Source organism: Mycobacterium palustre, from assembly GCF_002101785.1.
GTDB lineage: Bacteria > Actinomycetota > Actinomycetes > Mycobacteriales > Mycobacteriaceae > Mycobacterium > Mycobacterium palustre.
In genome coordinates this window covers 1-56,007 of the sequence record NZ_LQPJ01000105.1, presented here as the reverse complement: position 1 = coordinate 56,007, position 56,007 = coordinate 1, and the positions used below count along the sequence as shown (strand labels likewise).

The following is a 56,007-nucleotide window of genomic DNA, read 5'->3' as shown; positions in this document are numbered from 1 at the left end:
CTTGCGCAGCGCCGCCACGAGCATCGAGACCCCGGCGTCGGAAACCCCCAGCTCCGCCGCGGCGGCCCGCACCGAACCCAAACGCACCACCGCCGAATAGGCCCGAAGTTGAGCCGGAGTCATGAAAGTGAGCCTACGTTCAAGGTGTGCGTGACGTCCTTGCCGAGCTGATCTCGATCTGGCGCGCCGGCGACACGGCGGGGCTGGGGACCGTGGTCCGAACCTTCCAATCCGCGCCGCGGCCGCCGGGGGCCTCGATGGTCGTGGCGCCGGACGGTTCGGTGGCCGGGTCGGTGTCCGGCGGCTGCGTGGAGGGCGCGGTGTACGAGCTCGCCACCGAGGTCGCGAAGACGGGGGCGCCGCGACTTCAGCGTTACGGGGTCAGCGACGACGACGCGTTCGCGATCGGTCTGACGTGCGGCGGGATCATCGACGTCTTCGTCGAATCGGTGTCGCGGCAGACGTTCCCGGAACTCGGCGCCGTGGCCGCCGACATCGGCGAGCACCGGCCGGTGGCGACCGCGACCGTCATCGCCCACCCCGACGCGCGGTGGGTGGGGCGCCGGCTGGTCATCCGGCCGGACGGCGCGGCGGGGTCGCTGGGTTCGGCGCGCGCCGACGCCGCGGTCGCCGACGACGCGCGCGGCCTGCTCGCCGTGGGCCGCAGCGACGTCCTCAAGTACGGACCCGACGGCCAGCGGCTGGGCGACGGCATGGAGGTCTTCGTGTCGAGCTTCGCGCCACGGCCGCGGATGCTGGTGTTCGGCGCCATCGACTTCGCCGCGGCCCTGGCGCGGCAGGGGTCCTTCCTCGGCTACCGGGTCACCGTCTGCGACGCCCGCGCGGTGTTCGCCACGCCGGCGCGGTTCCCCGGCGCCGAAAACGTCGTCGTCGATTGGCCCCACCGCTATCTTGCCGCCCAAGCCGAGGCCGGCGCCGTCGACGCCGGCACCGTGATCTGCGTCCTCACCCACGACCCGAAATTCGACGTCCCTTTGCTCGAGGTGGCGTTGCGCCTGCCTCAGGTGGGCTATGTCGGGGCGATGGGGTCGCGCCGCACCCACGACGACCGGCTGAACCGGCTGCGCGCCGCGGGGCTGACCGACGCCGAGCTGGGCCGGTTGTCCAGCCCCATCGGGCTGGACTTGGGCGCCCGCACCCCCGAGGAAACCGCGGTGTCGATCGCCGCCGACATCATCGCCAAACGCTGGGGTGGCGGCGGTCGCCCGCTCACCCAGACCGCCGGGCGGATCCACCACGACGCCGCCGAGGCGCAGGTCGCAGGCTAATTCAGCGATTACTTAACTCGCTATTGACGCCCAGGTCAGCGGGGCCGACACTGGGGTGCTCCCAGCGAAGTGAGGTGCGTCACATGCAGGTGCCCGGGCCCTTCGAGTACGAACGCGCAACCAGCGTCGACCACGCGGTCGGGCTGCTGGATCGGCTGGGGGAGGGGGCGCGGGTGATCGCCGGCGGGCACAGCCTGCTGCCCATGATGAAGCTGCGCATCGCCAACCCGGAATACCTCGTCGACATCAACGACCTGGCGCCCGAGCTCGGTTACGTGATCACCGATCCGACACTGGTGCGCATCGGCGCGATGACCCGCCACCGCGAGATTCTGGAGTCCGGCACGCTGGCCGCCGTTTGCCCGATCTTCCGCGACGCCGAACGGGTGATCGCCGACCCGGTGGTTCGCAACCGCGGCACCCTGGGCGGCTCGCTCTGTCAGGCGGACCCGGCCGAGGACCTGGTGACGGTTTGCAGCGTGCTGGACGCGGTGTGCCTGGCCCGCGGGCCGTCGGGCGAGCGCGAGATACCGATCGGCGATTTCGTGGCCGGGCCCTACGAGACCACGCTCGCGCACAACGAAATTCTGGTGGAGGCCCGGATTCCGGTGCGGCTCAACACCTCCAGCGCCTACGCGAAGGTGGAGCGCCGCGTCGGCGATTGGGCGGTGACGGCGGCGGGAGCCTCGCTCACCCTCGACGGCGACGCGATAGCGGCCGCCCGCGTCGGCCTGACGGCGGTGAACCCGGACCCCGACGCGCTGGCCGAACTGGCGGCGACGCTGGTCGGCCGGCCGGCCACCGAGGAGACCTTCGCCGAGGCGGGCCGGCGCGCCGCGGCGGCCTGCGACCCGGTTACCGACGTGCGCGGCACCGCGGAGTACAAGCGCCACCTGGCCTCCGAACTGACCATCCGCACGCTGCGCACCGCGTCGCAGCGGGTGCGCGAGCAAGGGAGCGACTAGCGATGCAGGTGAACATGACGGTCAACGGCGAGCAGGTGATCGCCGAGGTCGAGCCCCGGACCCTGCTGGTGCATTTCTTGCGGGATCAGTTGCGGCTCACCGGAACCCACTGGGGCTGCGACACCAGCAACTGCGGGACGTGCGTGGTCGACGTGGACGGCGTGCCGGTGAAGTCCTGCACGATGCTGGCCGTGATGGCGTCGGGGCACAGCGTCCGGACCGTCGAGGGGCTCGCGGTTGACGGCCGGCTCGACCCGATTCAGGAAGGGTTCATGCGCTGCCACGGTCTGCAATGCGGCTTCTGCACGCCGGGCATGATGATCACCGCCCGCGCCCTGCTGGACCGCGACCCCAACCCCGACGAGGACACCATCCGGGAGGCGATCTCGGGGCAGATCTGCCGCTGCACCGGATACACCACGATCGTGCGCTCCATCCAGTGGGCGGCGCGGCACCCAACAGAGGCGGCCAGCTCATGACGACCATCGAATCCCGCCCTCCCTCACCCGAAGACACGGCCGACAACGACCAAAAGCCGTGCGGCCACGGCCGGATGCTGCGCAAGGAGGACCCGCGCTTCATCCGGGGCCGCGGCACCTACGTCGACGACGTCGCGCTGCCGGGCATGCTGCACCTGGCCATCCTGCGTTCGCCCTACGCGCACGCCCGCATCGCCGGCATCGATGTGACCGCGGCCCTTGCGCATCCGAAGGTCAAGGCGGTGGTGACGGGCGCGGACCTGGCCGACAAGGGCCTGGCCTGGATGCCGACGCTGTCCAACGACGTGCAGGCCGTCCTGGCCACCGACAAGGTGCGGTTCCAGGGCCAGGAGGTGGCGTTCGTCGTCGCCGAGGACCGCTATTCGGCCCGCGACGCGCTGGAGCTGATCGACGTCGACTACGACCCGCTGGACCCCGTCGTCGACGTCCGCCGGGCGCTCGACCCGTCCGCCCCGGTGATCCGCACCGACCTCGAGAACAAGAAAGACAACCACATCTTCGACTGGGAGACCGGCGACGCGGCCGCCACCGAGGCGGCGTTCGCGCGCGCCGACGTCGTCGTCAAGCAGGAGATCGTCTACCCGCGCGTGCACCCCGCGCCCATGGAAACCTGCGGCGCGGTCGCCGATTTGGACCCGGTGACCGGCAAGCTCACGCTGTGGACCACCTCGCAGGCGCCGCACGCGCACCGCACCCTGTACGCGTTGGTCGCCGGCCTGCCCGAACACAAGATCCGGGTGATCTCGCCCGACATCGGCGGCGGGTTCGGCAACAAGGTGCCGATCTACCCGGGCTACGTCTGCGCGATCGTCGGCTCGCTGCTGCTGGGCAAGCCGGTGAAATGGATGGAGGACCGCAGCGAAAACCTGACGTCCACCAGCTTCGCCCGCGACTACATCATGGTCGGCGAGATCGCGGCCACCAAAGACGGCAGGATCCTGGCGATCCGGTCCAACGTGCTCGCCGACCACGGCGCGTTCAACGGCCAGGCGGCGCCGACGAAATACCCGGCCGGCTTCTTCGGCGTGTTCACCGGCAGCTACGACCTGGAGGCCGCCTACTGCCACATGACCGCCGTATACACCAACAAGGCGCCCGGCGGGGTGGCCTACGCGTGCTCGTTCCGGATCACCGAGGCGGTGTACTTCGTCGAGCGACTGGTCGACTGCCTGGCCTTCGAGCTCAAGATGGACCCGGCCGAGCTGCGGCTGCGAAACCTGCTGCGGCCCGAGCAGTTCCCGTACCAGAGCAAGACCGGCTGGACCTACGACTCGGGTGACTACGAGGCCACCATGCGCAAGGCCATGGACATGATCGGCTACGACGCGCTGCGGGCCGAGCAGAAGGAGCGGCGGGCGCGCGGCGAGCTGATGGGCATCGGGATGGCCTTTTTCACCGAGGCGGTCGGCGCCGGCCCGCGCAAGGACATGGACATCCTCGGCCTCGGCATGGCCGACGGGTGCGAGCTTCGGGTGCATCCGACGGGCAAAGCCGTTGTGCGGCTGTCGGTTCAGAGCCAGGGCCAGGGCCACGAGACGACGTTCGCCCAGATCGTCGCCGAGGAGCTGGGCATCCCGCCCGACGACATCGAGGTGGTCCACGGCGACACCGACCAGACCCCGTTCGGGCTCGGCACCTACGGCAGCCGGTCGACGCCGGTGTCGGGCGGGGCCGCTGCGCTGGTCGCCCGCAAGGTGCGCGACAAGGCGAAGATCATCGCCTCGGGCATGCTCGAGGTTTCGGTGGCCGACCTCGAGTGGGAGAAGGGCACGTTCAGGGTCAAGGGCGACCCGTCGGCGTCGGTGACGATCGCCGACATCGCGATGCGCGCGCACGGGGCCGGCGACCTGCCCGACGGCATCGAGGGCGGGCTGGACGCCGAGGTCTGTTACAACCCGTCAAATCTCACCTATCCCTACGGCGCGTATTTCTGTGTGGTGGACGTGGATCCGGGCACCGCGGTGGTCAAGGTGCGGCGGTTTTTGGCCGTCGACGACTGCGGCACGCGCATCAACCCGATGATCATCGAGGGCCAGGTGCACGGCGGCATCGTCGACGGCATCGGGATGGCGTTGATGGAGATGATCGCCTTCGACTCCGACGGCAACTGCCTGGGCGGGTCGCTGATGGATTACCTCATCCCGACCGCGGTCGAGGTGCCACACCTCGAGACCGGCCACACCGTGACGCCGTCGCCGCATCACCCGATCGGCGCGAAGGGCATCGGCGAATCGGCCACCGTGGGTTCGCCCCCGGCCGTGGTGAACGCGGTGGTGGATGCGTTGGCGCCGTTCGGGGTTCGACACGCCGACATGCCGCTGACGCCGTCGCGGGTGTGGGAGGCCATGCAGGGCAGGGCGAGGCCGCCGATTTAGGCGTCGCGACGATGCAGAGCGAGTAACGAGCGATGAGGAAAAGCGGCGCAATCGAGCACAGCACGATCAGTGAGCGCGCACAGGAGCTGTTGGCGGCACGGACGCCGTTCGTGCGCGCGACCGTGGTGCGCGCCCAGCCGCCCACCTCGTCCTACCCGGGCGACGAGGCAATCCTGTTGGCGGACGGCACCATCGAGGGCTTCGTCGGCGGCCAGTGCGCCCAAAACTCCGTCCGCAAGGCGGCGCTCGGCGCTCTGCAGGCGGGCGAGAGCGTGCTGCTGCGGGTGCTTCCCGACGGCGACGTGCATTTTCCCGAGGCGCCCGGCGCCTGCGTCGTCGTCAACCCGTGCCTGTCCGGCGGATCGCTGGAGATCTTCTTGACCCCGCAGCTGCCGGCGCCGCTGATCGAGATCCACGGGGCCAGCCCGATCGCCGAGGCGCTGGCCCAGCTGTGCGGGGTATTGGGCTACGACGTCCGCCGCGGCACCGACGTCGGCGAAGCCACGGCGGTGGTGATCGCCAGCCACGGCGGGCCGGAGGCCGAAATCATCCGCGCCGCACTCGATCACGGCGTCGGGTACGTCGGCCTGGTCGCCAGCAAGGTACGCGGCGCCGCCGTCCTGGGCCAACTCGAGCTGTCCGACGACGAGCGGTCCCGGGTGCACACCCCGGTCGGGCTGGCCATCGGGGCCAAGACCCCCGCGGAGATCGCGGTCTCGATCGCCGCCGAGCTCATCGCCGGCATCCGCGGCGGCGGCCTGCGCCGCGCCGTCGCCGCGCCGCAGCGCCCGGCTTCCGGGGCGGTCGATCCGGTGTGCGGCATGTCGGTGACCATCGGGCCCGACACCGAGCACCTCCGGGTGGCCGGCGCCGATTACTGGTTCTGCGGCCCCGGGTGCCGCGCGGCGCTCGCCGCCGGGAAAGCTGGCGCATGACCGTCACCGGTGTCGTGCTGGCGGCCGGCGGTTCGCGCAGGCTCGGAGCCCCCAAACAGCTGCTGCCATACCGGGATACGACGCTCTTGGGCGCCACCCTCGGGGTGGCCCGCGGCGCGGGGTTCGACCAGCTCATCGTCACCCTCGGCGCGGCGGCCCGCGCGGTGCGCGCCGCGGTGCGCCTCGACGGGGCCGACGTGGTGTCCGTCGACGACGCGGCGACCGGGTGCGCGGCCTCGCTGCGGGCCGCGCTGGACCGGGTCGATCCGCGGTCCGGCGGGATCGTGCTGATGCTCGGCGATCAGCCCGGCGTGCGGCCGGCCACGCTGCACCGACTGATCGCCGAGGGACCGGGCGCCGACATCGCGGTGTGCCGCTACGACGACGGCCTCGGGCATCCGTTCTGGTTGGGCCGCAGCGTGTTCGGCGATCTGCGCGAACTGCGCGGCGACAAGGCGGTGTGGAAGCTGGTGGAATCGGGCCGGCGCGGGGTGCGCGAGCTCGCCGTCGACGGCCGGATCCCGCCCGACGTCGACACGTGGGACGACTACCGCCGGCTGGTGGCGTCGTCATGACGCGCCCGGCCCCGTTTTCGGGCGTCGACGACGTCGTCGCGCGCTTCGACGCGCACGACTACCTGCTCGACACGGGAACCGCGTCGGCGATCTACCTGGTGGTCACGCTCGGCCGGCCGCTGCTGCTGGAGGGCGAACCCGGCGTCGGCAAGACCACGGCCGCGAAAACCCTTGCGGCGGTGTGCGATACCGAATTGGTGCGACTACAGTGCTACGAAGGACTGACCGCCAGCGAGGCGCTGTACGACTGGAACTACCAGCGCCAGTTGCTGTCCATCAGGCTGGCCGAAGCCGGCGGCAGGGGCATCGAAGAGGCGGACCTCTACACCGAGCGATACCTGATCGACCGCCCCATCCTGCGTTGCGTGCGGCACCGCGGCCCGGCCCCACCGGTGCTGCTGATCGACGAAATCGACCGCGCCGACGACGAATTCGAGGCCCTGCTGCTGGAATTCCTCGGGGAATCCGCCGTCACCGTGCCCGAGCTGGGCACCTTCGTCGCCGAGCGGCCGCCGGTGGCCGTGCTGACCTCCAACCGCAGCCGCGACCTGCACGACGCGCTGCGCCGCCGCTGCCTGTATCACTGGATCGACTACCCGGAGCCGGCCCGGGCCGCCGCGATCGTCCGCCGGACGGTTCCCGGCGCGACGGCGCCGCTGATCGAGCACGCGACGCGGTTCATCGGCCGCGTCCGCGACCTCGACCTGGACAAGCCGCCGGGCGTGGCCGAGACGATCGACTGGGTCGCCGCGCTGGTGTCACTCGGCGTCGCCGATCTCGTCGACCCGGAGGCCGTCGCCAGCCTGGGGGCGCTGGCCAAGACTCCGGACGACCGTAGCCTGATTCGGGACGCGTTTTCCGAATACAGCCGCACCTGAGAGGACTCGCCGCATGAAGATCGCCAACCAGTTCACCGTCAGCGCGCCCATCGATCAGGCCTGGGACGTGCTGTGCGACCTGGAGCAGGTGATCCCGCTGATGCCCGGCGCCCAGCTGACCGGCCGCGAGGGCGACGACTACCTGGGCAAGGTAAAGGTCAAGGTGGGGCCGGTGACCAGCGAGTTCAGCGGCAGGGTGCACTTCGTCGAGCTGGACCGCGACCAGCATCGCGCGGTCATCGACGGCACGGGCAAGGAGTCACGCGGCACCGGCAACGCGGCCGCCACGGTCACCGCCCAGTTGAAGGCGGACGGGGACCGCACCAGCGTCACCGTCGACACGGACCTGAAAATCGTCGGCAAGCTGGCCCAGTTCGGCAGCGGCATGCTGCAACAGGTTTCGGAGAAGCTGTTGGGCCAGTTCGTGGAATCGCTCGAGGCCGAGCTGGCCGCCAAGAAAGCACCCACCCCGGCGGCCCCCGCCGCCCCGACGACGACCGAATCCGCGCCCGGGCCGCGGCACGCGGCCGCCGAGCCCGAACCCATCGACCTGCTCGACCTGGCCGGCGGCGACCGGCTCAAGAAGTACGGCGCGGCGGCGGTCGCGGCGCTCGCCGTGCTGGTGCTGATCTGGGTGTTGCGCCGGAGGCGTTAGCGCCGTGAGCACCCCACTGCTGTTGCGGGGCGTGGATATGGCGGCGTTCGCGGCCGCAGTGGTGGCGCGCCTGCGCGGCGCGGGGGTGCAGGTGTCGGCCAATGGCCCGGCGGACTTCGTGCGGGCGCTGCGGCAGCTGGTGCCCGACACGACGTCGGCGTTGTATTGGGCGGCGCGGCTGACCCTGGTCAACCGGATGGAAGACCTCGGGGCCTTCGACGCGGTTTTTCAGGCGGCGTTCGGCGCGGCCCGGCCCGACGGCGCGACGAGCCCAGCCCCGGTGCTGCCCCTGCCGGGCCCCAAGGCGCCGGCGGCCGGCACGCCGCGCCCCGCGGGGGGCCCGCCGAACGCGGGCGCAGGACGACTGCCCTGGGCCACCCGCGCGTCCACCGGCCGGGACGCGGCCGAGGAAACGGGAGTTGTGCTGCCCGATCCGCTGCCCGGCCGGATCGCCGCGCGCGCCGACGAGCCGTTCGACCGCTTCGACGCGGACGACCTCCGCTTGCTCGGCTCCTGGCTGGAGGCCAGCGCCGCGCGCTGGCCGCGGCGGCGCAGCATGCGGTTGGAGCCCAGCGCGGGCGGCAAGCGCATCGACCTGCGCGCCACGATGCGCGCCTCGCGCGAAACCGGCTGGGAATCGCTCAAATTGGCGCGCACGCGGCCCCGCCGCCGGCCCCGGCGGGTGGTCTTGGCCTGCGACGTGAGCCGCTCCATGCAGCCGTACGCGGCGATCTATCTGCATTTGATGCGGGCGGCGGCGCTGCGGCGCGGGGGCGCGAGGCCCGAGGTCTTCGCGTTCTCGACGTCGCTGACCCGGCTGACCTCGGTGCTCTCGCACCGCTCGGCCGAGGTGGCGCTGCGGAAGGCCAACGCGAAGGTCACCGACCGGTACGGCGGCACGTTCATCGGCCGCAGCCTCGGTGCGCTGCTCGCCGCGCCGCACGGCAACGCGCTGCGCGGGGCGGTGGTGATCATCGCCTCGGACGGCTGGGACGCCGACCCGCCCGATGCGCTCGGCCGCGCGATGGCCAGGCTGCGGCGCCGCGCCGCACTGCTGGTGTGGCTGAATCCCCGTGCGGCGCAGAGGGAATTCGAACCACTGGCCGGCTCGATGGCCGCGGCCCTGCCGTATTGCGACCTGTTCTTGCCGGCGAACTCGCTGAGCGGGCTGCGCGAGCTGCTTGTCGCCCTGGCTAGTCCGGCATCGCTGCGATGAGCTGCTCGGCGGTCAGCGGAAGTGACCGTACCCGCACGCCGAGCGCGTCGTAGACCGCGTTGGCGATCGCGGCGGCCGTCGGTCCCTGGGCGCACTCGCCGACGCCCAGCGACGGATTGTCCCGCGCGCCAACGAGTTCCACCTCGACCGCGGGCACCTCGGAGAACCGCAGGATCCGGTAGGTCTCCCAGGTGTCGCTGGTGACGTTGAAGCGGTCGAAGCGCACCCGTTCCTTGAGCGTCCAGCTGGTGGCCTGCACGGCGCCGCCCTCGATCTGGTTGGCCGCGCCGTCGGGATTGACGATCAGGCCCGCGTCCACCGCGACGACCAGCCGGCGCACCCGGACCTCCTCGAGCGCCTCCACCTCCGCGACCACCGCGCAGTAGGCGGCCAGGTTCTTGTACCGCGCATACCCGACGCCGTGGCCGACCGCGTCCCGTGGCGCCCGGTCCGTCCACCCGGCCCGCGACGCCGCCGCCCGCAGCACCGCCCGCCCGCGCGGGTCCGACAGGTGCGCCAGCCGGAACTCGACCGGGTCGCGGCCCGCGGCCGCCGCCAGCTCGTCCATGAACGACTCGGCGGCAAAGATGTTGACGAACGCGCCCAGCGAACGCAGCGCCGAGGTGCGCAGCGGCATCTCTTTCAGCAGGTGGTTGACCACCCGATAGGACGGAAAGTCGTAGCCCGGCACCGAGTTTCGACCGGTCCCGCCGCCCCATTGCGCGGGCGGCTCACCGCCGGCGCGAATCGGCTCCCCGCCGGCGCGGTGGCTGGCCGCCAGCAGCGCGCTCGTCGGCGTCGTCCCCGGGCGGCCCATGTAGCTGCCGCTGTAGATCTCGTGGCGCCAGCCCAGCACGGTTCCGTCGGCACCGCAGTCGGCGGACATCTCGACGACGGCCGCGGGGCCGAACGGCGCCCACGCCAGCTCGTCGGGGCGCGACCACACCACGTGCACCGGCCGGCCGGGCACCGCCCGCGCCAGCAGCGCCGCGTCCATCGCGACGTCGTCGGCGCCGTTGTGCCCGTAGCACCCCGCCCCCTCGACGTGGCGCACCACCACCCGATCGGCCGAAAGACCAAGCGCGGCAGCCAGTTCCCGCCCCAGCGCGTGCACGCCCTGGCTGTGCGACCAGACCTCCAGGCGGCCGTCTCCGGACCAGCGTGCCGCCGCGGCCGACGGGCCGATCGACCCGTGCGCCAGGTACGGCCGGTGGTAGCGGGCCGAATGCGACCGTGTCGAATTAACCGGCGCCGCAGCCTCTTTGGAGGCCAGCACCGTCGTCTCCGCCGCCGCCGCCAACAGAAACCCGGGCAGGTCGTTTTCGTCGGGCAGCGTCGGGCGCTCGTCCCAGGCGGCGTCGCGGCGCAGCCGCTCGGCCGCGCGGACCGCGACCTCCTCGCGGTCGGCCACCACGCCGAGGAACTCGCCGTCGCGCACCACGGTGATCACGCCCGGCAGCGCCAGCGCGGGCCCGGTGTCCAGCCCGCGCAGCGCCGCGCCGCGCGACGGCGGGCGCACCACCCGCCCGTACAGCTGGCCGTCCAGCACCAGGTCGTGCAGGTAGCGGGGTCGGCCGGTCAGCTTGTCGGGCAGGTCGATTCGCTGAAGGGCGGTGCCGACGACCGCGTAGTCCGACCCGGGTTTGGGCGCCGCCTTCCCGGTCGCCGGCCGGTCCAGCAGCGTGTCGTCGGCGAGCTCCCAGTAGCTGGTGGCCAACCCGCCCGGCCCGGTGATCTCGCCGTCGGCGACGTCGAGGTCGTCGGGCGCCACCGCCAGCTTGGCCGCCGCGGCGTCGAGGTAGATCGCGCGGGCCTCGGCGCACACCTGGCGCAGCGCCGCGCCCGACTGCTGGATCGACCGGCTGCCGGCGGTGAACCCTTCGTCGGGGCTGCGGTCGGTGGCCGCCGCGATCATCCGCACCCGGTCGACGCCGACGTCGAGCTCCTCGGCCGCGATCTGCGCCAGCGCCGTCAGCACGCCCTGGCCCAGCTCCACCTTGCCCGAGCGCACCTGAACCACGCCGTCGGCGGTGATCCGGACCCATTGCCCCAGAACGGGATTGGCCGTCAGCGACTCCGGCAGCTCAATCAGCTCAGGCGGCTCAGGCAACTCAGACATCAGCGGGCCCCCCGCATCTTTGAGGCGGCGCGCAGCACCGCCGCCACCACCCGGTTGTGCGAGCCGCACCGGCACAGGTTGGGGTCCAGCGCGGCGCGGACCTCGGCCTCGGTCGGGTCGGGGTTGGCGTCCAGCAGCGCCGCGGCCGCCACCACGATGCCCGACATGCAGTACCCGCACTGCGCCGCCTGCCCGGCGATCAGCTCCCGGGCCACCGGGTGGGGCTCCCCGCCGGAGCCGAGCCCTTCGACCGTGCGGATCGACTTGCCCGCGACCGACCACAGCGGCGTGTCGCAGGAGTAGACGGGCCGGCCGTCGACCAGCACGAAGCACGCGCCGCACAGCCCCACCCCGCAGCCGAACCGCGTGCCCTTCAGTCCCAGGTGGTTGCGCAGCGCGTACAGCAGCGGGGTGTCGTCCTCGGTGTCGACCTCACAGCGGCGCCCGTTGACGGTCAAGTTGGTCACGGGCTCCAGCATCCTCGCGTCGCGGGCATGGGGCAGGATCGACAGGTATGGATCAGCTGTGGGCAAACCGGGCGGCCAGCTCCGAAGCCGCTGTCGCGCAACGACACCTGAAGCGGCTGTGGGGGCTGCCGGGAACGCAGCTGGGGGTGGTGGCCTGGCCGGCAACGCGGCGGGACCGGTCGTTCGGCACCTGGCACTACTGGTGGCAGGCGCACCTGCTGGATTGCCTGGTGGACGCGCAGCTACGCGATCCGCAGCCCGGCCGCCACGCCAGGATCACCCGGCAGGTCCGCTCGCACCGGCTGCGCAACAACGTGCGGTGGACCAACAGCTACTACGACGACATGGCGTGGCTGGCGCTGGCGCTGGAACGCGCCCACCGGATCGCCGGCGTCACGCGGCGGCGCGCGCTGACCACGCTCGCCGACCAATTCGTCGACGCATGGGTGCCCGAGGACGGCGGCGGCATCCCGTGGCGCAAGCAGGACCAGTTCTTCAACGCCCCGGCCAACGGGCCGGCGGGCATCTTCCTGGCGCGTTACGGCGATCGGCTCAAGCGGGCCGAGCAGATGGCCGACTGGATCGACCGCACCCTGATCGACCCCGAGACGCACCTGGTGTTCGACGGCATCAAGGCCGGCTCGCTGGTCCGGGCGCAGTACACCTACTGCCAGGGCGTGGTGCTGGGCCTGGAAACCGAGCTCGCCGCGCGCACCGGCGCCGAGGTGCGGGCCCGGCACGCGGCGCGGGTGCATCGGCTGGTCGCGGCCGTCGGCGAGCACATGGCGCCGTCGGGGGTGCTGCGCGGCGCCGGCGGCGGCGACGGCGGCCTGTTCGGCGGCGTCACGGCGCGATACCTCGCGCTGGTCGCCACCACGCTGCCCGGCGACTCCGCGGACGACGCGGTGGCCCGCGACACCGCCCGCACCATCGTGCTGGCCAGCGCGAAATCGGCGTGGGAGAACCGGCAGACGGTCGACGGGCTGCCCCTGTTCGGGGCGTTCTGGGACCGCGACGCCGAGCTGCCCACCGAAGTCAGCGAGGGCGGCCAGGAGGCGCAGTTCATCGGGGGCGCCGTCAACTCGTCGGCGATCGCCGAACGCGACCTCTCGGTGCAGCTCTCCGGGTGGATGCTGATGGAGGCCGCATGTAACGTCACCGCCGTGAGCGAGGCGAAATGAGCGAACCCGGCAGCTGGACCCCCGACGATGACACCCTGGCCGCGGCCAACCTCACCCGTTTCATGGCCTGGCTGGCCGAGACGGGCCGCGGCCACTACGGCGACTACCACGCGCTGTGGCGCAAGTCCGTCGACGACATCGACTGGTTCTGGGACGCCGTCTGGCACTTCTTCGACATCCGGGCCGAGAGCCCGCCCACCGCGGTGCTCGGGGAGCGCGCCATGCCCGGTGCGCAGTGGTTTCCCGGCGCCACCCTCAACTACGCCACCGAGGTGTTCCGGCACGCGACCGACGAGCGGCCCGCGCTGATCGTCGTCGGCGAGGACGGCGCCAGCGAGTGGTCGTGGGAGCGGCTGCGGCGCGAGACCGCGGCGTTCGCGGCGTATTTGCGCGGGGCCGGCGTGCGGCCGGGCGACGCCGTCGTCGGATACCTGCCCAACGTCGGTGAGGCCGTCGTCGCCGCGCTGGCCGCGGCCGCCGTGGGCGCGGTCTGGGCGGTGTGCAACCAGGACGTCGCCGTCGACGGCGTGATCGCCAGGCTGGGCCAGGTGGCGCCGCTGGTGCTGGTGGCCACCGACGGCTCGGTGTACGGCGGCAAGCGCATCGATCGCCGCTCGGAGATCGACGCGATCCGGGCCGCCATGCCGACGCTGCGGGCCACCGTGGTGGTGCCGCGGCTCGGGCTGGACCTGCCGGGCAACGCGGTCCCGTGGGCCGCGGCGGTGGAATCGGATGCGGCGCTGGACATTACGCCGGTACCGTTCGCCCACCCGCTGTGGGTGATGTTCTCGTCGGGAACCACCGGAAAGCCGAAGGGCATCGTGCACGGCCACGGCGGCGCCGCGCTCGAGCACCTGAAGTATTTGAGCCTGCAGCTGGACCTGCACCCCGGCGACCGGTTCCTGTGGTACTCGTCCACCAGTTGGATGATGTGGAACCTGCTGGTGTCCGGGCTGATGGTCGACACCACCATCGTGCTCTACGACGGCAGCCCGACGCATCCGAGCACCGACGGCCTGTGGCGGGTCGCCGCCGACGCCGGCGTCACCGTGCTCGGCGCCGGGGCGGGCTACCTGTTGGCTTGCGCCAAGGAGCAGCTGAGGCCCGGCGCGTCCTACCGGCTGGATGCGGTGCGCACCGTGGGGTCGACGGGTTCGCCGCTGCCGGCGTCGGGCTTCCGCTGGGTGCACGAGGGGCTGGGCCGCCCGGTGCCGGTGGTCTCGATGAGCGGCGGCACCGACGTCTGCACGGCCTTCATCGGCGGCTGCCCGATCGTGCCGATCCGGGCCGGCGAGCTGTCGTCCATCTGCCTGGGAGCGGCGATCGAATCCTGGGTTGGCCCAAACGAACCCGTGATCGGGCGCGAGGGCGAGCTGGTGATCACCAAGCCGATGCCGTCGATGCCGGTGTTCTTCTGGAACGACGACGACGGCAGCCGCTACCGCGGCGCGTACTTCGACAAGTACCCGGGCGTGTGGTGCCACGGGGATTGGATCACCATCACCGACCGCGGATCCGCTGTGGTGCACGGCCGTTCGGACGCCACCTTGAACCGGATGGGCGTGCGGATGGGCAGCGCCGAGATCTACAACGCGGTCGAGGGCATGCCCGAGGTGCGCGACTGCCTGGTGGTCGGCGTCGAGCAGGACGACGGCGGGTACTGGATGCCGCTGTTCGTGGCGCTGGCCGAGGGCGTGAGCCTGGACGACGAGCTGCGCGGCCGGATCGTGGCCTCGATCCGCCGGCACGCCTCCCCGCGGCACGTGCCCGACGACGTGCTGGAGGTTCCGGGCATCCCGCGCACGCTGACCGGCAAGCGGCTGGAGATCCCGATCAAGCGGATCCTGCTGGGGGCGGCCCCCGGCGAGGCGGTGCAGCGGAGTTCGATCGACAGCCCGGAGCTGCTAGACGCTTTCGTTGCGTACCGCAGAAGCCGGGTCTGAGTCGGGCTCCCGGTCGGCCGCGCGCGCCGCGCGGCGCCGGCCCCGGTAGCCCCGCCACGCGGCGATGAACGCGGGCATCAGCGAGACACACAGGATGGCCAGGATGATCTTTTCCAGGTTCTGGTGCACGAACGGCACGGTGCCCAGGAAGTAGCCGGCCAGCGTCGCGCCGCCGCCCCAGGCGACGCCCCCGACGATGTCGAACCCGAGGAACACCGGGTAGCGCATGTACGACACCCCCGCGACCACCGGGACGAACGTCCGCACGAACGGCGCGAACCGGGCCAGGATGACCGCCCAGGGGCCGTACTTCTCGAAGAACGCGTGCGACTCGGTCACGTAGTGCTTCTTGAAGAACCGGGAGTCTTCCTTCTTGAACAGCGCCGGCCCGATCCGCCGCCCGATGAAGTACCCGGTCTGGTCGCCGAGCACCGCGACCGTCGCGACCGCGGGGGCGAGCACCCAGATGCTGGCCGGCGGGTTCGGGTGCGCCGCCAGCAGCCCGCCGGTGAACAGCAGCGACTCGCCGGGGAGCAGCGGAAACAGCAGCCCCGTCTCGATGAAGACGATGACCAGGATGCCGGGTAGCACCGCGGAGCCGAAGACTCCGCCCGAGCCCAGCCAGTACATCGGGTCGAGGATGTCGGGCAGGGCCGTCACGGCGGTGGTCACGACTCCTCAACATACCGGTGTTGCGATACTTGGTAGGCCGGGTCGCCAGGGAGAACTCCTACGCCTTCCCCGGCCATCAACCGCACGTCGATCGCCGAGCGCGTCGTCGAGGCCTGCAACGACCTGCACTGCGCCGGAAAGTCGCTCGGCTGACGCCGCCCGACCCTAGCCGCTGGGGGACTGGCAGATCTTCCACCGGTCGTCGCGGTACTGCAGGTCCAGGCTGCGGGTCGAGCGCAGCGACGGGTCGTAGGCCATGAAGGTCGTGACGTTGGCCTCGGCGTGCTGGCCGTTGACCACGACCTGGTCGATGCTGGCGATCACCGGGTACTGCTTGGCCGCCGACACCCGCTGGTAGGTCTCCTGCCACGCGCGCTCGTCGTAGTCCACGTACCCGTCGCGCGCGGTTCCGCAGGTCATGGTGCGCAGCGCCGTCAGGTCGCCGCGCTGGATGGCGGCGTCGTACTGAGAGATCGTGTGCCGAACCTGGTCTTCCTCGGAGGCTTTCGGGTGTTTGCCACGGGTCAGCAGGACGGTCCCCAGGATCGCGATCGCCGCCAGCGCCAGCACCACCGCCACGATCGCCAGCACCCAGCCCCAGTTGAACTGCCGCGACGTCCGCAGCTTTGCGCCCAGGCGCGGCGGGATCGACTGCGGCACAGCGGCTTTGGGAGGAACACCGGGCTGTGTCGTCTCTCCCTCCCCGCCCTGCGGTGACGCGAAGACCTCGGTCGCGGGCTCCTGGGGGGTGGCGATGATCGCCGTCTCCTTGGCGTCGAAACCGGGTGCGGTGAAACGACGTTCGCGCTGCTGACCCTCCGGCGCGTCCGGCGCGGCGCCGGGGTCCTGTTTGATCACCACGGTCTCGGTCTCGGCGTCGTTGGGCACCATCGGAACCTCTTGGCCGGCCTCGGCGGCCCGCTCGTCGCCCGGCTCGCCGCGGGATTCCTGTGGATCGAACGCAGGCCCGGGTGCATTAGGCATGCACCGAGCTTAGCGACCCGGCACCCGCGGGCGGCACAATAGACGCCATGACGTCGATGGGAGATCTCCTCGGACCCGATCCGATCCTGCTGCCGGGCAACGGTGACGCCGAGGCGGAACTGCTCGCCGGCGAAAACCCCGGCATCGTGGCCGCCGCGCACCCGTCGGCCTCGGTGGCGTGGGCGGCGCTGGCCGAGGAGGCGCTGGGCGAAGACAAGGCCGTCACCGCCTACGCGTATGCCCGCACCGGCTACCACCGCGGCCTGGACCAGCTGCGGCGCAACGGCTGGAAGGGGTTCGGCCCGGTGCCGTACGCCCACGAGCCGAACCGGGGGTTTTTGCGCTGCGTGGCGGCGCTGGCCCGGGCCGCCGACGCCATCGGCGAGACCGACGAGTTTCAGCGCTGCCTGGACTTGCTCGACGACTGCGACCCCGCGGCCCGCGAGGCGCTCGGGCTCTAGAAGGTCTCGGTGCAGCCGTCCTGCGGACCCGGCGACTCGATCTGGACGGTGGCGTGGTCCAGGCCGCGCGCCGACAGCACCGCGCGGGCGTCCCGCAGCACGCGGGCCGAGTCGCCGTCGCTGGTCAGGTGCGCGGTGCACATGTCCTTGCCCGGCGACAGCGTCCACACGTGCAGGTCGTGGACCTCGGTCACGCCGTCCACGGCGCCCAGCGCGCCGCGCAGCTCCTCGACGTCGATGTGGGCCGGCGACGCCTCGGAGAGGATCCGCAGCGCCGCGCGGGCCAGCGACACCGCGCGGGGCAGCACCCACAGGGCGACGAGCACGGCGACCACCACGTCGGCGTAGGGCCAGCGCGTCGTGACGGTGACGATCCCGGCGATCAACACGCCCAGGCTGCCGACGCTGTCGGCCACGACCTCCATGTAGGCGCCCTTGACCGCCAGGCTGCCCTGCGAATGCGAGCGCAGCAGCAGCGCCACCACCAGGTTGGCGAGCAGGCCGGCCAGCGCGACCACGATCATCGGCACGCCGGGGATCGTCGGGGTCTCCTTGAGCCGCCGCATCGCCTCCCACAGGATGAACAGGGCGACCCCGACCAGCAGGCCCGCGTTGGCGACCGCGGTGAACACCTCCGCCCGATGCCATCCGTAGGTCCGCGCCGGCGACGAGCTGCCGCGCTGGGCCAGGATGACGGCGGTCAGTCCCATGAACACGGCGACGACGTCGGTCAGCATGTGCCCGGCGTCGGCCAGCAGCGCGATCGAGTTGATCAGCAACGAGGTGGTCAGCTCCACGACGAAGAACGCCGCCAGGATCGCCGCGGCGGCGATCATGCGGGAAATCATCGGTGACGAGCCGCCCTCGGCGGGGGTGTGGTGGTGGCCGGCGCCCATAGCCCGGGAATATATGCGTGATAGCGCATATATTGCAAGGGCTAGAACCAGGCGCTCCAGAAGCGGGTCAGCGAGCTGCCGGCGCCGGCCAGCCAGTGCGGAACGCCGGAGAAGTCGAACAGCCACAGCACCAGCGAAAAGAACCACTGGTTGATCACCGGCGCCAGCAGCAAGAACAGCAGGATGAAAAAGCCGTACTGCTTGACCGGGGCCACCGCGCGTTGCGTCTGCGGGCTCAGGTGCGGTTCCAGGGCGTCGTAGCCGTCCAGGCCCGGAATCGGCAGCAGGTTCAGCAACAGCGCGGTCAACTGGAGGAACCCCAAGAACGCGACACCCGCCCACAGCACCGCGTGTGCCGGGTCGTACAGCGTCCGGGACAGCGCCAGCAGCAGCACCGCCAGCACCAGGTTGGCCGCCGGGCCCGCCAGGCTGACCAGGCTGCGCCGGGCCGGGGTCATGAACCAGGTCCGCACGTACACCGCGGCGCCCGGCAGCCCGATCCCGCCGAGCAAGATGACCACCATCGGCAGCAGCAACGACAGCCCCGGGTGGCTGTAGCGGCGCGGATCCAGCGTCAGGTAGCCGCGCACCGCGACGTCGTGGTCGCCGAAGCGCCACGCCGTCACCGCATGCCCGAACTCGTGCAGGCACAGCGAGACCAACCAGCCCGCGATCACGAAGATGAACACCCCGGCATACGACAGCGGCCGCACGCTGGATCCCGCCAGCCAGGCCAGCACGCCGCCGACCGCGGTCAGCCCGACCAGGGCCAAAAAGATCGGGCTGGGTCGGACCGATTCGTGTTGCCGCGCGGCGAAGTTCACCGCTCGACGCTACCGGACCAGCGGCCAGCCCTCGACGTTGCGGTAGAACGTCGAGCGCCGCGCCGCCCGCGGCGCCGCGACCCCGTCGCGTTCGACGGTGACGCCGGTGCTGCCGAGTTGGGCGGCGCGGCCGGCGACCCATCGCGGCCAGGCCCGGCGCCGAACCGCCGCCCGCAGCCCCGGCATCGCCAGCGTCGGCTCCACCCACACCTGTTCGACCTCGCCGTCGAACAGCGGGGTGTCGTCGACCACCGCCTCGCCGCGCAGCAGCCGGCCCTCGGCCGGCAGCCAGCGGGCCCGGCCCACGACCGCCGACCCGGTCTCGTCGCGGATCAGCGTCACCCGACGCGCCGAACCCCGCCGGGCGCGCCGCGCGGCCCGCCGCCCGGCCGGCAGCCGGTAGATCCGGGTGGCGCGGGTGCGGCGCGGCGGCACGTACGCCACCTCGATGTCGAGCCGCTCGGCGCGCAGCAACCGGGTCAGCACGGCGGCCAGGTCGGCGTCGCCGCCGACGACCGCCAGGCGCCCGTGCGGCCCGATCGCGGCGTCGATGTCGTCGGCGCCGGCAACGCGGTGGGTCGGCAGGCCGGCCAGGGGTCCCGGCACCCGACGATCGCCGAACAGCACCACGGCCACGCCATTCATGCGTTCCGCGATACCTCCTGGGATAGTCTGGGTCACCGGCTGGACCACAATAAGCAGGCGCGATCAGGTGGGAGCAAAGTCATGCCGGCAATCGTCCTCATCGGCGCCCAGTGGGGCGACGAGGGCAAAGGTAAGGCGACTGACCTGCTCGGCGGGCGCGTGCAGTGGGTGGTGCGCTACCAGGGCGGCAACAACGCGGGGCACACCGTCGTCCTGCCCAGCGGCGAGCATTTCGCGCTGCACCTGATCCCGTCCGGGGTGCTCACGCCCGGCGTCACCAACGTGATCGGCAACGGCGTGGTGGTGGATCCCGGGGTTCTGCTGGACGAGCTCAAAGGCCTCGAGGACCGCGGCGTGGACACCTCCAAGCTGCTGATCTCGGCCGACGCCCACCTGCTGATGCCCTACCACGTGGCCATCGACAAGGTGACCGAGCGCTACATGGGCAGCAAGAAGATCGGCACGACGGGCCGCGGCATCGGGCCGTGCTACCAGGACAAGATCGCCCGCATGGGGATCCGGGTCGCCGACGTGCTCGACCCCGAACAGCTGACCCACAAGATCGAGGCCGCGCTGGAGCTCAAGAACCAGATCCTGGTCAAGGTCTACAACCGCAAGGCGCTGGACCCCTACCAGGTGGTCGAGGCGCTGCTGCAACAGGCGAAGGGGTTCTCCCACCGCATCGCCGACACCCGCCGGCTGCTCAACAGCGCGCTCGAGGACGGCGAAACGGTGTTGCTGGAGGGCTCGCAGGGCACCCTGCTCGACGTCGACCACGGCACGTATCCCTATGTGACGTCGTCGAATCCGACGGCGGGCGGCGCGGCCGTCGGGTCGGGGATCGGCCCGACCCGGATCACCACGGTGCTGGGCATCCTCAAGGCCTACACCACCCGGGTGGGCTCGGGCCCGTTCCCCACCGAGCTGTTCGACGAAAAGGGCGAGTACCTGTCCAAGACCGGCGGTGAATTCGGAGTCACGACGGGGCGGCGGCGCCGCTGCGGCTGGTTCGACGCCGTCGTCGCGCGCTACGCCAGCCGGGTCAACGGCATCACCGACTACTTCCTGACCAAGCTCGACGTGCTGTCCAGCCTGGAGACGGTGCCGGTATGCGTGGGCTACCGCATCGACGGGGCGCCCACCTATGACATGCCGATGACCCAAAGCGACCTCGCCCGCGCCGAGCCGATCTACGAGGAGCTGCCGGGCTGGTGGGAGGACATCTCGGCGGCGCGCGAGTTCGACGACCTGCCCGCCAAGGCGCGCGACTACGTGCTGCGGCTGGAAGAGCTTGCCGGAGCGCATATTTCGTGCATCGGCGTCGGTCCCGGGCGCGATCAGACCATCGTGCGCCGCGACATCCTGGCGGCCCGCCCGTGACGGATTTCGATCCACGACAACTCGATCCCGACTACGAACATCACGGCGGCTTTCCCGAATACGCGCCGGCCAGCCCCGGCCCGGGGTTCGGCCGGTTCGTCGCCGCCATGCGCCGCCTGCAGGACCTCGCGGTGTCGGCCGACCCCGACGACGACCTATGGGACGAGGCTTTTGACCGCGCCGCCGCGCTGGTCGAGCTGCTGAGCCCGTATGAGGCCGAGGAGGGCAAGGCGCCGGCCGGGCGCACTCCGGACCTGCCCGGCATGGGCAGCCTGCTGCTGCCGCCGTGGACTTTGACCCGCTACGCGCCCGACGGCGTGGAGATGACCGGCCACTTCAGCCGGTTCCACGTCGGCGGCAACCACGCCGTGCACGGCGGCGTGCTGCCGCTGCTGTTCGACCACATGTTCGGGATGATCAGCCACGCCGCCGGCCGGCCGATCAGCCGCACGGCCTTCCTGCACGTCGACTACCGCAGGGTCACGCCGATCGACACGCCGCTGCTGGTGCGGGGTCGGGTCAGCAGCGCCGAGGGCCGCAAGGCGTTCGTGTCGGCGGAATTGGTCGACGCCGATGACGCCCTGTTGGCCGAAGCCAACGGCCTGATGGTGCGGCTGCTGCCCGGCCAGCCCTGAGAAGGCGCGCCGCCCCCACGCGCGGCGGCCCTATCCTGAAGCGGTGACGGACGGCCCGACCGACGGACAGGACGACCAGACGACGGCGCTCGCCGTGCCCGAGCGGGCCGCCGAGCCCGCCGCCCGGACTCGGGTGCTGCTGCTGGGGTCCGGTGAGCTGAGCCGGGAGCTGGCGGTCGCCCTGCGCCACCTCGGCGCGCGGGTGATCGCCGGGGGAGACGACCGCGAGCACCCCCGCGCGCCCGCCCACACCGTGGCCGACGAGTCGCTGACCATCCCGTTGACCGACGCCGCCGAGCTGACGGCCGCCATCGAGCGGCTGCGGCCGGACTACGTGGTCACCGCGACCGACGCGGTCGCCGCGGACGCCCTCGACGCTCTGGCGGGCCGGGCGCACCCCGAGCTGGTGCCCAACGCGCGCGCCGTCCGGCTCACGTCCGACCGGGAGGCCCTGCGGCGGCTCGCCGCCGACGAGTTGGGGCTGCCCACCGCGCCGTTCTGGTTCGTCGGCTCCGTCGGTGAACTGCGGGCGGTGGCCGCGCACGCGGGGTTCCCGCTGCTGGTGAAGCCGGTGTCCGGGCGGGGGCACTCCGTGGTCGCCGGGCCCGACGACGTCGAGCCGGCCTGGCAGCGCGCGGTCGGGGACCGGCCGGGCGCCCCGCAGCGCGCGATGGCCGAAACCGTGGTCGAGGTCGAATTTGACGTCACCCTGATCGTGGTGCGCAGCGAAGGCCCGCAGGGCCCGCTGACCGAGTTCTGCTCGCCGATCGGTCATCGCGACGCCGACGGCGTGGTGCTGGAATCGTGGCAGCCCCAGCAGATCAGCGCCGCGGCGGTGGACGCGGCCAAGTCGATCGCCGCGCGGATCGTCAAGGCGCTCGGCGGGCGCGGCGTGTTCAGCGTCGAGCTGATGATCAAGGGCGACGAGGTGTACTTCGCCGACGTCACCGCCCGCCCGCACCCCAGCGCCTGGGTGACACTGCGCAGCCAGCGGCTTTCGGCGTTCGAGCTGCAGGCCCGCGCCGTTCTCGGGTTGCCGCTGGACACGATGATGATGTCGCCCGGCGCCGCGCACGGGATCGAGCCCGGACCCGGCGCGGCGGCACCCACCGCGGCCGCGCTGACCGCGGCGCTGGGGGTCCCCGAAAGCGATCTGCGCGTGTTCGGGCCGGGCGCGGCGTCGCCGCACAAGCTGGGCGTCGCGCTGGCCACGGCGCCCGATGTGCGGACCGCCCGCGACCGCGCCCGGCAGGTGGCGGCGGCCCTGAATATGCGAGACTCGGGCGGGTGAGCTACGCAGGAGACATCACGCCTCTCGAGGCGTGGAAGCTACTGAGCGAGAACCCCCGCGCCGTGCTGGTCGACGTGCGCACCGACGCCGAATGGCGGTTCGTCGGAGTGCCCGACCTGTCGAGCCTGGGGCGCGAGGTGGTCTACATCGAGTGGAATACGACCGACGGCAGGCGCAACGAGAACTTCGTCGAGGAGCTGAAGGAGCGGGTCCCGCCCGCGCCGGCCGACGAGGAGCGGCCGGTGGTGTTTCTGTGTCGCTCGGGCAACCGCTCGATCGGGGCGGCCGAGGTGGCGACGGAGGTGGGCATCACCCCGGCGTACAACGTGCTCGACGGTTTCGAAGGTCACCTCGACGCCAAGGGCCATCGCGGCGAAACCGGTTGGCGCGCGGTGGGATTGCCGTGGAAGCAGGGATGAAGCAGCAATGACTGAAGGCCCCTCGGTCCGCGCGCCCAAGGAGCTGCCCGACGGCGTCAGCCAGGCCACGATCGGCGTGCGCGGCGGACTGCTGCGATCCGGTTTCGACGAGACCGCCGAGGCGATGTTTTTGACGTCCGGCTACGTCTACGAGTCGGCGGCCGTGGCGGAGCAAGCGTTCACCGGCGAGCTGGACCGCTTCGTCTACTCGCGGTATGGCAACCCGACCGTGGCGATGTTCGAAGAGCGGCTGCGGCTGATCGAGGGGGCGCCGGCGGCGTTCGCCACCGCGAGCGGCATGGCCGCGGTGTTCACCTCGCTGGGCGCGCTGCTGGCCGCCGGCGACCGGCTGGTCGCGGCGCGCAGCCTGTTCGGGTCGTGTTTCGTGGTGTGCAACGAGATCCTGCCCCGCTGGGGGGTGCAGACCGTCTTCGTCGACGGCGACGACCTATCGCAGTGGGAAGAGGCGCTGTCGGTGCCCACGGCGGCGGTGTTCTTCGAGACCCCGTCCAATCCGATGCAGTCGCTGGTCGACATCGCGGCGGTGACCGAGCTGGCCCACGCGGCCGGCGCAAAGGTGGTGTTGGACAACGTCTTTGCCACCCCGCTGCTGCAGCGGGGCTTTCCGCTGGGCGTCGACGTGGTGGTGTATTCGGGGACCAAGCACATCGACGGTCAGGGCCGGGTGTTGGGCGGCGCCATCCTCGGGGACAAGGAGTACATCGACGGCCCGGTGCAAAAGCTGATGCGCCACACCGGCCCGGCGATGAGCGCGTTCAACGCGTGGGTGTTGCTGAAAGGCCTTGAGACGATGGCGGTGCGGGTCGAGCACTGCAACGCGTCGGCCCACCGGATCGCCGAATTCTTGGAGACGCACCCGGCGGTGAGCTGGGTGCGCTACCCGTATTTGGCGTCGCACCCGCAGCACGACCTGGCCAAGCGCCAGATGTCCGGCGGCGGGACGGTGATCACCTTCGCGCTAAAGGGCCCGCGTGATGCCGCCAAGCAGCGGGCCTTCGAGGTGCTGGACAGGCTGCGGCTGATCGACATCTCGAACAATCTCGGCGACGCCAAATCGCTCATCACCCACCCGGCGACCACGACGCACCGCGCTATGGGCCCGGAGGGTCGCGCCGCGATCGGGTTGGGCGACAACGTGGTTCGCATCTCCGTCGGCCTGGAAAGCACCGACGACCTGATCGCCGATATCGACCAGGCCCTGAGTTAGCCGGCTTGCCGCTCGGCCCGCTCGGCGTGTTCGCTGGCCGCCAGCGCCCCTTGACCGGCTTGCTCCTTGACCATGTTCATGGCGAGCCTGGCGTAGATCATCTGGCTGGTGATGGCCATCTGCCCGCGGGTGCGACCGAGGAAGGAGATGCCCCAGGCGAACAGGGCGGCGATGCGGTTGCGGTGGCCGATCAGGTAGTACAGGTGCAGCACCAGCCACGCCAACCACGCGAGGAACCCGCCGAACTCCAGCTTGCCGACCTGCGCGACGGCGCTGAACCGCGACACCGTCGCCATGCTGCCCTTGTCGAAGTACTTGAACGGCTTGCGGTTTGCGGGGTCGGACTGCCCCTTGAGTTCGTGCTTGATCGCCTTGGCGGCGTAGTGCGCGCCCTGGATCGCGCCCTGCGCCATGCCGGGCACGCCGGGCACCGACATCAGGTCGCCGATGATGAACACGTTCGGGTGTCCCTTGACGGTGAGGTCGGGCTCGACGACCACCCTTCCGGCGCGGTCGGTTTGGGTGCCGTCGGACTGCTCGGCGATCATCTTGCCCAGGGGGCTGGCCTGCACGCCGGCGGCCCACACCTTGCACGCGCTTTCGATGCGCCGCTCGGTGCCGTCCTTGTCCTTGACGGTGATGCCCTTGTAGTCCACGGCGCTGACCATCGCGTTGAGCTGAATTTCGACGCCCATCTTTTCCAGCCGCCGTTGCGCCTTCATGCCGAGCTTGGGGCCCATCGGCGGCAGCACCGCGGGCGCGGCGTCGAGCAGGATCACCCGGCATTCGCTGGGCTTGATCGTGCGAAACGCGCCGGCCAGGGTGCGCTCGGCGAGCTCGACGATCTGCCCGGCCACCTCCACGCCGGTCGGCCCGGCCCCCACCACCACGAACGTCAGGCGGCGTTCCCGTTCGGCGGGGTCGGTGGCCACCTCGGCCACCTCGAAGGCTCCGAGGATGCGGCCGCGCAGCTCGAGGGCGTCGTCGATGGTCTTCATCCCGGGGGCGAAGGTGGCGAATTCGTCGTTGCCGAAGTAGGACTGCTGCGAGCCGGCGGCCACGATCACGCTGTCGTAAGGCGTCACCGTCTCCACGTCGACCAGCTTCGACGTGACGGTCCGCGCCGTCAGGTCGACCCCGACGACCTCGCCCAGCAACACCCGCACGTTGCGCTGCCCGCGCAGGACCAGCCGGGTGGTCGGGGCGATGTCACCCTCCGACAGGATGCCGGTGGCCACCTGGTACAGCAGCGGCTGGAACAGGTGGGTCGTCGTTCGCGAGATCAGGGTGACGTCGACGTCCGCCCGTTTGAGCGCCTTGGCCGCGGTGAGTCCGCCGAATCCGCTCCCGATGATGACGACGCGATGGCGCGACATAGTTACCCCTCCCGGTAGACACTGTTCCGCAGCCTACGTACACCGTACGACTGCGCTTAGACGTAAGGTCACGCGGTCACGGGTACCCACCAACGAGCGATCATCTGGTGCCGACACCCGCGGATACCGAAGGCGCTTGTCGTTGAGCCGATTTCGTCCGCGCGCGATCGCGGCCGGGTCGGTTTGTGCCGGTGCGGGCCATCATGTCGCGCTGTCTTCGGCGGGCCGAGCTGGTCATCCTGCGAAGATCAGCGAAACCTGTTGAGATCCAACGTGTCTCGCAGGCCTGCGGCCTACGGCTGGGTCGATGGCCGCCTCCGCCGCCGGGTCCGCCGCCCCGCCGGGACCGCCCGGTCCACGTTCTGCAACAAGCGATTTTTCAGAGGCCGGCCGTCGCAGCGTTTGCGTCGGATTCCCGAAAGTTTTGCCGGGCGTTCGTGCAAGTTTCTCGGATCGGTAGGCGGCACCCAAATCTGTTGTGGCGCGGGGGATCATCCGTGCCATCGGCTAGAACGGCCAGGTGCCGGCGTTGGTCTTGTACTTGCCGTTGAGGGTGGCGCAGAAGTCGTCGGCCGTGCCGGCGAGCAGGATGTAATAGGCTTCGGCGCCCTGGCGACTCGAGAAGGAGTTCGGCGTGGTCCAGCCGCTGTTGCACATCGCCGTGTCGGACCCGGCCGTGGGCCTGCGCCAGTTGGTTCTGGCGCAGCCGGCCAGGGCGTCGACGTTCGGGGTTGCGCTCTTGGCGGCGACGAGCATGGCGCCACCCCATTTCCCGTCGTTGCGCCGGTAGGCGCGCGCCCCGAACCCCGCGTTGTTGGTCTGGCAGGCCAGCGCCCGCTTGAGCAGCCCGAAGGGCGCGGCGAGCTGGGGGTTGCTCACCGCCGCGGCGGCGGTGATGAATTGCGCGGCGTCCGACCCGTCGACCTCCTGGACGTCGGGCTTGCCGAAGCCGGTCAGCTGCGCCGCGATTCCGGCGTTGTTGCCGCCACCGATGATCGGCCCGCCGCCGCCCGTCGTCATCGGCGGCAACGTCACGGTGGGGTCGGCGGCTGCCGCCGGCATCGCCGGGAACTGACCCAGCGACAGCGCGACGGCCGCGGCAAACACAGCGATCCGGACCATAGCCTTCGAGGCTACCGCCCCGGCCGCGCGAGCAACGAGTCGATGCCCGACCGCAAGCAGCCGTAACCGGCGATATCGGTATCCCTCTAGAGGCCCAAGTCCTTGGCGATGATGGTCTTCATGATCTCGTTGGTCCCGCCGTAGATCGTCTGGATCCGGGCGTCGACGAACGCGCGGGCCACGCTGTACTCCCGCATGTATCCGTAGCCGCCGTGCAGCTGCATGCAGCGGTCGGCGGTGCGCACCTGCAGATCGGTGGTCCACCATTTCAGCTTCGCGGCGCGCGCGGCGGTCAGCGAACCGGTGAGGTGCTCGGCCAGGCAGTCGTCGAGATAGCTGCGGGCGATGTCGAGCTCCGTCGCCAGCTCGGCCAGCACGAACTGGCTGTGCTGGAAGCTTGCGATCGGAGCGCCGAACGCCTTGCGCTGCTTGGCGTATTCGAGCGTTTCGGCGAAGATGCCTTCGGCGGCGGCCACCGCGCCCACCCCCAGCGCGAGCCGCTCCTGCGGCAGGTTGCGGACCAGCTGATAGAACCCCATGCCCTCCTGCTCGAGCAGGTTGTCCACCGGGACCCGCATGTCGGTGAAGGTGAGCTCGCTGGTGTCCTGGGCGTGCAGGCCGATCTTCTCCAGGTTGCGGCCGCGATGAAAACCAGGCGTGTTCGCGTCGGCCACCAGCAGCGACAGGCCCTTGTGCCGATCGGGCGAGGTGCGCACCGCGATCACGAACAGGTCCCCGCATTGCCCGTTGGAGATGAACGTCTTGGCGCCGTTGACCACGTAGTGGTCGCCGTCCCGCACCGCGGTGGTGCGAATCCCGGCCAGGTCGCTACCGGTGCCCGGTTCGGTCATCGCGATCCCCAGCACCGTCTCGCCGGTCACCACCCCGGGCAGCCATCGCCGCTGCTGCTCGGGCGTCGTCAGGTCGGTGAGATAGGGCAGCACCACGTCGTTTTGCAGCGTGAAAGCGATGGCCTCGGCCGCCGCGCCCGCCCGCTGCAACTCGTCGATGACGATCGCGTTGTAGCGAAAGTCGTCGACCCCCGGCCCGCCGAGGTGCTCCGGCACCGAAATGCCCAGCAGGCCAAGCTTTCCCGCCTCCAAAAACAGCGAGCGGTCCCACTGGCCGCGCCGCTCCCAGTCCTCGTGCGCGGGCACCACGGTCCGCCGCACGAAATCCCGTACCAGTTGCCGGAACTGGTGATGCTCGGGGGTATAGGTCAGGCCACCCATCAGCGGAGGGCGTCGCTGCCGGTGAACGCCTGGCCCAGGACGAGCTGGTGCATCTCGGGGGTGCCCTCGTAGGTCAGCACCGATTCCAGGTTCACCATGTGCCGGATCACGGGGTATTCCAGCGATATCCCGTTGCCGCCCAATATCGTTCGCGCCGTGCGGCAGATTTCGAGCGCCTCGCGGGTGTTGTTGAGCTTGCCGAAGCTGACCTGCTCGGGGCGCAGCCCGACGGTGTCCTTGAGGCGGCCGAGGTGCAGCGCCAGCAGCTGCCCCTTGTGCAGTTCGACCGCCATGTCGACGAGCTTGGCCTGCGTCAGCTGGAACCCGGCGATCGGGCGGCCGAACTGGGTGCGCTGGGTGGCGTAGTCCAGCGCGGCCTGCCACGCCGACCGCGCCGCCCCCATCGACCCCCAGATGATCCCGTAGCGCGCCTCCGACAGACACGACAGCGGGCCCCGCAACCCCGTCGCCTCGGGCAGCATCGCGTCGGCGGGCAGCCGCACGTCGTCGAGCACCAGCTCGCTGGTGATCGACGCCCGCAGCGACAGCTTGTGGTGGATGGTGTTGGCGGTGAAGCCCGGCGTCTTGGTGGGCACGATGAAACCGCGCACACCCTCGTCGGTGCCGGCCCACACGATCGCCACGTCGGCGACCGACCCGTTGGTGATCCACAGCTTGCGCCCGTTGAGCACCCAGTCCGAACCGTCGCGGCGCGCGCGCGTTTTCATCGCGGCCGGGTCCGAGCCGACGTCGGGCTCGGTCAGCCCGAAGCAGCCCAGCAGCTCGCCGGCGGCCATGCCGGGCAGCCACTGCTGCTTTTGCTCCTCGGACCCGAAGTTCCAGATCGCGAACATCGCCAGCGACCCCTGCACCGAGACCATCGACCGCACCCCGGAGTCGGCGGCCTCCAGCTCGGTGCACGCCAGGCCGTAGTGCACGGCGGAGGCGCCGCCACATCCGTAGCCGTGCAGGTGCATTCCGAGCAGGCCGAGCTGGCCGAACTGCTTGGCCAGTTCGCGCGCGGGCAGGTCGCCGATCTCGAACCACTGCGCGATGTGGGGCAGGACGTGATCGGCGCAGAACTTGCGGACCGTGTCGCGCACCGCGAGCTCGTCGTCGGACAGGGAGGCGTCCAATCCCAGGGGATCGTCGCGGTCGAAGGCGGGCGGTGCTTGCGTGCTCATAGGCTTCAGCCTGCCATCAACGGGCCGCGATCAGGGCCGGTAGTCTCGCTTCATGCAACGGCTGGGATGGCTGGGCTCGCTATTCGCAGATGTCCTCGCTGTTTTGCTGTTCTGCGCGCTGGGACGCCGCAGCCACGCCGAGGGGCTCAGCGTCACCGGCGTCGCGACGACCGCGTGGCCGTTTCTCGCCGGAACGCTCGTCGGATGGCTGGTGTCGCGGGCCTGGAGGCGGCCCACCCGGGTGGCACCCACCGGCGTCATCGTCTGGCTGTGCACCGTGGCCCTCGGCATGGTGCTGCGCAAGGCCACCTCGGCGGGCGTGGCGGCGAGTTTCGTGGTGGTGGCGGCGTCGGTCACCGCGGCGCTGCTGCTCGGTTGGCGGGCGGCCGTCGGGCTGGCCGCGCGGCGGCGCTCCGGCGTCTGAGCGGCGATGGCGCGGGCGGTCTGGGATCCGGCCACCGGCGACGGCTTGGCCACGACGTTCGACGCGGTGGCGCGGGCGGTGGCCACCGACAAAGGGATCATGGCCGACCCGTTCGCCGAGCCGCTGGTTCGCGCCGCCGGGATCCCCTACTTCATCCAGGTGATCGGCGACCAGCGATACGCCGCCGACGACGGCGAGCACCCGATCACCACCGGGCTCCTCCACATGCAGGCGGTGTTCGGCCGGTTCCTCGACGAGTTCCTCGCCGCCGCCGGTAACTCCGGGCTGCGGCAGGTGGTGATCCTGGGATCGGGCCTCGACACCCGCGCCTACCGGCTGTGGTGGCCGCGCGGGACGACGGTGTACGAGATAGACCGGCCGGAGGTGCTCGATTTCAAGGCCGAAGTGCTGGCGGGCCTTCAGGTGCAGCCGGCCGTGAACCGTCGCGAGATCGGCGCCGACCTGCGCCAGGAGTGGCTGGCGGCGCTGCAGCGGGCCGGTTTCGACGAAACCCGGCCCACGGCATGGGTGGCCGAGCAGCTGCTCGTCGGATACCTGCCCGCCGACGCCCAGAATCGGTTGCTGCGCGACATCACCGAGGCCAGTGCGGCCGGCAGCCGCTTCGCCGCCGACCACATGGCCATCTGGACACCGGCACGGCAGCAGGCGCGCGAGGCATTCGTCGAAAGCTGGCGACGAAAAGGCCTCGACGTCGACCTGGGCAGCCTGACCCATCCGGGCGAGTACGGCCACGTCCCCGCGTATCTGGGCGCCCACGGCTGGGAAGCGGTCGACCGCAACGTCGTCGAGTTGTTCGCCGACGTCGGGCTGTCGGAGCTGTGGCGCGGCGGCCCCGACGACCTCGCGGTCACCCCCGGATACGTCACCGCCGTGCGGGTCGAGGCGCCCGGAATGGTTCCGGGCGACGAGCGTTAAAGGTTAGGTGATGACCGAAACCGGCCTCGAATTCGTGTCGGCCACGCACGACGACCCTGTGGCACGGCCGCTGCTGGAAGAGCTGGCCGTCGAGTACGCGCAGCGCTACGGCGGCACCCCGGACACCCACCTGTCCTGGTTGCCGGTCCCGGCCGACGAATTGGCCGCGCCGGACGGCGGACTGCTGATCGGCGTGCGCGACGGCGTGCCGGTCACCGGCGGCGCGTTCCGGCGCTTCGACGACCACACCGCCGAGCTCAAGCGGATCTGGACCGACAGCGCGCACCGGCGCCGCGGTTACGCCCGGGCGCTGCTGGCCGCGCTGGAGGCCGAGGCCGCCGCCCGCGGCTACCGGCGGCTGTACCTGATCACCGGCAATCGCCAGCCCGAGGCCGAGGCGCTCTACGACGCGACCGGCTACGTCCGCATCGCGCCCGCCCAGCCGCTGCCCGACTGGGGACCCTTTCGTCCCATCGCCTTCGAGAAGTGGCTGGCATGACCGGGCAGTTTCAGCTCGGCGTCGCGCTGGACGGATACGGCTGGAACCCCCAGGCCTGGCGGCCGACCCTCGCCGCGGATCCCACCACCCCGTCGGTTCTCGGCGGCCGCTACTGGGTGGAGCTGGCCGCGACCGCCGAGCGCGGGCTGCTCGACTTCCTCACGATCGACGACAGCCTGACGCCGCAGGTCGGGCGAAGCCCGCGCATCCACCCGGACCGGCTGACCGGTCGCGCCGACGCGGTGCTGGTCGCGGCCCGCATCGCGCCCGCAACGCGGCACATCGGGCTGATCCCGGTGGCCACCGTCACCCACACCGAGCCGTTTCACATCTCCAAATCCATTGCGACGCTTGACTATGTGTCGCACGGCCGCGCGGGTTGGCAACCGCGGGTGAGCGCCACCGCGCACGAGGCCGCCCTGTTCGGGCGCCGGGACGTGTCGCAGATTCCGCTGTTCGACGAGGCCGCCGAGTACGTCGACGTGGTGCGCCGGTTGTGGGACAGCTGGGAGGACGACGCGATCATCCGCGACGTGACCACCGGGCGTTACGTCGACGTCGACAAGCTGCACTACGTCGACTTCGCCGGGAAGTACTTCTCGGTCAAGGGGCCGTCGATCACGCCGCGGCCGCCCCAGGGCCAGCCGGTGGTGGCCGCGCTGGCGCACGTCGGCCCCGCCTACGAGTTCGCCGCCGCCGGCGCCGACGTCGTCTTCGTCACGCCCACCGACGACTCCTCGGTGCGAAGCGTCCTGGCCGACGTTCGCGCGGCGGGTGGCGCTCATTTGAAAGTCCTTGCCGACGTGGTTGTTTCGTTCACGGGCGGGGCGGACTTCCGCTCCGATGCGCTCGTCTTTTCCGGCGCCGCGACCCAATTGGTGGACATGCTTCTAGCTTGGCAGCGGCTGGGCATCGACGGCGCCCGGCTGCGCCCCGCCGTCAACGCCACCGACCTGCCGGTGATCGTCGACGAGGTGGTGCCGCTGCTGCAGCGGGCCGGACGCTTCCGCACCGGCTACCGGCAGGGCGAGACCCTGCGGGCCCGGCTCGGGCTGCCGGTGGCGCCCAACCGGTATGCGGCGGTGAACCGATGACCCGGGTGCCGGTGTCGGTCCTGGATCTGTCGCCGATCAGCGCGGGCGGCGACGCCGCGACGGCGCTGCGCAACACGATCGAGCTCGCCCAGCACGCCGAGCGGTGGGGCTATCGCCGGTTCTGGATCGCCGAGCATCACTTCGTTGCCGTGGCCAGCGCGGCGCCCGCGGTGCTGATCGGCCAAATCGCCGCCGCCACCAACACGATTCGCGTGGGATCGGCGGCCGTGCAGCTGAGCCACACCACGGCCGCCGCGGTGGTCGAGAGCTTCGGGATGCTCGACGCGTTCTATCCCGGCCGCATCGACCTGGGTTTGGGACGCTCGGCGCAGCGGCGGATCACCACGCCGAAAACGCCTCGGCCGCCCAAACCCCCGCGCCCCGACCCGCCGCGGGAATGGCGCGAGGTCGACGGCGTCGTGGTCCCGCCGCCGTTCGACCTGCGCGCGTTGCTCGGCAGCGGCCGCGTGCAGGCGACCATGGCGATTCTGCAACAGCCCGAGGCCGTCGCGCCCGACTTCGCCGAGCAGCTCGGCGACATCATGGCGATGCTGGCCGGGACCTATCAGGTCGACGGGTTCGACGTGCATGCGGTCCCCGGCGAGGGAGCCGCCCTGACGCCGTGGATCTTCGGCAGCAGCAAGGGAAAGAGCGCCAAGGTGGCCGGCGCGCTGGGGCTGCCGTTCGTGGCCAGCTATCACATCACGCCGGCCACCGCGCTGGATGCCATCGACGCCTACCGCGACGCCTTCGTCCCGTCGGCCGCGCTGGCGCGGCCCTATGTCGTGGTGTCGGCCGACGTCGTGGTCGCCGACGACTCGGCCACGGCCAAGCACCTGGCGTCGAGCTACGGCCACTGGGTGTACTCGATCCGGGCCGGCGGCGGCGCCGTCCCCTATCCCGATCCCGACGCGTGCGAGCCCCTGACCGAAAAGCAGCTGGCCGTCGTGATCGACCGGGTGGCAACACAATTCGTCGGTGACCCCGACGAGGTGGCCGAGCGGCTGGAGGCGCTGCAGCGCGTTACCAACGCCGACGAGCTCGTCATCACCTCCGTCACCCACAGCCAAGCCGACCGGCTCCGCTCGCACGAGCTGCTCGCCAAGCGATGGGGGCTCACCGGATGAGCGGCGTGCGGGAGGGCAAGCAGCGCAAGCCCATTCATTTGGCCGCCCACTTCCCGGGCGTCAACAACACCACCGTGTGGACCGATCCCGACGCGGGCAGCCAGATCGAGTTCGCGTCGTTCGAGCATTTGGCCCGCACCGCCGAACGCGGGCTGTTCGACTTCTTCTTTCTGGCCGAGGGGCTGCGGCTGCGCGAACACCGCGGCCGCATCTACGACCTCGACGTCGTCGGGCGCCCAGACACCTTCACCGTGCTGGCCGCGCTCGCCGGCGTCACCGACCGGATCGGGCTGACGGGGACCATCAACACCACCTTCAACGAACCCTTCGAAGTCGCAAGGCAATTCGCGAGCCTCGACCACCTGTCCGGCGGCCGCGCCGGCTGGAACATGGTGACCTCGTCGGACGCGTTCACCGGCGCCAACTTCCGCCGCGGCGGATTCCTCGACCACGCCGACCGGTACGCGCGCGCCGAGGAGTTCCTCGCCGTGGCGCGCCAATTCTGGGACAGCTGGGAGGCCGGGGCCGTGCTGGCCGAGGCCGACGCCGGGGTCTACGTCGACCCGGACCGGATCCGAAGCGTCTCGCACTCCGGCCCCCAGTTCGACGTGCGGGGGTTCGCGACGCTGCCCGCGGGCCCCCAGGGCCATCCGGTGCTGTTGCAGGCCGGCGATTCCAACGACGGGCGCGCGTTCGGCGCGCGCAACGCCGACGCGCTGTTCACCCTGCACTCGTCGCTGGAGGACGGCCAGCGCTACTACGCCGACGTCAAGGGCCGCGCCGCGTCGTACGGCCGGGATCCCGATCGGCTCAAGGTCTTTCCGGCCGCGACGTTCGTCATCGGTGACACCGACGCCGAGGCGCACGACAGGGCGCGGCACATCCGCTACCAGCAGGTCAGCGGCGCCACAGCGATCGCGATGCTCGAGCAGGTGTGGGGTCGCGAGCTCTCCGGGTACGACCCGGACGGGCCGCTGCCCGACTTCGATCCCGTCGTCGACAGCACCATCACCCAGGGGCGGGTGCGGCACGGCGACCCGGTGGCGGTGGCCCGCCGCTACCGCGAGCGCGCCTCGGCCGAGAACCTGTCGATCCGCGAGCTGGTCATCGCCGTGACCAGCCGCCAGCAATTCGTCGGGACGCCGGGGCGGATCGCCGACGAGATCGACCGCTACATCCAGGCCGACGCCTGCGACGGGTTCATCCTGGTGCCGCACCTGACGCCGCGCGGCCTGGACGAGTTCGTCGACCGGGTGGTGCCGCTGCTGCAGGAGCGCGGCGCCTTCCGCACCGAGTACACCGGAGAGACGCTGCGGGATCACCTGGGGCTCAGCGAGTCCGCGGCGCATGCGCGATGACGGGTGTGACTACCCGCCGGCTTTCTTTAGCGCCGCCTGCGTCGCCTCGCGGATCGGCCCGCGCCACACGTCGCCGTGACCGGGCAACAGCACGTCGGTGTCCAGCAGCGCGAGCGCATTCAGGGTGCGCAGCGACTCCTGCTGGCTGCGGCTGAACACCGCCGGCAGCAGCTGCGGCCCCCGGTGGCGCAGCAGCGGGTGGCCGGTGATCAAGGCGTCGCCGCTGACCAGCACGCCGTCGACGACGTACGAGCAATGCCCGCTGGTGTGGCCCGGGGAGAAGACCGCCGTCGGCCGGCCCGGCAGCCCGGCGGCCACTTCGACGGTCAGCGGCTGGGCCGACGGGATGCCGTCGCGGATCAGGCCGCCGCTGCGGACCACGTGGGCGGTCCACACCGCCCAGCGTGGCCGCCAAACGCGTAGGGCCACATCGACCGTCGAGACCTGCTCGAGGTGCTCCCGCTTGGCGTGACGCACCTCGTCGGCGTGGCAGTACACCGGGGTGCCGTGCTCGCGGGCGAACCAGATCGCCGAGCCCAGGTGGTCGACGTGGGCGTGCGTCAGCAGGATCGCGCGCACGTCGGCGGCGTCATAGCCCAGCGTGCGCAGCGACGCCAGCACGTCCTCGCGGTCACCCGGGTAGCCGGCGTCGATCAGCATGACGCCGCTGTCGTCGGCGACGAGCGTCCAGTTCACGGCGTGGCCCCGGGCGAGGTGGACGGTGTCGGTGACCTGGACTAGCTGCGGCATGCCAGGAGCATAGGAGCCGGTGCGAGCGCAAGCGCGTCGTAAGCCGGGCGCGGCGGGTCGCGACCATCGGGTGAGGAGTAGAAATAACGGGTGGCTGAACTAAAACTCGGATACAAAGCGTCCGCCGAACAATTCGCACCGCGCGAGCTCGTCGAGCTGGCCGTCGCCGCCGAAGGCCACGGCATGGACAGCGCGACCGTCAGCGACCACTTCCAGCCGTGGCGGCACGAGGGCGGGCACGCGCCGTTCTCGCTGGCCTGGATGACCGCCGTCGGCGAACGCACCAAGCGGATCCAGCTGGGCACCTCGGTGCTCACGCCGACCTTCCGCTACAACCCCGCGGTCATCGCGCAGGCGTTCGCCACGATGGCCTGCCTGTACCCGGACCGCATCTTCCTCGGCGTCGGCACCGGCGAGGCGCTGAACGAGATCGCCACCGGATACGAGGGCGACTGGCCGGAGTTCAAGGAGCGGTTCGCCCGGCTGCGCGAATCGGTGCGGCTGATGCGCGAGCTGTGGCGCGGCGATCGCGTCGACTTCGACGGCGAGTACTACCGGCTCAAGGGCGCCTCCATCTACGACGTGCCCGGCGGCGGCGTCCCCATCTACGTCGCCGCGGGCGGCCCGGCGGTGGCCAAGTACGCCGGACGCGTCGGCGACGGCTTCATCTGCACCTCGGGCAAGGGCGAGGAGCTGTACAAGGACAAGCTCATCCCCGCCGTCAAGGAGGGCGCCGCGGCCGCCGACCGCAGCGTCGACGACATCGACAAGATGATCGAGATCAAGATCTCCTACGACCCCGACCCCGAGCTGGCGCTGGAAAACACCCGGTTCTGGGCGCCGCTGTCGCTGACCCCCGAGCAGAAGCACAGCATCGACGACCCGATCGAAATGGAGAAGGCGGCCGACGCGCTGCCGATCGAGCAGGTCGCCAAGCGCTGGATCGTCGCGTCGGACCCCGACGAGGCCGTCGCCAAGGTCAAGGACTACGTCGACTGGGGCCTCAACCACCTGGTGTTCCACGCCCCCGGCCACGACCAGCGCCGGTTCCTGGACCTCTTCGAAAAGGACCTGGCGCCCAGGCTGCGACGACTTGGCTGAGACTGCGGCCCATTCGACGGCGATATACATCGCCGCGCCGGAGCCGGAGACCGGCAAGTCGACGGTCGCGCTGGGGCTGCTGCACCGGCTGACCGCGACGGTGGCCCGCGTCGGCGTGTTCCGGCCGATCGCGCGATCCGACCGCGTTTCAGGCGATCGCAAGCGCGGCGAAGCCGGGCGCAGCGGGTCGCCGCAGGTAGCCGGCGCCGATCGCGATTACATCCTCGAGCTGCTGCTCGAGCACACCACGGCGGGCCTGTCCTACGAGCAATGCGTCGGGGTGACCTACCAGCAGCTGCACGCCGACGGTGACGCCGCGATCGCCGCCATCGTCGACTCGTATCACGCGGTGGCGCAGGCCTGCGACGTGGTGGTGATCGTCGGCAGCGACTACACCGACGTGGCCAGGCCCGCCGAGCTTTTGGTCAACGCACGCATCGCGGCCAACCTGGGCGCGCCGGTGCTGCTTACGGTCAGCGGCAGGGGCCGCACCGCCGCGGAGATCGCCAGCGTGGTCGAGGTGTGCCTGGCCGAGCTGACCGCGCAGCACGCCCACACCGCGGCGGTCGTGGCCAACCGCTGCGAGCCGTCCGAGCTGGCGGCGGTGGCCGAGGCGCTGCGGGGCTTCGCGCCGCGCAGCTACGTGCTGCCCGAGGAGCCGCTGCTGTGCGCGCCGACGGTGGCCGAACTGGAACGGGCCGTGGGGGGTTCGCCGGTCAGCGGCGAGGCGTCGCTGCGCCAGCGGGAGGTCACCGGCATCCTGGTGGCCGGGATGACCGCCGACCACGTGCTGGAGCGGCTGCGCGACGGCATGGCCGTCATCACCCCGGGGGATCGCTCCGACGTGGTGCTCGCGGTCGCCAGCGCCCATGCGGCCGAGGGGTTTCCATCGCTGTCGTGCCTGGTCCTCAACGGTGGCTTCGAGCTGCACCCGTCGATCGGGGCCCTGGTCGCGGGCCTGCGGCTGCGGCTGCCGATCGTCGCGACGGCGCTGGGCACCTACGACACGGCCAGCAGGGCGGCGGCGGCCCGCGGCCGGGTCACGGCCACCTCACAACGCAAGATCGACACCGCGCTGGCGCTGATGGACCGCCACGTCGACATCACGGATCTGCTTGCCCGGCTTGCGATTTCGGTGCCCACCGTGATGACCCCGCAGATGTTCACCTATCAGCTGCAACTGCGGGCGCGATCCGACCGCAAGCACATCGTCCTGCCCGAGGGGGAGGACGACCGCATCCTGCGCTCCGCCGGGCGCCTGCTGCAGCGCGGCGTCGCGGACCTGACCATCCTGGGCGACGAAGCCCAGATACGGCTGCGCTCGGCCGAACTCGGGGTAAACCTGGACGAGGCAAAGGTGATCGACGCGCGCAGCAGCGAGTTGCGCTACCGGTTCGCCGACCAGTACGCCGAGCTGCGCAAGGCCAAGGGCGTCACGGTCGAGCAGGCACGCGAAATCATGGGCGACGCCACGTATTTCGGAACGATGATGGTCCACAACGGCATGGTCGACGGCATGGTGTCCGGCGCCGCGCACACCACGGCGCACACCGTCCGGCCGGCGTTCGAGATCATCAAGACCGTGCCCGACGTCTCTACCGTGTCCAGCATCTTCTTCATGTGCCTGCCCGACCGCGTGCTGGTGTACGGCGACTGCGCCATCATCCCCAACCCGACGCCCGAGCAGCTCGCCGACATCGCGATCAGCTCGGCGCGGACGGCGGACCGGTTCGGCATCGAGCCTCGGGTGGCCATGCTGTCCTACTCGACCGGTGACTCCGGCACCGGTGCGGACGTCGACAAGGTCAGGGCGGCAACGGAATTGGTGCGCAGCCGGGAACCGCAGTTACTTGTCGAGGGTCCCATCCAGTACGACGCCGCGATCGATCCGTCGGTCGCGGCGACCAAGCTGCACGATTCTCCGGTGGCCGGCCGGGCCACGGTCCTGATCTTCCCCGACCTCAATACCGGCAACAACACCTACAAGGCGGTGCAGCGCAGCGCCGGGGCGATCGCGATCGGCCCGGTGCTGCAAGGATTGCGCAGGCCGGTCAACGATCTGTCTCGCGGCGCCCTGGTCGAAGACATCGTGAACACCGTCGCCATTACCGCGATTCAGGCGCAGGACGTCCATGACTAGCGCGAGCCGCCCGGTGCTGGTGATCAACTCGGGCTCGTCGTCGCTGAAGTACCAGCTGGTCGACCCCGACGGCGGCGCGGCGCGCGTGACCGGCCACATCGAGCGCATCGGTGAGGGGCCATCGTCGGTTCCCGACCATGACGCGGCGCTGCGCCGCGCGTTCGACGAACTGGCCGGCGACGGCATCGACCTGCGGGCCTGTGGCCTGGTGGCCGTCGGGCACCGAGTGGTGCACGGCGGCAACGAGTTCCATCGTCCCACCCTGCTCGACGATGCGCGGATCGCCGCGCTCGAGAAGCTCTCCGAGCTGGCGCCGCTGCACAACCCGCCCGCGCTCAAGTGTATCGAGGTAGCCCGCAAGCTGCTGCCCGACGTGCCGCACATCGCCGTGTTCGACACCGCGTTCTTCCACGACATGCCACCGGCGGCGGCCAGCTACGCCATCGACCGCGAACTGGCCGAGCGGTGGCAGATCCGCCGCTTCGGGTTTCACGGCACCTCGCACCGCTACGTCAGCGAGCGGGCCGCCGCCTTCCTGGACAGGCCGCGCGGCAGCCTGAAACAGATTGTGCTGCACCTGGGTAACGGCTGCTCGGCCTCGGCGATCGCCGGCACCCGCCCGATCGACACGTCGATGGGCCTGACGCCGCTGGAGGGGCTGGTGATGGGCACCCGAAGCGGCGACATCGATCCCAGCGTCGTCAGCTACCTGTGGCACACGGCGAACATGGGCGTCGACGAGACCGAGGCCATGCTCAACCAGCGGTCCGGGGTGCTGGGCCTGGCCGGTGAGCGCGACTTCCGGCGGCTGCGCGAGATGATCGAATCCGGTGACGGCGCCGCTCAATTGGCCTACAGCGTGTTCATCCACCGGTTGCGCAAATACGTCGGCGCCTACCTGGCCGTGCTGGGGCACACCGATGTCATCAGCTTCACCGCGGGCATCGGCGAGAACGACGCGGCGGTGCGCCGCGACGCGGTGGCCGGCCTGGAGGAGCTGGGCATCGTGTTGGACCAGCGCCGCAACCTCAGCGGCGGCAAGGGCGTGCGGCAGATCTCCGCCGACGACTCCCCGATCGCCGTGCTGGTCGTCCCGACCAACGAGGAACTGGCGATCGCCCGCGACTGCGTGAGCCTGCTGGCCGGGTCATAGGATCGGTGCACGCTCGGCCTCCCTGTGGATAGACGACGGCGCGGGTTGCGCGCGGTGTGCGATCGTCCGCCCCATGAGAGAACCGTTCGTCGGCACCGAGGCCTTGGCGTCGGGCGCGTTGAGCCGGCATCAACTGCGGACCCGCTATCGTGCGGTCTTCCCGAACGTCTACGTGCCCAAGGATGCCCAGCTGTCGCTCGAGCGGCGGATCTCCGCGGCGTGGCTGTGGTCGCGGCGGGCCGCGACGATCGTCGGGGCCGCGGCCGCCGCGCTGCATGGTGCGAAGTGGATTCCCGACGACGTTCCGGTCGAGCTGAACCACGCCAACACCCGCCCGCCACGCGGGGTGCTGATCCGGCGAGACGCGTTGCTCGACGACGAGACGCAGCTCATGGATGGGCGCGCCGTCACGACGCCGGAGCGAACGGCCTTCGACATCGGCCGGCGCGGTGCGATCCGCTCGGCCGTCGTTCGGCTCGACGCGCTGGCGCGGGCAACGGGTTTTAAGGTCGAAGACGTGCTGCGGATCGCGAATCGCCATCCCCACGCTCCCGGCCTACGGCGACTCGAGGCCGCGCTCGAACTGGTCGACCCCGGCTCGCAGTCGCCGCGGGAGAGCTACCTGCGGCTGCTCCTCATCGACGCGGGGCTGCCGCGGCCGCAGACCCAGATACCCGTGCTCGGCGCCGACGGCATTCCCGTCGCCCACATCGACCTGGGCTGGGAGGAGTACCTGGTCGGCGTGGAATACGAGGGTGACCAACACCAGACCGACCGCAGGCGGTACGTCCATGACATTCAGCGCCTCGAGACGCTCGAGCGAATGGGCTGGATCATCGTCCGGGTCGTCGCCGAGGACCAGCGCGCCAATATTGTCCGCCGAATCCGCGTGGCGCTGGTCGAACGCGGCTGGATCGAGCGTTGACCCGTTGCGTGTGAATCCTCGGCGGTGGTTGTGCGGCTACGGCTTTGAGTGTGAGCGTGGGGCGGGTTCGCCGGCGAAATCCGCGCCCTGGGCACACGCTCAAGGCCGACGTTTCACACTCGGCGCCAACGATTCACACTCGCCGCCAACGTTTCACACTCGCCGCCGACGCCGTTGCGTGTGAATCCTCGGCGGTGGTTGTGCGCCTACGGCTTTGAGTGTGAGCGTGGGGCGGGTTCGCCGGCGAAATTCGCGCCCTGGGCTCACGCTCAAGGCCGACGATTCACACCCGGCGCCAACGTTTCACACCCGGCGCCAACGTTTCACGCTCGCCGCCGACGCCGTTGCGTGTGAATCCTCGGCGGTGGTTGTGCGCCTACGGCTTTGAGTGTGAGCTTGGGGCGGGTTCGCCGGCGAAATCCGCGCCCTGGGCTCACGCTCAAGGCCGACGTTTCACACCCGGCGCCAACGATTCACACCCAGCGCCACGAACGCGGCGCACGCCCCGAAGCCAAAAGCCGAAACTAGAACGTGCTCGTCGGCCGCACGCTGTTCGCCATGTCGACCAGCGTGTAGCGGTGCCGCTGGGTGGGGGCGACGCGGGCCAGGGCCCGCAGCGACGCCTCCACGCCCAGCCGCAGCCCGTGCTCGGTGAACGGGAAGCCCAGGATGTGGTTGGTGCTGGCCTGGTTGTCCTCGAGCCAGTCCATCGCGCCGCCCAGCACCAGCGCGCGGATCTGCAACACCCGCGGCTCGGTGGGCGGCAGCGCCTCGACGCGGCGGGCCGCGTCCCGGATCTGCGCCTCGGTGATCTCGCTCGTCGAGCGGCCGGACATCAGCGTCACCGCGCTGGTCAGCCGCGCGGTGGTGAAATGCCTTGAGGTGGGCGGGACTTCGTCCAGCGTGCGCACCGCGCCCTCGCGGTCGCCCTCGGCCGACAGCGATCTGGCCAGCCCGAAGGCCGCCGAGATCACGCCGTCGTTGGTCTTCCACACCGTCTCGTAGAACTTGTGCTCGTCGGTGTTGCCGGCCAGCTCGGCCGTCGCGGCCAGCGCCAGCTTGGGCGCCAGCTCGCCGGGGAAGGTGTCCAGCACCTCGGTGAAATGCTTTGTCGCCGAGTCGTAGTCGCCGGTGAGCAGCTCGGCGACGGCCCGGTACCAGACCAGTCGCCAGCGCCAACCGACGCGCTCGGCCAGGTCGTCGAGCTTGCGGGTGGCCTTGGCCACGTCGCCCAGGTCCAGCAGCGCGCGCACTTCCATCAGCGGCAGCTCGATCGACTCGGACACCTCGATGCCGTCGGCGTCCAGCGACCCGTGGCGCGCCGCGCGCAGCGAGTCCAGCGTCTGCACCGGCTGCGAGAGCACGGTCGCCTGCAACACCGGGGCGGCCACGTCGGCCGGATCGACCAGCGGCACCGGCAAAGCCGTCACGATCTCGCGGGCCGTCAGCTTCTCGGAATGCACCTGCCCGTCCAGGTAGACGTCGGTGTGCGCGACGAGCAGGTCGACGCCGAACGTCGAGCGGCTGGGCGAAAAGATCGTCGACAGACCCGGCCGCGGGATGCTGGTGTCCTTGGCCACCACCTCGCGCAGGACGCCCATCAGCTGGGCGGACATCTCCTCGGCGGAGGAAAACCGGCGCCGGGGGTCGGGGTCGGTGGCGCGGCGCAGCAGCCGGCCGAACGAGTCGTAGCGCTTCAGCACCGGGTCGTCGTCGGGCAGCCCGTCGACGTAGCGGCCGTTGCGGGTCCGCAGGTTCAGGGTGAGCGCGGCCAGCGTGCGCCCGACCGTGTAGATGTCGGTGGCCACCGTCGGACCGGTCCGCACGATCTCCGGCGCCTGGAAGCCAGGGGTGCCGTAGAGGTAGCCGAACGAGTTGATCCGCGACACCGCGCCCAGGTCGATCAGCTTGAGCTGCTCCTCGGTGAGCATGATGTTTTCCGGCTTGAGGTCGTTGTAGACCAGGCCGATGGAGTGCAGATAGCTCAGCGCGGGCAGGATTTCCAGCAGGTAGGCGATGGCCTCGGCGACCGGCAGCTTCTCGGCCTTGCCCTCCTTGATGCGCTGCTTGAGCGACTGCCCGCCGATGTACTCCATGACGATGTAGCCGACGGGATCGCCGTGCCGGTCGGTGTGCTCGACGAAGTTGAAGATCTGCACGATCTGCGGGTGGACCACCTCGGCCAGGAACTGGCGTTCGGCCATCGCCATCGCCTGGGCCTCGGCGTCGCCGGAGTGCACCAGGCCCTTGAGCACCACCGGGCGGTCGTTGACGTTGTGGTCGACCGCCAGATACACCCAGCCCAGGCCGCCGTGCGCGATGCAGCCCTTGACCTCGTACTGGCCGGCGACGATGTCGCCGGGACTCAGCTGGGGCAGGAACGAATACGGGCTGCCGCACGACGGGCACCAGCCCTCCGACTCGCCCTTGCCGTCGTCGCTCGACCGGCCCACCGGCTTGCCGCAGTTCCAGCAGAAGCGCTTGGACTCCGGCACCACCGGGTTGGTCATCAGCGCCTCGAGCGGATCGATGTCGCGCCCACGCGGGATCTCGACCAACCCGCCGCCCAGCTGCCGGGTCGCCGGGAGCACCCGGGTCGCCACCGTGACCCGCTCCTGCGGCTCGGGGTCCAGCCCGCCGGTCAGCAGCGGGAAGTCGTCGTCATCGTCGTCGAAATCCGGGCGGAACAGCGCCTGCGTCGCCTGCGGCCGCAGCTCGGAACCCGTTTGCGCCTCCGGCGCCTGGGTGCCCGGCGCCGGGTCCTGCACGTCGTTAACGTCGCTCGCGTCAGCCATCAGTCCACATACCTCGGCGTGGGCGGGGCGGGCGCGGGGCCCAGCACCGTCAGCCACTTCCGGTACAACGTATTCCACGTGCCGTCCCGGCGGATGCGTTCAAGCGTGCCGTTGACGAACCGGACCAGCCCGGTGTTGTTCAGGTTGATGCCGATGCCGTAGGGCTGGGTGGCCATGTTCGGTCCGACGATGTGCAGATAGGGGTCCTCCTCGACCAGCCCCGCCAGGATCGAGTCGTCGGTGCTGACCGCGTCGATCTCGCGCTGCTGCATGGCGACCAGGCAGTCGGCCCAGTTCACCACCGACACCACCACCGGCGGCGGGTCGATCTGCTGGATGCGGTGCAGCGACGTGGTGCCGCGGGCCACGCACACCCGCTTTCCGGACAGGTCGGCCACCTTGGCGATCGGCGAGTCTCGGGGGGCCAGGATCCGCTGGTTGGCGTCGAGGTAGACCGTCGAGAAGTTCACCAGCTTGCGCCGCTCGCACGTGATGGTCATGGTCTTGACGACGACGTCGACCTCGTTGCGCTGCAGGGCGGTCACCCGCTCGTCGGACGACAGGATCCGGTACTCCACGTGCGACGGCGCGCCGAAGATGTCGCGGGCGATCTCCCCGGCGATGTCGACGTCGAAGCCGGTGATCTCGCCGGTGATCGGGTCGCGGAAGCTGAACAGGTTGCTGCCGATGTCGAGCCCGACGATCAGCCTGCCGCGGGCGCGGATGTCGGCGACGGCGGCGTCCGCCTCCGCCTTGGTGGGGAACGGGCGCAGGCTCGCGGTCGCGTTGCAGTCCTGGCTCGGGCTGTCCGGCGGCAGCGGGGGCTGCGGCGGCAGCTGTTCCATGCCCACCGGCGTCGGCGGCGGCAGCGTCGGCACGGTGGCCACCGTCAGCGACTCCTTGTGGCTGCAGCCCGCCAGCACCGCGCCCACGAAGAGCCCGGCGAGCGTCCGGCGCAGCCTCGCCAGCCCGGCCATCAGCGATACTCTTTCAGCCGCGGCCACAGGCCCAGCGCGACCGCGATGGCCGCGCCGAGGCTCAGCACCACCCCGCCTACCTGGGCGCCGGACAACCCGCCGCGCGCGCTGAGGACGTCGTTGCGCAGGTGGGTTCGGCTCTGCTCCATCGCCTTGCCGAGCTGGTCTTCCAGCTTGTCGAACGCCGGGGTGGAGTCGTCCTCGCCGCTGCCCAGGGCCACCTGGGTGGCGGCCCGGTAGTTGCCCACCGAGATGTAGGAGTTGATCCGGTCGTTGGCCTCGCGCCACCGCAGCAGCAGCTGGTCGGCGCCCTGCAGGTCGGGCTTGTCGACGGCGTCGCTGCGGGCCATGTACTGGTCGAGCTGGGAATGCATGGCGTCGATGCGCTGGTAGAACGACTGCTTGCGCATCTCCTCGTCGCCGCGGCGGATCAGCGACAGCGTCTCGTCGGCCCGCGCCTGCTGCGCTGTGATGGCGACGTTGGTGACGGTCTTCAGCGACTCCGCGGAGGTGTCCTTGGCGCTACGGCTGGCCGCCGTAGAGATGGTTAACGCGGTTCCGACCCAGACCACCATGACGAGAATACCGAGGGCGCCGACCACCAGCCCCGGGTTGATCCGGCGCCTGGTGCGCCGCGCCAGCCAGCGATGGGAGAAGGCGCCGAAGACGACCGTGCTGGCGACGACGAGGATCACCGGGGCCGGGAAGTGGGTGGACTGGGTGGTCTCGCTGTCCACCCGCTCCGACGTCGCCTGGTACAGCTGCGCCGCGTCGGGCAGAATGCGCGACTGCATCAGCCCCGACGCCTCCGACAGGTACGACGACCCGACCGGGTTGCCCTCGCGGTTGTTGGTCCGCGCGATCTCGATCAGGCCGGTATAGACGGCCAATTCGGCGTTGATGCGGCCCAGCAGTTGCACCAGCGGCTCGTCGGTCAGCCCGCTGGAGGCGCGGGTCACCGCCACCGCGGCGTCGGTGATGGCCTGCTCGTAGCGCTGCCGCACCGGGCGCGGCTCGGCCTGGGCGATGAACGCCGTGGCCGCCGCCGCGTCGGCCACCGACAGCGTGGTGTAGAGCCGTCCGGCCGCGAACGCCAGCGGCTCGGTGTGGTTGAGCACCGTGGTCAGCACCTGCTGGCGGTGGTTGATGGTCGTGGAGGTGGCGAACGCGCTGGACACGCCGAGCGCGGCGAGGACGATCCCGATGGTCAGGATCCGGCCCGGCGTCGTCGAGATGAACCACCAGCGCGGGTGGGCCGGTTCGGCCGGCGACCGCGACCCCTTAGGCTCGGTCGACGGGTGGGCCAGCTCAACCGTCACGTCCGATCAGCCCTCATCTTTCGGCCTTGAGAAAGTGCACGCAATCTCAGCGGGAACCGGGATAAGCGAATTCTAAGAGCATGTTGGGGCCGATGGGGGGAGGCCGACCCAATTGCACTGCATATCCTGAACTCGTGCACGGCGACGGCGACGGATGGGTGATATCCGTCGACGGCGCCCATTACTGGGGCCGGTACGGCGCCGCCGGGCTGCTGCTGCGCGCGCCGCGGCCCGACGGGACGCCCGCGGTGCTGCTGCAGCACCGCGCGGTGTGGAGCCACCAGGGCGGCACCTGGGGTTTGCCCGGCGGGGCGCGGGACAGCCACGAATCCGCGGAGCAGACCGCGGTCCGCGAAGCCCACGAGGAGGCCGGCCTGCGGGCCGACCGGGTCGCCGTGCGCGGCGCGCTGGTCACCGCCGAGGTCGCCGGGCGGGGCGGGACGCGCTGGACCTACACCACCGTCGTCGCCGACGCCGGGGAGCTGCTGGACACCGTGCCGAATCTGGAGAGCGCCGAGATGCGCTGGGTCCCCGAGGAGGAGGTCGCCCACCTGCCGCTGCACCCGGGCTTCGCGGCCAGCTGGCACCGGCTGCGCACCGCCCCGGCGCTGGTGCCGCTGGACCACGGCGACGAACGGCGCCGGCACCTGCCCCGCACGATCGAGATCGAGACGGGCGTCTTCGTCTGGTGCATGCCCGGCGACCCCCTGCGGGCCGACCAAACGGCGTCGCAGCTGAGCCGCCGGGTCAGCTCGCTGCTGCAAGCGCCGAACTGAGCCGCTCGGCCGCCGCCCGCGGGTCGGGGGCCGCCGTGATCGCCCGCACCACCACGACCCGCCGCGCGCCGGCGGCCAGCACCTCGGGCAGCCGCGCGGCGTCGATGCCGCCGATCGCGAACCACGGCTTGCGGCCCTTGAGTCCGGCCGCCTCCCGCACCAGCTCCAGGCCCGGCGCCGGGCGGCTCGGCTTGGTCGGGGTGGGCCAGCAGGGCCCGACGCAGAAGTAGTCGGCCGCCGACGCGGCCGCGGCCGCCGCCTGGGCCGGGTCGTGGCTGGACAGCCCGAGCAGCGTCTCCGGCCCGACGATGTCGCGGGCCACGCCCAGCGGCAGGTCGCCCTGCCCGAGGTGCAGCACGTCGGCCCCGGCCGCGCGCGCGATGTCGGCGCGGTCGTTGACCGCGAACAGGGCGCCGTGCCGGCGGGCCGCGTCGGCGAGGATCTCACAGGCGGCCAGCTCGTCGCGCGCCTCGAGCGGCCCGAACCGCCGCTCGCCCACCGAACCCTTGTCGCGCAGCTGCACGATGTCGACGCCGCCGGCCAGCGCGGCGTCGACGAACTCGGCCAGGTCGCCGCGCTCGCGGCGCGCGTCGGTGCACAGGTAGAGCCGCGCGGCCGCCAGGCGGGTAAGCCGTTGATGCACACCGCGACGCTAGCGCGCTAGCGTAGAGGCCGGGTAAACACTTCAGACACGGGAGTCCCGGGCGAGCGGGGCTGAGAGTGGGCGCCACCAGAAACAACTGGACCCGCCCTTACCGTCACACCTGATCCGGATCATGCCGGCGAAGGGAGGGCGACGATGTCGACGCGGCTGGCCGTCATCGGCGGCGGCGTCATCGGGCTGTCGGTGGCGCGCCGAGCCGCCCAGGCCGGGCTTTGGGTGCGCGTGCACCGCACCGAGGACCCGGGCGCGTCCTGGGTGGCCGGGGGCATGCTGGCGCCGCACAGCGAGGGCTGGCCCGGCGAGGAGCGCCTGCTGCGGCTGGGCCTCGAGTCGCTGCGGCTGTGGCGAGAGGGCTTCCTCGACGGGCTCCCGCCGGGGGTCGTCACCGCCCGCGAGTCGCTGGTGGTGGCCGTCGACCGCGCCGACGTCGCGGACCTGCGCACCGTCGCCGACTGGCTGTCCGCACAGGGGCACCCGGTGGTGTGGGAATCGGCCGCCCGGGACGTGGAACCCCTTCTGGCGCAAGGCATCCGGCACGGCTTCCGGGCGCCCACCGAGCTGGCCGTCGACAACCGCGCGGTGCTCGAGGCGCTGAGCGCCGATTGCGAGCGCCTCGGGGTCGGATGGGCCGCGCCGGCGCGCGACCTGTCTGACGTCGAGGCCGACGCGGTGGTGATCGCCAACGGCATCGACGCGCCCGCGCTGTGGCCGGGCCTGCCGGTGCGTCCCGTCAAGGGTGAGGTGCTGCGGCTGCGCTGGCGCAAGGGCTGTATGCCGTTGCCGCGGCGGGTGATTCGCGCGCGGGTGCACGGGCGGCAGGTCTACCTGGTCCCGCGCGCCGACGGGGTGGTCGTCGGCGCCACCCAGTACGAACACGGACGCGACACCGCCCCGGTCGTCTCGGGGGTGCGCGACCTGCTCGAGGACGCCTGCGCGGTGCTGCCGGCGCTGGGGGAGTACGAGCTGGCCGAGTGCGGGGCCGGGCTGCGCCCGATGACGCCGGACAATCTGCCGCTGGTGCGCCGCCTGGACGACCGCACGCTGGTCGCCGCCGGCCACGGCCGATCCGGCTTCCTGCTCGCGCCGTGGACCGCCGAGCAGATTGTGTCCGAACTCGTACCGGTGGGAGCCCGAGCATGATGGTGCATGTCAACGAACAACAGGTCGAGGTCGACGAGCAGACCACCGTGGCCGCGCTGCTGGAGTCGCTGGGCTTCCCCGACCGCGGCATCGCGGTGGCGATGGACTTCGCGGTGCTGCCTCGTTCGGATTGGGGCACAACGCTTCTCGACGGGGCGCGACTCGAGGTGGTCACGGCGGTGCAGGGTGGCTGACATGGGTGACCACAAGCTGACGATCGCGGACCGCAGCTTTACCTCGCGGCTCATCATGGGAACGGGGGGAGCGACCAGCCTGGCGGTGCTGCAGGAGGCGCTCGTCGCCTCGGGCACCGAGCTGACCACCGTGGCGATTCGCCGGGTCGACGCCGAGGGCGGCACCGGGTTGCTGGACCTGCTCAACCGGCTGGGCATCACGCCGCTGCCCAACACCGCGGGATGCCGCAGCGCGGCCGAGGCGGTGCTCACCGCGCAACTGGCCCGCGAGGCGCTGAACACCAACTGGGTCAAGCTCGAGGTCATCGCCGACGAGCGCACGCTGCTGCCCGACGGGGTCGAATTGGTCCGTGCCGCGGAGCAATTGGTGGACGACGGGTTCGTCGTGCTGCCCTACACCAACGACGACCCGGTGCTGGCTCGCCGCCTGGAAGACACCGGTTGCGCGGCGGTGATGCCGCTGGGGTCGCCGATCGGGACCGGGCTGGGCATCACCAACCCGCACAACATCGAGATGATCGTCGCCCGGGCCGGTGTTCCGGTGGTGCTCGACGCCGGCATCGGCACGGCCAGCGACGCGGCGCTGGCGATGGAATTGGGTTGCGACGCAGTGCTATTGGCCACCGCGGTCACCAGGGCCGCCGACCCCAAGGCGATGGCCGCCGCGATGGCCGCCGCCGTCAGCGCAGGCTACCTGGCGCGCCGGGCCGGCCGCATCCCGAAACGGTTCTGGGCCCAAGCCTCGTCCCCCGAGCGATGAATCGCTATGTCGCGCTGGGCAGTTCGATGGCCGCTGGTCCCGGCATCCGGCCCCGCGCCGCGGGCGCCCCGCGGTGGTCCGGCCGGTCCGCGCGAAACTATCCGCACCTGGTCGCCGAACGGCTGAACCTGGACCTGGTGGACGTCACCTTCTCCGGCGCCACCGCCGGCAACGTCCTCGCCGATCGCCAGCACGGCGCGCCGCCACAGATCGCCGCGCTGGACGGCTCGGAGGACCTCGTCACCGTCACCATCGGCGGCAACGACGTCGGCTACGTTCCGCTGCTGATCGCCGCCTCGCTGCCGCCCGCCGCGCGGCGGCTCCCGCTGCTGGGCGCCCGGATCGCCGAGCTGCTGGACCCCGACGCGCGAGATCGCGCCCTGGCCGCCGTGTTCGACTCGCTGTGCGCGGTCGGGTCGGCGCTGCGGGAGCGGGCCCCGGGCGCCCGGATCCTCTTCGTCGACTACGTGACGATCCTGCCGCCGGCCGGCACCGAGGCCCCGCCCCTGTCGGAACGCGATGCCGGCCTGGGCCGGCACGTGGCCGCGACGCTGCAGCGGCTCACCGCCGACGCGGCGACGGCGACCGGATGCGAGACCGTCGGCGCCGCCGCGGCCAGCCACCCGCACCACGCGTGGTCGGCAGAGCCGTGGACGACCAAGCCGGCGCGCTATGGTGTGCCGCTACCGGGTCGGCCCGCCCCGCTGCATCCCAACGCGGCCGGGATGCGCGCGGTGGCGGATCTCGTTGTGGCCCAGCTGTAGAGCGTCAGCCGTTGGTGCGCCACCAGTTGTAGAGCGCGTTGACGTCGGTGTTGGCCGCGCGGACGTGGCTCAACACGTTCTTGCTGTCGGTCGTCCAGGTGATCACGGCCGCCCCCTTGTACGTTCCGCACGCCACCTGGCCCGCCGCCTGGCCGCCCTGGCTCCACGTCGTCGGTGACTTACCGCTGTCGCCGCACGCCACCTGCGAGACCCCGCCGAGGTTGTCGGAGAACGCGCTGGCCAGATCGGTGTTGTTCTTGAACAGTTCGTACACGCCGGCGGCCGGGCCGTTGGGGTCGGGGCTTTGCCCGCAGTCGAGCTCGGCCACCACCGAACCGCTCAACGGGGCCGACTGACAGTTGTTGAGGCCGTAGCCCTTTGACAGCACGGTCGCGAGCGTGTTGACGTCTGCCGAGCTACCGGTCGGATCTGCGCTCGCCGTGGCGGCACCGACGATGGCGAAACCGCCCGCGAGCGCCGCGGACGCCGCGACACGCAGCGCGTTGCTGAGAGGGGACATTTGCGAACTCCTTAATCGAGGGTTGAAAGGCGGTAAACCGGAAGGGTTTTCGGTCAACCGTTGGTCCGCCACCACTGATAGAGCGCCGCCACGTCGGTGTTGGATCCGCGAATGTAGCTCAACACGTTCTTGGCGTCAGTGGTCCAAATGATCTCGGCGGCATTCTGATACGTCCCGCATGCCAGTTGTCCGGAGTTGTCGTCGGAGCTGCCCTGGTGCCAGGTGGTGGGTGATTCGCCGCTGTCGCCGCACGCGGTCAGGGTGTCGTGTTTGATGCTGGCCTTGAAAGAGGCGGCCAGGTTGTCGGCGTCGCCGAACAGGACGTACTTCGCCTGGACCGGGCCGGCGGGGTCGGGGCTCTGCCCGCAGGTGAGGGCGGCCAGTTCGCCACTGGACGGGTTTTGGGGCGTGCAGTTGTTGAGGCCGTAACCCTTCGACAGGGCGGCGGCCAGCGTGTTGAGGTCGGCGTTGGGATCGGCGGCCGACGTCGCGGTGCCCGCCATGGTGAGACCGCCCGCCAGCGCCGTGGCCGCCGCGACCCGCGCCGCGTTGCGGAGAGCGGGCATCGTTGGCTCCTAACGGTTGTGCGCTCCTCGTCGCTAACCAAAACAACGCGTCTGCTAAAAGGATCGTAGGGCTAAGTCTGGCTATGCAACACATTTCGGTGGAAATTGTCTGTTTGGGCATCATTCGGTCGTATTCGGGCGAGATTGCCGACACCCCCGGCGTAGATCGTTTTTTCGGCTAGATGCGTTAACACTCAGAGAAATTCATCGTCGACGGCGGTTCACGCTCGTCCCTTTGCGAGGTGGCCGGCAACGCGGCGGCGATCGGCGAAAACCACGGTTTCTGCTCAGATAGTGCCGCGATCGCGCCGCTCCGGTATGGTAAGCACCGCTTCTAGCCGGCTAACTCCCCTCGACTGGAGAATTTATGACACAGCCACCGCCTCAGCCCGGCTACCCGCCGCAGCCGCCCGCCGGGCAAGCGCCGAATAACTACTTGGCGTGGTCGATTTTGGCGACGTTGTTCTGCTTCCCCATCACCGGGATAGTGGCAATCGTGAAGGCCGCCTCGGTCAATGGATTGTGGGCGCAGGGTTTGTACGCCGAATCTCAGGCGGCCGCGGCGAGCGCAAGGAAATGGGTGATCTGGTCGTTGATCATCTGGGTCGTGTGGGTAGTCATAATCATCATCATTTCGGTGGCGGGTGGTCTGAGTGCAGAAAACTCAAGCATGGCGATGCTTTCCTCGCTCGTTTGATCGCGCGCTGGGGGCGCCGCTGCTGGTGGCCGCGTCCGCGAGCTTGGTGTGCGCCGTCGTCTGGGTGGGTGACCCGACCACCCCGGGCGGCCCGCTGCCGGTGTGCCCCACCAAGGCGTTGCTGGGCATCGACTGCCCGGGGTGCGGCAGCGCGCGGATGTTGTATTCGCTGATGCACGGCAACGTGCTGGCCGCGGCGAGGTTCAACGCGCTGGGCCTGGCGGCGCTGGTGCTGTTGGTGTGGGCCTACGCGGGGTGGACCTACGCTCGCGTGACGGGCCGACGGGTCCCGGCCTGGCAACGCGGGCGCTGGTCGGCGTCGGTGACGCTGCTGCTGGTGACGGTTTGGTTTGTGGTGCGCAACATCCCGATCCCGCCGTTCGACGCGCTGCATGTCTGATCCCCGGCTTTGAGGTCTAACCTGGGCGCGATGGTACGCAACCACAGCACGGCCGCGGCCATGTCGGCCGTCGTCGCCCTCACCGCATTCGTGACCGGCTGCTCCCACGAAAACGCCAACTCGCAGCAGCCGACCGGCCACCCGGACGCGGCGAAGTTCGCCTCCGCGATCCAGCACAAGGTCACCACCGACGCCATGATGGCCCACCTGTCGAAACTCCAGGACATCGCCAACGCCAACAGCGGCACCCGCGCGGTGGGCACGCCCGGCTACGAAGCCAGCGTCGACTATGTGGTTAACACGTTGCGCAACAGCGGCTTTGACGTCCAGACACCCGAATTCTCGGCGCGGGTGTTTCACGGCGACAAGCCCACTGTCACCGTCGGCGGCAAGGCCGTGGAGGCGCGGCCGCTGGAGTTCAGCCTCGGCACCCCACCCGACGGCGTCAGCGGTCCGTTGGTGGTGCCGAGCGTCGGGGAAAACCCGGCGTGCAAGCCCTCGGACTTCGACGGGCTGCCGGTACGGGGCGCGGTGGTGCTGGTCGACCGCGGCACCTGTCCGTTCGCACAGAAGGAGGACGCCGCGGCGCAACGGGGCGCGGTGGCGATGATCGTCGCCGACAACGTCGACGAGCAGCAGATGGGCGGGACCCTCGGCGCCGACACCGTCGTCAAGATCCCGGTGGTCAGCGTGACCAGGTCGATCGGGGTGCAGCTGCGCGGACAGCCCGGGCCCACGACCATCAAGCTTAACGCGAGCGTCCAGAGCTTCAAGGCCCGCAACGTCATCGCGCAGACCAAGACGGGGTCGCCGACCGACGTGGTGATGGCCGGCGCCCACCTCGACAGCGTGCCCGAGGGGCCGGGCATCAACGACAACGGGTCGGGCGTGGCCGCCGTGCTGGAAACCGCTGTGCAGCTTGGCAGTTCGCCGCAGGTACGCAACGCGGTGCGGTTCGGCTTCTGGGGCGCGGAGGAACTCGGCCTCATCGGGTCACGCAACTACGTGGAGTCGCTCGACCTCGACGGGCTGAAACACATTGCGCTGTACCTGAATTTCGACATGCTCGCCTCGCCGAACCCGGGCTACTTCACCTACGACGGAGACCAGTCGCTGCCGGCCGACGCCCGCGGTCAGCCGGTGGTGCCGGAGGGTTCGGCCGGCATCGAGCGGACCCTGGTCGCCTACCTGAAAGCGGCGGGCAAGACCGCGCAGGACACGTCGTTCGACGGCCGTTCCGACTACGACGGATTCACCCTGGCCGGCATCCCCGCCGGCGGCCTGTTCTCCGGCGCGGAGGTCAAGAAGTCCGACGAACAGGCCAAGCTGTGGGGTGGAACCCCCGACCAGCCGTTCGACCCCAACTATCACAAGAAGACCGACACCCTCGACCACATCGACCGCACCTCGCTGGCTATCAACGGCGGCGGCGTGGCCTACGCGGTGGCGCTGTACGCGCAGGACCTGGGTGGCCGCAACGGCGTTCCGGTCATGGCCGACCGCACGCGCCACACCCTCGCCAAGCCATGACCGCGGCGCCGCGCCGGCTTTGCCTGGCCTTGGCGTCGATCGCCCTGGTCGCGGGATGCTCGGCGCCGCGGCCCGCGCCACCGGCCGCCGCGCCGGACCTGGGTCATGCCCTGGCCGGAAAGGTCACCGCGGACCGGATGTTCGTCCACCTGCGGGCGCTGCAAGACACCGCCAACGCCAACCGCGGGAACCGCGCGGAGGGCACGCCGGGGTACGACGCCAGCGTCGACTACGTGGCGAAGGCGTTGCGCGACAGCGGGTTCAAGGTGTCGACGCCGCAGTTCGACCGGCTCCAAACCGTGTCACCGGGTAAGCCGACGCTGACGGTGGCCGGCCGCAGCTACCCGGTCGACCAGGCGTCGCTGCTGGTCCGCACCCCGCCCGGCGGTCTGACCGGGCAGCCGGTGCGGCCGGCGCCGTCGTCGGGCTGCGCGGCCGGCGATTACCCGGCCGCGATGCCCAAGGGCGCGATCGCGGTCGTCGACGACGCTCGCTGCTCGGTGGTCGACAAGCAGAACAGCGCGATGGCAAGGGGCGCGGCTGCGCTGATCGTGATCAGCCCGCCCGGCGGCAACGGGGCGCCGCCGACGCTGTTCACTCCCGGCTATTTCAAGCAGCTGACGGTGCCGGTGGCGGTGGTCGGCGCCAGCGGCGCCGCGGCGCTCGACCGCGCCAGCGCGCCGATACGCCTGGTGCTGGACGCCGAGAACGTCGCGATTACGTCGCGAAACGTGCTGGCGCAGACCGAAACCGGCTCGCCGCACGACGTGGTCGTCGTGGGCGCGGACCTCGACAGCGCGCGCGGCGGGCCCGGCATCAACGACAACGCGACCGGTGTGGCCGCGGTGCTGGAGACGGCGCGGCAACTGGGCCCGCTGGCCCCGGTCAACAACGCGGTCCGGTTCGTGTTCTGGGGGGCCGACCAGGACGGGCCCAACGGCGCGATGGACTACGTCTTCGGCATGGACCGCGACCAGCTCAACGACATCGCGATGTATCTGAACTTCACCATGCTGGGCTCGCCCAACGCCGGCTTCTTCACCGACGACGGCGACCAGTCCGGCCCGCCCGGGGCCGGCATCGCGTTCGGCGACGTGCCCGACGGGTCGGCCGGCATCGAGCGCACCCTGGACGGCTACCTCAACCTGGCCGGGAAGCGGCCCGCCGACATGCCGCTGAACACCCGGGCCGACTACCACCCCTTCATGGTCGCCGGCATCCCCGTCGGGGGTTTGACCGCCGGTTCCTCACAGACCAAGACCGCCGTGCAGGCCCGGCTGTGGGGCGGTCAGGCGGGCGCCGCTTTCGACCCCAACTATCGCAGCCCCCGCGACACGGCGGATGCCGTCAACCGGGAAGCGTTGGGCGTCATGGGCTCCGCGGCGGCGTTCGCGGTGGGCACCTATGCCGAGACGATCGGCGGTGTGAACGGCGTGCCGCCGCACGACAAGCGGCATCGGACGCGGGTGCCGTAGCGGCCGCGAGGGACTTGTCACCCCGTTCTGGCAGCATCGAAAACATGTTCGAAGAGGTGCGGGCGCGGTTCGACGAGTTGTTCGAGCGGCATTACCCGTCGACGACGCCGGAGTCGGCGGGGTTGGTCGAGCGGATTGCCGCGGCGGCGCGGTTTGAGAATCGGGCGGCGGCTGCGCAGCTGGTGGCGATCGGGGAGTTGTTTGCCTACCGGCTGTCGCGGTGCGCGGAAACCGAGAACTGGGCGATCGACACGATGGAGGCGGTGGCCGCCGAGGTGGCGGCGGCGTTGCGGATCGGCCAGGGGGTGGCCGCCGAGCGGGTGCACTATTCGCGGGCGATGCGGGAGCGGCTGCCGCGGTGTGCCCAGCTGTTTCGCGCCGGTGACATCGGTTATCGGATGTTTCAGATCTTGGTGTATCGCACCGATTTGATTACCGACGCCGAGGTGCTGGCCGCGGTGGATGCGGCGTTGGCG

General features: G+C 70.9%; 55 protein-coding genes and 1 pseudogene (1 of these 56 only partly in view). 37 read left to right on the top strand and 19 right to left on the bottom strand.

Annotated features, from left to right (window positions below; genetic code table 11):
- A protein-coding gene (locus AWC19_RS14920; RefSeq protein WP_085078836.1) for a LysR family transcriptional regulator crosses the window boundary here: on the bottom strand, positions 1–123 show its start. 843 nt of this gene lie to the left of the window's left edge; only the first 123 of its 966 coding nucleotides appear in the window; the start codon lies at positions 121–123; the stop codon falls past the left edge of the window.
- Positions 124–146: 23 nt separating this feature from the next.
- Between AWC19_RS14920 and AWC19_RS14915 the strand changes: the two genes are divergently transcribed.
- The 9 genes and pseudogenes from AWC19_RS14915 (at position 147) to AWC19_RS14875 (ending at position 9,388) form a co-directional block, all read left to right on the top strand.
- A complete protein-coding gene (locus tag AWC19_RS14915; RefSeq protein WP_085078835.1) occupies positions 147–1,289 on the top strand; it encodes an XdhC family protein in 1,143 nt (380 codons plus the stop codon).
- Positions 1,290–1,372: 83 nt separating this feature from the next.
- Complete coding sequence (locus AWC19_RS14910; protein WP_085078834.1) at positions 1,373–2,254, top strand: FAD binding domain-containing protein; 882 nt, start codon at positions 1,373–1,375, stop codon at positions 2,252–2,254.
- 2 nt (positions 2,255–2,256) lie between these two features.
- Complete coding sequence (locus tag AWC19_RS14905) at positions 2,257–2,733, top strand: (2Fe-2S)-binding protein (RefSeq protein ID WP_085078833.1); 477 nt, start codon at positions 2,257–2,259, stop codon at positions 2,731–2,733.
- Positions 2,730–5,129: an aerobic carbon-monoxide dehydrogenase large subunit gene (locus AWC19_RS14900; RefSeq protein ID WP_085078862.1), complete on the top strand. Its 2,400-nt coding sequence runs from the start codon at positions 2,730–2,732 to the stop codon at positions 5,127–5,129. The genes AWC19_RS14905 and AWC19_RS14900 overlap by 4 nt, the downstream gene beginning before the upstream one ends.
- 32 nt (positions 5,130–5,161) lie before the next feature.
- Positions 5,162–5,893: pseudogene (locus AWC19_RS14895) on the top strand (XdhC family protein); the annotation flags it as partial.
- Positions 5,894–6,060: 167 nt separating this feature from the next.
- Positions 6,061–6,639, top strand: coding sequence for a nucleotidyltransferase family protein (locus AWC19_RS14890; RefSeq protein WP_085078861.1), 579 nt, complete (start codon positions 6,061–6,063; stop codon positions 6,637–6,639).
- Positions 6,636–7,517 (top strand): AAA family ATPase, encoded by an 882-nt coding sequence (locus AWC19_RS14885; protein ID WP_085078831.1) that lies wholly within the window; start codon positions 6,636–6,638, stop codon positions 7,515–7,517. The genes AWC19_RS14890 and AWC19_RS14885 overlap by 4 nt, the downstream gene beginning before the upstream one ends.
- Before the next feature lie 13 nt (positions 7,518–7,530).
- Positions 7,531–8,172, top strand: coding sequence for an SRPBCC family protein (locus tag AWC19_RS14880; protein WP_085078830.1), 642 nt, complete (start codon positions 7,531–7,533; stop codon positions 8,170–8,172).
- Positions 8,173–8,176: 4 nt separating this feature from the next.
- The gene (locus AWC19_RS14875; RefSeq protein ID WP_085078829.1) at positions 8,177–9,388 is read left to right on the top strand and encodes a vWA domain-containing protein; all 1,212 of its coding nucleotides are present in this window, start codon (positions 8,177–8,179) and stop codon (positions 9,386–9,388) included.
- Here AWC19_RS14875 and AWC19_RS14870 read toward each other — a convergent pair.
- Complete coding sequence (locus AWC19_RS14870; RefSeq protein WP_085078828.1) at positions 9,366–11,507, bottom strand: xanthine dehydrogenase family protein molybdopterin-binding subunit; 2,142 nt, start codon at positions 11,505–11,507, stop codon at positions 9,366–9,368. The genes AWC19_RS14875 and AWC19_RS14870 overlap by 23 nt on opposite strands.
- Entirely contained in the window at positions 11,507–11,974 is a 468-nt protein-coding gene (locus AWC19_RS14865) for a (2Fe-2S)-binding protein (RefSeq protein WP_211284929.1), read from the bottom strand. Before AWC19_RS14865 ends, AWC19_RS14870 begins: the two co-directional genes overlap by 1 nt.
- A gap of 47 nt (positions 11,975–12,021) precedes the next feature.
- Here AWC19_RS14865 and AWC19_RS14860 point away from each other — a divergent pair, with 47 nt between their 5' ends.
- Positions 12,022–13,155, top strand: a complete 1,134-nt coding sequence (locus AWC19_RS14860) for a glycoside hydrolase family 76 protein (RefSeq protein WP_085078826.1) — start codon at positions 12,022–12,024, stop codon at positions 13,153–13,155.
- On the top strand, positions 13,152–15,098 hold the full coding sequence (locus AWC19_RS14855; protein WP_085078825.1) for an acetoacetate--CoA ligase: 1,947 nt from the start codon (positions 13,152–13,154) through the stop codon (positions 15,096–15,098). Before AWC19_RS14860 ends, AWC19_RS14855 begins: the two co-directional genes overlap by 4 nt.
- Here AWC19_RS14855 and AWC19_RS14850 read toward each other — a convergent pair.
- Positions 15,060–15,770, bottom strand: a complete 711-nt coding sequence (locus tag AWC19_RS14850; RefSeq protein WP_085078824.1) for a VTT domain-containing protein — start codon at positions 15,768–15,770, stop codon at positions 15,060–15,062. The two genes, AWC19_RS14855 and AWC19_RS14850, sit on opposite strands and share 39 nt — an antisense overlap.
- A gap of 165 nt (positions 15,771–15,935) precedes the next feature.
- Complete coding sequence (locus AWC19_RS14845) at positions 15,936–16,754, bottom strand: Rv0361 family membrane protein (protein WP_085078823.1); 819 nt, start codon at positions 16,752–16,754, stop codon at positions 15,936–15,938.
- 47 nt (positions 16,755–16,801) lie between these two features.
- On the opposite strand from AWC19_RS14845, the gene AWC19_RS14840 reads away from it, so the two are divergent.
- A complete protein-coding gene (locus tag AWC19_RS14840; RefSeq protein WP_085078822.1) occupies positions 16,802–17,215 on the top strand; it encodes a DUF3151 domain-containing protein in 414 nt (137 codons plus the stop codon).
- Here AWC19_RS14840 and AWC19_RS14835 read toward each other — a convergent pair.
- Genes AWC19_RS14835 through AWC19_RS14825 form a run of 3 tightly spaced genes read right to left on the bottom strand, consistent with a single transcriptional unit; the run spans position 17,212 to position 19,580 of the window.
- Positions 17,212–18,111, bottom strand: a complete 900-nt coding sequence (locus AWC19_RS14835; RefSeq protein WP_085078821.1) for a cation diffusion facilitator family transporter — start codon at positions 18,109–18,111, stop codon at positions 17,212–17,214. The genes AWC19_RS14840 and AWC19_RS14835 overlap by 4 nt on opposite strands.
- 41 nt (positions 18,112–18,152) lie before the next feature.
- Positions 18,153–18,935 carry a site-2 protease family protein gene (locus AWC19_RS14830; protein WP_085078820.1) on the bottom strand — a complete coding sequence of 261 codons (783 nt, stop codon included), beginning with the start codon at positions 18,933–18,935 and terminating at the stop codon, positions 18,153–18,155.
- A 9-nt stretch (positions 18,936–18,944) separates the two neighbouring features.
- A complete protein-coding gene (locus AWC19_RS14825) occupies positions 18,945–19,580 on the bottom strand; it encodes a peptidase M50 (protein WP_085078819.1) in 636 nt (211 codons plus the stop codon).
- A gap of 81 nt (positions 19,581–19,661) precedes the next feature.
- On the opposite strand from AWC19_RS14825, the gene AWC19_RS14820 reads away from it, so the two are divergent.
- The 5 genes from AWC19_RS14820 to AWC19_RS14800 are packed head-to-tail and all read left to right on the top strand — an operon-like array spanning position 19,662 to position 24,533.
- Positions 19,662–20,960, top strand: coding sequence for an adenylosuccinate synthase (locus AWC19_RS14820; protein WP_085078818.1), 1,299 nt, complete (start codon positions 19,662–19,664; stop codon positions 20,958–20,960).
- Complete coding sequence (locus AWC19_RS14815) at positions 20,957–21,595, top strand: PaaI family thioesterase (RefSeq protein ID WP_085078817.1); 639 nt, start codon at positions 20,957–20,959, stop codon at positions 21,593–21,595. The genes AWC19_RS14820 and AWC19_RS14815 overlap by 4 nt, the downstream gene beginning before the upstream one ends.
- A gap of 43 nt (positions 21,596–21,638) precedes the next feature.
- Positions 21,639–22,886, top strand: a complete 1,248-nt coding sequence (gene purT / locus AWC19_RS14810) for a formate-dependent phosphoribosylglycinamide formyltransferase (protein WP_085078816.1) — start codon at positions 21,639–21,641, stop codon at positions 22,884–22,886.
- Positions 22,883–23,305 (top strand): rhodanese-like domain-containing protein, encoded by a 423-nt coding sequence (locus AWC19_RS14805; protein ID WP_085078815.1) that lies wholly within the window; start codon positions 22,883–22,885, stop codon positions 23,303–23,305. The genes purT and AWC19_RS14805 overlap by 4 nt, the downstream gene beginning before the upstream one ends.
- Before the next feature lie 7 nt (positions 23,306–23,312).
- On the top strand, positions 23,313–24,533 hold the full coding sequence (locus AWC19_RS14800; protein ID WP_085078814.1) for an O-succinylhomoserine sulfhydrylase: 1,221 nt from the start codon (positions 23,313–23,315) through the stop codon (positions 24,531–24,533).
- Here the strand turns inward: AWC19_RS14800 and AWC19_RS14795 are convergent.
- From AWC19_RS14795 to AWC19_RS14780, 4 genes are all read right to left on the bottom strand, one after another.
- Positions 24,530–25,909: an NAD(P)/FAD-dependent oxidoreductase gene (locus AWC19_RS14795; protein ID WP_085078813.1), complete on the bottom strand. Its 1,380-nt coding sequence runs from the start codon at positions 25,907–25,909 to the stop codon at positions 24,530–24,532. The two genes, AWC19_RS14800 and AWC19_RS14795, sit on opposite strands and share 4 nt — an antisense overlap.
- Positions 25,910–26,416: 507 nt before the next feature.
- Entirely contained in the window at positions 26,417–27,031 is a 615-nt protein-coding gene (locus AWC19_RS14790; RefSeq protein ID WP_142281193.1) for a hypothetical protein, read from the bottom strand.
- Positions 27,032–27,117: 86 nt separating this feature from the next.
- Positions 27,118–28,263: an acyl-CoA dehydrogenase family protein gene (locus AWC19_RS14785; RefSeq protein ID WP_085078812.1), complete on the bottom strand. Its 1,146-nt coding sequence runs from the start codon at positions 28,261–28,263 to the stop codon at positions 27,118–27,120.
- Positions 28,263–29,447, bottom strand: coding sequence for an acyl-CoA dehydrogenase (locus tag AWC19_RS14780; RefSeq protein WP_085078811.1), 1,185 nt, complete (start codon positions 29,445–29,447; stop codon positions 28,263–28,265). The genes AWC19_RS14785 and AWC19_RS14780 overlap by 1 nt, the downstream gene beginning before the upstream one ends.
- 52 nt (positions 29,448–29,499) lie before the next feature.
- On the opposite strand from AWC19_RS14780, the gene AWC19_RS14775 reads away from it, so the two are divergent.
- Genes AWC19_RS14775 through AWC19_RS14750 form a run of 6 tightly spaced genes read left to right on the top strand, consistent with a single transcriptional unit; the run spans position 29,500 to position 34,885 of the window.
- Positions 29,500–29,871: a DUF3054 domain-containing protein gene (locus AWC19_RS14775; RefSeq protein ID WP_085078810.1), complete on the top strand. Its 372-nt coding sequence runs from the start codon at positions 29,500–29,502 to the stop codon at positions 29,869–29,871.
- A 6-nt stretch (positions 29,872–29,877) separates the two neighbouring features.
- Positions 29,878–30,807 (top strand): SAM-dependent methyltransferase, encoded by a 930-nt coding sequence (locus AWC19_RS14770; protein WP_085078809.1) that lies wholly within the window; start codon positions 29,878–29,880, stop codon positions 30,805–30,807.
- Between the two features lie 10 nt (positions 30,808–30,817).
- A complete protein-coding gene (locus tag AWC19_RS14765) occupies positions 30,818–31,306 on the top strand; it encodes a GNAT family N-acetyltransferase (RefSeq protein ID WP_085078808.1) in 489 nt (162 codons plus the stop codon).
- Positions 31,303–32,400, top strand: coding sequence for an LLM class flavin-dependent oxidoreductase (locus tag AWC19_RS14760; protein ID WP_085078807.1), 1,098 nt, complete (start codon positions 31,303–31,305; stop codon positions 32,398–32,400). The genes AWC19_RS14765 and AWC19_RS14760 overlap by 4 nt, the downstream gene beginning before the upstream one ends.
- Positions 32,397–33,527, top strand: coding sequence for an LLM class flavin-dependent oxidoreductase (locus AWC19_RS14755; protein WP_085078806.1), 1,131 nt, complete (start codon positions 32,397–32,399; stop codon positions 33,525–33,527). Before AWC19_RS14760 ends, AWC19_RS14755 begins: the two co-directional genes overlap by 4 nt.
- A complete protein-coding gene (locus tag AWC19_RS14750; protein WP_085078805.1) occupies positions 33,509–34,885 on the top strand; it encodes an NtaA/DmoA family FMN-dependent monooxygenase in 1,377 nt (458 codons plus the stop codon). Before AWC19_RS14755 ends, AWC19_RS14750 begins: the two co-directional genes overlap by 19 nt.
- Positions 34,886–34,894: 9 nt before the next feature.
- Here the strand turns inward: AWC19_RS14750 and AWC19_RS14745 are convergent, their stop codons facing one another.
- Positions 34,895–35,635, bottom strand: coding sequence for an MBL fold metallo-hydrolase (locus AWC19_RS14745; RefSeq protein ID WP_085078804.1), 741 nt, complete (start codon positions 35,633–35,635; stop codon positions 34,895–34,897).
- Positions 35,636–35,725: 90 nt separating this feature from the next.
- On the opposite strand from AWC19_RS14745, the gene fgd reads away from it, so the two are divergent.
- From fgd to AWC19_RS14725, 4 genes are all read left to right on the top strand, one after another.
- Positions 35,726–36,736 (top strand): glucose-6-phosphate dehydrogenase (coenzyme-F420), encoded by a 1,011-nt coding sequence (fgd, locus tag AWC19_RS14740; protein WP_085078803.1) that lies wholly within the window; start codon positions 35,726–35,728, stop codon positions 36,734–36,736.
- Positions 36,729–38,876, top strand: coding sequence for a phosphate acetyltransferase (gene pta, locus AWC19_RS14735; RefSeq protein ID WP_085078802.1), 2,148 nt, complete (start codon positions 36,729–36,731; stop codon positions 38,874–38,876). The genes fgd and pta overlap by 8 nt, the downstream gene beginning before the upstream one ends.
- Entirely contained in the window at positions 38,869–40,029 is a 1,161-nt protein-coding gene (locus tag AWC19_RS14730; protein WP_085078801.1) for an acetate kinase, read from the top strand. Before pta ends, AWC19_RS14730 begins: the two co-directional genes overlap by 8 nt.
- A 73-nt stretch (positions 40,030–40,102) precedes the next feature.
- Complete coding sequence (locus AWC19_RS14725; protein WP_085078800.1) at positions 40,103–40,954, top strand: hypothetical protein; 852 nt, start codon at positions 40,103–40,105, stop codon at positions 40,952–40,954.
- Between the two features lie 524 nt (positions 40,955–41,478).
- On the opposite strand, the gene AWC19_RS14720 is transcribed toward AWC19_RS14725, so the two are convergent.
- From AWC19_RS14720 to glnX, 3 genes are read right to left on the bottom strand one after another with little or no spacing between them, the layout of a single operon-like run.
- Complete coding sequence (locus AWC19_RS14720; protein WP_085078799.1) at positions 41,479–43,749, bottom strand: serine/threonine-protein kinase PknG; 2,271 nt, start codon at positions 43,747–43,749, stop codon at positions 41,479–41,481.
- The gene (locus tag AWC19_RS14715) at positions 43,749–44,726 is read right to left on the bottom strand and encodes a glutamate ABC transporter substrate-binding protein (RefSeq protein WP_085078798.1); all 978 of its coding nucleotides are present in this window, start codon (positions 44,724–44,726) and stop codon (positions 43,749–43,751) included. The genes AWC19_RS14720 and AWC19_RS14715 overlap by 1 nt, the downstream gene beginning before the upstream one ends.
- Complete coding sequence (gene glnX / locus AWC19_RS14710) at positions 44,726–46,045, bottom strand: protein kinase G-activating protein GlnX (RefSeq protein ID WP_085078797.1); 1,320 nt, start codon at positions 46,043–46,045, stop codon at positions 44,726–44,728. The genes AWC19_RS14715 and glnX overlap by 1 nt, the downstream gene beginning before the upstream one ends.
- A 134-nt stretch (positions 46,046–46,179) precedes the next feature.
- On the opposite strand from glnX, the gene AWC19_RS14705 reads away from it, so the two are divergent.
- On the top strand, positions 46,180–46,821 hold the full coding sequence (locus tag AWC19_RS14705; RefSeq protein WP_085078796.1) for an NUDIX hydrolase: 642 nt from the start codon (positions 46,180–46,182) through the stop codon (positions 46,819–46,821).
- Here AWC19_RS14705 and thiE read toward each other — a convergent pair.
- On the bottom strand, positions 46,793–47,464 hold the full coding sequence (gene thiE, locus AWC19_RS14700; RefSeq protein WP_085078795.1) for a thiamine phosphate synthase: 672 nt from the start codon (positions 47,462–47,464) through the stop codon (positions 46,793–46,795). The two genes, AWC19_RS14705 and thiE, sit on opposite strands and share 29 nt — an antisense overlap.
- 156 nt (positions 47,465–47,620) lie before the next feature.
- Here thiE and thiO point away from each other — a divergent pair, with 156 nt between their 5' ends.
- From thiO to AWC19_RS14680, 4 genes are read left to right on the top strand one after another with little or no spacing between them, the layout of a single operon-like run.
- On the top strand, positions 47,621–48,625 hold the full coding sequence (thiO, locus tag AWC19_RS14695; RefSeq protein ID WP_085078859.1) for a glycine oxidase ThiO: 1,005 nt from the start codon (positions 47,621–47,623) through the stop codon (positions 48,623–48,625).
- Entirely contained in the window at positions 48,622–48,819 is a 198-nt protein-coding gene (gene thiS / locus AWC19_RS14690) for a sulfur carrier protein ThiS (RefSeq protein WP_085078794.1), read from the top strand. The genes thiO and thiS overlap by 4 nt, the downstream gene beginning before the upstream one ends.
- 1 nt (position 48,820) lies before the next feature.
- The gene (thiG, locus tag AWC19_RS14685) at positions 48,821–49,579 is read left to right on the top strand and encodes a thiazole synthase (protein ID WP_085078793.1); all 759 of its coding nucleotides are present in this window, start codon (positions 48,821–48,823) and stop codon (positions 49,577–49,579) included.
- Entirely contained in the window at positions 49,576–50,343 is a 768-nt protein-coding gene (locus AWC19_RS14680) for an SGNH/GDSL hydrolase family protein (RefSeq protein ID WP_085078792.1), read from the top strand. Before thiG ends, AWC19_RS14680 begins: the two co-directional genes overlap by 4 nt.
- Before the next feature lie 4 nt (positions 50,344–50,347).
- On the opposite strand, the gene AWC19_RS14675 is transcribed toward AWC19_RS14680, so the two are convergent.
- A complete protein-coding gene (locus AWC19_RS14675; RefSeq protein ID WP_085078791.1) occupies positions 50,348–50,863 on the bottom strand; it encodes a serine/threonine protein kinase in 516 nt (171 codons plus the stop codon).
- A gap of 53 nt (positions 50,864–50,916) precedes the next feature.
- Entirely contained in the window at positions 50,917–51,429 is a 513-nt protein-coding gene (locus tag AWC19_RS14670) for a serine/threonine protein kinase (RefSeq protein ID WP_085078790.1), read from the bottom strand.
- 367 nt (positions 51,430–51,796) lie between these two features.
- On the opposite strand from AWC19_RS14670, the gene AWC19_RS14665 reads away from it, so the two are divergent.
- The 5 genes from AWC19_RS14665 to AWC19_RS14645 form a co-directional block, all read left to right on the top strand.
- Complete coding sequence (locus AWC19_RS14665) at positions 51,797–52,126, top strand: CD225/dispanin family protein (RefSeq protein ID WP_085078789.1); 330 nt, start codon at positions 51,797–51,799, stop codon at positions 52,124–52,126.
- 22 nt (positions 52,127–52,148) lie between these two features.
- Entirely contained in the window at positions 52,149–52,526 is a 378-nt protein-coding gene (locus AWC19_RS14660) for a DUF2752 domain-containing protein (protein ID WP_085078858.1), read from the top strand.
- Positions 52,527–52,556: 30 nt separating this feature from the next.
- Positions 52,557–54,056, top strand: a complete 1,500-nt coding sequence (locus AWC19_RS14655; protein ID WP_085078788.1) for a M28 family metallopeptidase — start codon at positions 52,557–52,559, stop codon at positions 54,054–54,056.
- Positions 54,053–55,531, top strand: a complete 1,479-nt coding sequence (locus AWC19_RS14650; RefSeq protein ID WP_085078787.1) for a M28 family peptidase — start codon at positions 54,053–54,055, stop codon at positions 55,529–55,531. Before AWC19_RS14655 ends, AWC19_RS14650 begins: the two co-directional genes overlap by 4 nt.
- A gap of 44 nt (positions 55,532–55,575) precedes the next feature.
- Positions 55,576–56,007: DUF222 domain-containing protein (locus AWC19_RS14645; RefSeq protein WP_142281191.1), on the top strand; the 432-nt coding region annotated here is incomplete at its 3' end.

Excerpts from the sequence above, each read along its gene's own strand:
- AWC19_RS14910 (WP_085078834.1), top strand. The coding sequence starts at position 1,373 with ATGCAGGTGCCCGGGCCCTTCGAGTACGAACGCGCAACCAGCGTCGAC.
- AWC19_RS14905 (WP_085078833.1), top strand. The coding sequence starts at position 2,257 with ATGCAGGTGAACATGACGGTCAACGGCGAGCAGGTGATCGCCGAGGTC.
- AWC19_RS14900 (WP_085078862.1), top strand. The coding sequence starts at position 2,730 with ATGACGACCATCGAATCCCGCCCTCCCTCACCCGAAGACACGGCCGAC.
- AWC19_RS14890 (WP_085078861.1), top strand. The coding sequence starts at position 6,061 with ATGACCGTCACCGGTGTCGTGCTGGCGGCCGGCGGTTCGCGCAGGCTC.
- AWC19_RS14885 (WP_085078831.1), top strand. The coding sequence starts at position 6,636 with ATGACGCGCCCGGCCCCGTTTTCGGGCGTCGACGACGTCGTCGCGCGC.
- AWC19_RS14880 (WP_085078830.1), top strand. The coding sequence starts at position 7,531 with ATGAAGATCGCCAACCAGTTCACCGTCAGCGCGCCCATCGATCAGGCC.
- AWC19_RS14870 (WP_085078828.1), bottom strand. The coding sequence starts at position 11,507 with ATGTCTGAGTTGCCTGAGCCGCCTGAGCTGATTGAGCTGCCGGAGTCG.
- AWC19_RS14860 (WP_085078826.1), top strand. The coding sequence starts at position 12,022 with ATGGATCAGCTGTGGGCAAACCGGGCGGCCAGCTCCGAAGCCGCTGTC.
- AWC19_RS14855 (WP_085078825.1), top strand. The coding sequence starts at position 13,152 with ATGAGCGAACCCGGCAGCTGGACCCCCGACGATGACACCCTGGCCGCG.
- AWC19_RS14845 (WP_085078823.1), bottom strand. The coding sequence starts at position 16,754 with ATGCCTAATGCACCCGGGCCTGCGTTCGATCCACAGGAATCCCGCGGC.
- AWC19_RS14840 (WP_085078822.1), top strand. The coding sequence starts at position 16,802 with ATGACGTCGATGGGAGATCTCCTCGGACCCGATCCGATCCTGCTGCCG.
- AWC19_RS14835 (WP_085078821.1), bottom strand. The coding sequence starts at position 18,111 with ATGGGCGCCGGCCACCACCACACCCCCGCCGAGGGCGGCTCGTCACCG.
- AWC19_RS14825 (WP_085078819.1), bottom strand. The coding sequence starts at position 19,580 with ATGAATGGCGTGGCCGTGGTGCTGTTCGGCGATCGTCGGGTGCCGGGA.
- AWC19_RS14820 (WP_085078818.1), top strand. The coding sequence starts at position 19,662 with ATGCCGGCAATCGTCCTCATCGGCGCCCAGTGGGGCGACGAGGGCAAA.
- AWC19_RS14800 (WP_085078814.1), top strand. The coding sequence starts at position 23,313 with ATGACTGAAGGCCCCTCGGTCCGCGCGCCCAAGGAGCTGCCCGACGGC.
- AWC19_RS14795 (WP_085078813.1), bottom strand. The coding sequence starts at position 25,909 with ATGTCGCGCCATCGCGTCGTCATCATCGGGAGCGGATTCGGCGGACTC.
- AWC19_RS14790 (WP_142281193.1), bottom strand. The coding sequence starts at position 27,031 with ATGGTCCGGATCGCTGTGTTTGCCGCGGCCGTCGCGCTGTCGCTGGGT.
- AWC19_RS14785 (WP_085078812.1), bottom strand. The coding sequence starts at position 28,263 with ATGGGTGGCCTGACCTATACCCCCGAGCATCACCAGTTCCGGCAACTG.
- AWC19_RS14780 (WP_085078811.1), bottom strand. The coding sequence starts at position 29,447 with ATGAGCACGCAAGCACCGCCCGCCTTCGACCGCGACGATCCCCTGGGA.
- AWC19_RS14775 (WP_085078810.1), top strand. The coding sequence starts at position 29,500 with ATGCAACGGCTGGGATGGCTGGGCTCGCTATTCGCAGATGTCCTCGCT.
- AWC19_RS14770 (WP_085078809.1), top strand. The coding sequence starts at position 29,878 with ATGGCGCGGGCGGTCTGGGATCCGGCCACCGGCGACGGCTTGGCCACG.
- AWC19_RS14765 (WP_085078808.1), top strand. The coding sequence starts at position 30,818 with ATGACCGAAACCGGCCTCGAATTCGTGTCGGCCACGCACGACGACCCT.
- AWC19_RS14760 (WP_085078807.1), top strand. The coding sequence starts at position 31,303 with ATGACCGGGCAGTTTCAGCTCGGCGTCGCGCTGGACGGATACGGCTGG.
- AWC19_RS14755 (WP_085078806.1), top strand. The coding sequence starts at position 32,397 with ATGACCCGGGTGCCGGTGTCGGTCCTGGATCTGTCGCCGATCAGCGCG.
- AWC19_RS14750 (WP_085078805.1), top strand. The coding sequence starts at position 33,509 with ATGGGGGCTCACCGGATGAGCGGCGTGCGGGAGGGCAAGCAGCGCAAG.
- AWC19_RS14745 (WP_085078804.1), bottom strand. The coding sequence starts at position 35,635 with ATGCCGCAGCTAGTCCAGGTCACCGACACCGTCCACCTCGCCCGGGGC.
- AWC19_RS14730 (WP_085078801.1), top strand. The coding sequence starts at position 38,869 with ATGACTAGCGCGAGCCGCCCGGTGCTGGTGATCAACTCGGGCTCGTCG.
- AWC19_RS14725 (WP_085078800.1), top strand. The coding sequence starts at position 40,103 with ATGAGAGAACCGTTCGTCGGCACCGAGGCCTTGGCGTCGGGCGCGTTG.
- AWC19_RS14720 (WP_085078799.1), bottom strand. The coding sequence starts at position 43,749 with ATGGCTGACGCGAGCGACGTTAACGACGTGCAGGACCCGGCGCCGGGC.
- AWC19_RS14715 (WP_085078798.1), bottom strand. The coding sequence starts at position 44,726 with ATGGCCGGGCTGGCGAGGCTGCGCCGGACGCTCGCCGGGCTCTTCGTG.
- thiO (WP_085078859.1), top strand. The coding sequence starts at position 47,621 with ATGTCGACGCGGCTGGCCGTCATCGGCGGCGGCGTCATCGGGCTGTCG.
- thiS (WP_085078794.1), top strand. The coding sequence starts at position 48,622 with ATGATGGTGCATGTCAACGAACAACAGGTCGAGGTCGACGAGCAGACC.
- thiG (WP_085078793.1), top strand. The coding sequence starts at position 48,821 with ATGGGTGACCACAAGCTGACGATCGCGGACCGCAGCTTTACCTCGCGG.
- AWC19_RS14680 (WP_085078792.1), top strand. The coding sequence starts at position 49,576 with ATGAATCGCTATGTCGCGCTGGGCAGTTCGATGGCCGCTGGTCCCGGC.
- AWC19_RS14675 (WP_085078791.1), bottom strand. The coding sequence starts at position 50,863 with ATGTCCCCTCTCAGCAACGCGCTGCGTGTCGCGGCGTCCGCGGCGCTC.
- AWC19_RS14670 (WP_085078790.1), bottom strand. The coding sequence starts at position 51,429 with ATGCCCGCTCTCCGCAACGCGGCGCGGGTCGCGGCGGCCACGGCGCTG.
- AWC19_RS14665 (WP_085078789.1), top strand. The coding sequence starts at position 51,797 with ATGACACAGCCACCGCCTCAGCCCGGCTACCCGCCGCAGCCGCCCGCC.
- AWC19_RS14655 (WP_085078788.1), top strand. The coding sequence starts at position 52,557 with ATGGTACGCAACCACAGCACGGCCGCGGCCATGTCGGCCGTCGTCGCC.
- AWC19_RS14650 (WP_085078787.1), top strand. The coding sequence starts at position 54,053 with ATGACCGCGGCGCCGCGCCGGCTTTGCCTGGCCTTGGCGTCGATCGCC.